The organism is Streptomyces sp. NPDC111516 (assembly GCF_055635345.1).
Genome location: NZ_JBVKBV010000033.1, coordinates 1 through 52527, shown reverse-complemented (window position 1 = coordinate 52527; position 52527 = coordinate 1). Strand labels below are relative to the sequence as shown.

The 52527-nt window shown below is 71.4% G+C and carries 64 protein-coding genes; 45 read left to right on the top strand and 19 right to left on the bottom strand.

Features of this window, described 5'->3' with window-relative positions:
* Positions 1-688 precede the first annotated feature (688 nt).
* The 3 genes from ACZ7L9_RS35060 (at position 689) to ACZ7L9_RS35050 (ending at position 2648) form a co-directional block, all read left to right on the top strand.
* On the top strand, positions 689-1309 hold the full coding sequence (locus ACZ7L9_RS35060) for a hypothetical protein (protein WP_358587592.1): 621 nt from the start codon (positions 689-691) through the stop codon (positions 1307-1309).
* A gap of 55 nt (positions 1310-1364) precedes the next feature.
* Positions 1365-1784 carry a helix-turn-helix domain-containing protein gene (locus ACZ7L9_RS35055; RefSeq protein ID WP_471421577.1) on the top strand — a complete coding sequence of 140 codons (420 nt, stop codon included), beginning with the start codon at positions 1365-1367 and terminating at the stop codon, positions 1782-1784.
* Between the two features lie 720 nt (positions 1785-2504).
* The gene (locus ACZ7L9_RS35050; RefSeq protein ID WP_471421576.1) at positions 2505-2648 is read left to right on the top strand and encodes a hypothetical protein; all 144 of its coding nucleotides are present in this window, start codon (positions 2505-2507) and stop codon (positions 2646-2648) included.
* Between the two features lie 195 nt (positions 2649-2843).
* On the opposite strand, the gene ACZ7L9_RS35045 is transcribed toward ACZ7L9_RS35050, so the two are convergent.
* The 12 genes from ACZ7L9_RS35045 to ACZ7L9_RS34990 all read right to left on the bottom strand — a co-directional run bounded on the left by ACZ7L9_RS35045 (position 2844) and on the right by ACZ7L9_RS34990 (position 15816).
* Positions 2844-3116 (bottom strand): hypothetical protein, encoded by a 273-nt coding sequence (locus tag ACZ7L9_RS35045; RefSeq protein WP_471421575.1) that lies wholly within the window; start codon positions 3114-3116, stop codon positions 2844-2846.
* A complete protein-coding gene (locus ACZ7L9_RS35040; protein ID WP_471421574.1) occupies positions 3116-3349 on the bottom strand; it encodes a hypothetical protein in 234 nt (77 codons plus the stop codon). Before ACZ7L9_RS35040 ends, ACZ7L9_RS35045 begins: the two co-directional genes overlap by 1 nt.
* Positions 3350-3650: 301 nt before the next feature.
* A complete protein-coding gene (locus ACZ7L9_RS35035; protein ID WP_471421573.1) occupies positions 3651-4454 on the bottom strand; it encodes a hypothetical protein in 804 nt (267 codons plus the stop codon).
* A gap of 85 nt (positions 4455-4539) precedes the next feature.
* Positions 4540-5130, bottom strand: coding sequence for a telomere-protecting terminal protein Tpg (tpg, locus tag ACZ7L9_RS35030; protein ID WP_471421572.1), 591 nt, complete (start codon positions 5128-5130; stop codon positions 4540-4542).
* Positions 5131-5239: 109 nt separating this feature from the next.
* A complete protein-coding gene (gene tpg / locus ACZ7L9_RS35025; RefSeq protein ID WP_471421571.1) occupies positions 5240-5797 on the bottom strand; it encodes a telomere-protecting terminal protein Tpg in 558 nt (185 codons plus the stop codon).
* 15 nt (positions 5798-5812) lie between these two features.
* On the bottom strand, positions 5813-8044 hold the full coding sequence (tap, locus tag ACZ7L9_RS35020; RefSeq protein WP_471421570.1) for a telomere-associated protein Tap: 2232 nt from the start codon (positions 8042-8044) through the stop codon (positions 5813-5815).
* Positions 8045-8193: 149 nt separating this feature from the next.
* Entirely contained in the window at positions 8194-8589 is a 396-nt protein-coding gene (locus ACZ7L9_RS35015) for a hypothetical protein (RefSeq protein WP_471421569.1), read from the bottom strand.
* A gap of 55 nt (positions 8590-8644) precedes the next feature.
* Positions 8645-9472: a DciA family protein gene (locus tag ACZ7L9_RS35010; protein WP_471421568.1), complete on the bottom strand. Its 828-nt coding sequence runs from the start codon at positions 9470-9472 to the stop codon at positions 8645-8647.
* A complete protein-coding gene (locus tag ACZ7L9_RS35005) occupies positions 9469-11649 on the bottom strand; it encodes a hypothetical protein (protein ID WP_471421567.1) in 2181 nt (726 codons plus the stop codon). Before ACZ7L9_RS35005 ends, ACZ7L9_RS35010 begins: the two co-directional genes overlap by 4 nt.
* 1237 nt (positions 11650-12886) lie before the next feature.
* Positions 12887-14116 carry an XRE family transcriptional regulator gene (locus ACZ7L9_RS35000; protein WP_471421566.1) on the bottom strand — a complete coding sequence of 410 codons (1230 nt, stop codon included), beginning with the start codon at positions 14114-14116 and terminating at the stop codon, positions 12887-12889.
* 234 nt (positions 14117-14350) lie between these two features.
* A complete protein-coding gene (locus tag ACZ7L9_RS34995) occupies positions 14351-15061 on the bottom strand; it encodes a P-loop nucleotide/nucleoside kinase family protein (protein WP_471421565.1) in 711 nt (236 codons plus the stop codon).
* Positions 15058-15816: a GntR family transcriptional regulator gene (locus tag ACZ7L9_RS34990; protein ID WP_352052251.1), complete on the bottom strand. Its 759-nt coding sequence runs from the start codon at positions 15814-15816 to the stop codon at positions 15058-15060. The genes ACZ7L9_RS34995 and ACZ7L9_RS34990 overlap by 4 nt, the downstream gene beginning before the upstream one ends.
* A gap of 357 nt (positions 15817-16173) precedes the next feature.
* On the opposite strand from ACZ7L9_RS34990, the gene ACZ7L9_RS34985 reads away from it, so the two are divergent.
* The 13 genes from ACZ7L9_RS34985 to ACZ7L9_RS34925 all read left to right on the top strand — a co-directional run bounded on the left by ACZ7L9_RS34985 (position 16174) and on the right by ACZ7L9_RS34925 (position 27622).
* Positions 16174-16782, top strand: a complete 609-nt coding sequence (locus ACZ7L9_RS34985) for a hypothetical protein (RefSeq protein ID WP_471421564.1) — start codon at positions 16174-16176, stop codon at positions 16780-16782.
* Positions 16783-16954: 172 nt separating this feature from the next.
* On the top strand, positions 16955-17119 hold the full coding sequence (locus ACZ7L9_RS34980) for a hypothetical protein (protein ID WP_471421563.1): 165 nt from the start codon (positions 16955-16957) through the stop codon (positions 17117-17119).
* Between the two features lie 268 nt (positions 17120-17387).
* A complete protein-coding gene (locus ACZ7L9_RS34975; protein WP_352052255.1) occupies positions 17388-17684 on the top strand; it encodes a WhiB family transcriptional regulator in 297 nt (98 codons plus the stop codon).
* A gap of 111 nt (positions 17685-17795) precedes the next feature.
* Complete coding sequence (locus ACZ7L9_RS34970) at positions 17796-18152, top strand: hypothetical protein (RefSeq protein ID WP_471421562.1); 357 nt, start codon at positions 17796-17798, stop codon at positions 18150-18152.
* 241 nt (positions 18153-18393) lie between these two features.
* Positions 18394-20124 carry a DUF2637 domain-containing protein gene (locus ACZ7L9_RS34965; RefSeq protein ID WP_471421561.1) on the top strand — a complete coding sequence of 577 codons (1731 nt, stop codon included), beginning with the start codon at positions 18394-18396 and terminating at the stop codon, positions 20122-20124.
* A 137-nt stretch (positions 20125-20261) separates the two neighbouring features.
* Positions 20262-20810 carry a hypothetical protein gene (locus ACZ7L9_RS34960; protein WP_471421560.1) on the top strand — a complete coding sequence of 183 codons (549 nt, stop codon included), beginning with the start codon at positions 20262-20264 and terminating at the stop codon, positions 20808-20810.
* Positions 20807-21010 carry a hypothetical protein gene (locus ACZ7L9_RS34955; protein ID WP_402118445.1) on the top strand — a complete coding sequence of 68 codons (204 nt, stop codon included), beginning with the start codon at positions 20807-20809 and terminating at the stop codon, positions 21008-21010. Before ACZ7L9_RS34960 ends, ACZ7L9_RS34955 begins: the two co-directional genes overlap by 4 nt.
* 123 nt (positions 21011-21133) lie before the next feature.
* The gene (locus ACZ7L9_RS34950) at positions 21134-23734 is read left to right on the top strand and encodes a hypothetical protein (RefSeq protein WP_471421559.1); all 2601 of its coding nucleotides are present in this window, start codon (positions 21134-21136) and stop codon (positions 23732-23734) included.
* A gap of 14 nt (positions 23735-23748) precedes the next feature.
* On the top strand, positions 23749-24201 hold the full coding sequence (locus ACZ7L9_RS34945; protein ID WP_471421558.1) for a conjugal transfer protein TraB: 453 nt from the start codon (positions 23749-23751) through the stop codon (positions 24199-24201).
* A gap of 85 nt (positions 24202-24286) precedes the next feature.
* Entirely contained in the window at positions 24287-26572 is a 2286-nt protein-coding gene (locus ACZ7L9_RS34940) for a helix-turn-helix domain-containing protein (RefSeq protein ID WP_471421557.1), read from the top strand.
* A 39-nt stretch (positions 26573-26611) separates the two neighbouring features.
* Positions 26612-26800 carry a hypothetical protein gene (locus tag ACZ7L9_RS34935; protein WP_362493700.1) on the top strand — a complete coding sequence of 63 codons (189 nt, stop codon included), beginning with the start codon at positions 26612-26614 and terminating at the stop codon, positions 26798-26800.
* A 44-nt stretch (positions 26801-26844) separates the two neighbouring features.
* Entirely contained in the window at positions 26845-27039 is a 195-nt protein-coding gene (locus ACZ7L9_RS34930; protein WP_471421556.1) for a hypothetical protein, read from the top strand.
* Between the two features lie 85 nt (positions 27040-27124).
* The gene (locus ACZ7L9_RS34925) at positions 27125-27622 is read left to right on the top strand and encodes a hypothetical protein (RefSeq protein WP_352052263.1); all 498 of its coding nucleotides are present in this window, start codon (positions 27125-27127) and stop codon (positions 27620-27622) included.
* A 79-nt stretch (positions 27623-27701) separates the two neighbouring features.
* Here ACZ7L9_RS34925 and ACZ7L9_RS34920 read toward each other — a convergent pair whose 3' ends face one another.
* Positions 27702-27920, bottom strand: coding sequence for a hypothetical protein (locus ACZ7L9_RS34920; RefSeq protein WP_352052264.1), 219 nt, complete (start codon positions 27918-27920; stop codon positions 27702-27704).
* Between the two features lie 90 nt (positions 27921-28010).
* Here ACZ7L9_RS34920 and ACZ7L9_RS34915 point away from each other — a divergent pair, with 90 nt between their 5' ends.
* From ACZ7L9_RS34915 to ACZ7L9_RS34820, 20 genes are all read left to right on the top strand, one after another.
* Positions 28011-28793, top strand: a complete 783-nt coding sequence (locus tag ACZ7L9_RS34915; RefSeq protein ID WP_471421555.1) for a hypothetical protein — start codon at positions 28011-28013, stop codon at positions 28791-28793.
* Positions 28794-28912: 119 nt separating this feature from the next.
* The gene (locus ACZ7L9_RS34910) at positions 28913-29128 is read left to right on the top strand and encodes a hypothetical protein (protein WP_471421554.1); all 216 of its coding nucleotides are present in this window, start codon (positions 28913-28915) and stop codon (positions 29126-29128) included.
* Positions 29129-29314: 186 nt separating this feature from the next.
* Complete coding sequence (locus tag ACZ7L9_RS34905; protein WP_471421553.1) at positions 29315-29776, top strand: RRQRL motif-containing zinc-binding protein; 462 nt, start codon at positions 29315-29317, stop codon at positions 29774-29776.
* Between the two features lie 29 nt (positions 29777-29805).
* Positions 29806-30360, top strand: coding sequence for a hypothetical protein (locus ACZ7L9_RS34900; RefSeq protein ID WP_471421552.1), 555 nt, complete (start codon positions 29806-29808; stop codon positions 30358-30360).
* 134 nt (positions 30361-30494) lie between these two features.
* Complete coding sequence (locus ACZ7L9_RS34895; RefSeq protein WP_471421551.1) at positions 30495-31001, top strand: hypothetical protein; 507 nt, start codon at positions 30495-30497, stop codon at positions 30999-31001.
* Positions 30998-31345, top strand: a complete 348-nt coding sequence (locus ACZ7L9_RS34890; RefSeq protein ID WP_471421550.1) for a hypothetical protein — start codon at positions 30998-31000, stop codon at positions 31343-31345. The genes ACZ7L9_RS34895 and ACZ7L9_RS34890 overlap by 4 nt, the downstream gene beginning before the upstream one ends.
* 1 nt (position 31346) lies before the next feature.
* The gene (locus ACZ7L9_RS34885; protein ID WP_471421549.1) at positions 31347-31514 is read left to right on the top strand and encodes a pRL2-8; all 168 of its coding nucleotides are present in this window, start codon (positions 31347-31349) and stop codon (positions 31512-31514) included.
* Positions 31515-31530: 16 nt separating this feature from the next.
* Positions 31531-32490, top strand: coding sequence for an AAA family ATPase (locus ACZ7L9_RS34880; protein WP_471421548.1), 960 nt, complete (start codon positions 31531-31533; stop codon positions 32488-32490).
* A 94-nt stretch (positions 32491-32584) separates the two neighbouring features.
* Positions 32585-32890 carry a hypothetical protein gene (locus tag ACZ7L9_RS34875; RefSeq protein ID WP_471421547.1) on the top strand — a complete coding sequence of 102 codons (306 nt, stop codon included), beginning with the start codon at positions 32585-32587 and terminating at the stop codon, positions 32888-32890.
* A gap of 91 nt (positions 32891-32981) precedes the next feature.
* On the top strand, positions 32982-33659 hold the full coding sequence (locus ACZ7L9_RS34870) for a GGDEF domain-containing protein (protein ID WP_471421546.1): 678 nt from the start codon (positions 32982-32984) through the stop codon (positions 33657-33659).
* Positions 33656-34096, top strand: coding sequence for an ASCH domain-containing protein (locus ACZ7L9_RS34865; protein WP_471421545.1), 441 nt, complete (start codon positions 33656-33658; stop codon positions 34094-34096). The genes ACZ7L9_RS34870 and ACZ7L9_RS34865 overlap by 4 nt, the downstream gene beginning before the upstream one ends.
* The gene (locus tag ACZ7L9_RS34860; protein WP_471421544.1) at positions 34093-34377 is read left to right on the top strand and encodes a hypothetical protein; all 285 of its coding nucleotides are present in this window, start codon (positions 34093-34095) and stop codon (positions 34375-34377) included. Before ACZ7L9_RS34865 ends, ACZ7L9_RS34860 begins: the two co-directional genes overlap by 4 nt.
* A gap of 23 nt (positions 34378-34400) precedes the next feature.
* Entirely contained in the window at positions 34401-34607 is a 207-nt protein-coding gene (locus ACZ7L9_RS34855; protein WP_471421543.1) for a hypothetical protein, read from the top strand.
* Positions 34607-35092, top strand: coding sequence for a hypothetical protein (locus tag ACZ7L9_RS34850; protein WP_471421542.1), 486 nt, complete (start codon positions 34607-34609; stop codon positions 35090-35092). Before ACZ7L9_RS34855 ends, ACZ7L9_RS34850 begins: the two co-directional genes overlap by 1 nt.
* Entirely contained in the window at positions 35092-35268 is a 177-nt protein-coding gene (locus ACZ7L9_RS34845; RefSeq protein WP_471421541.1) for a hypothetical protein, read from the top strand. The genes ACZ7L9_RS34850 and ACZ7L9_RS34845 overlap by 1 nt, the downstream gene beginning before the upstream one ends.
* Positions 35269-35356: 88 nt before the next feature.
* Entirely contained in the window at positions 35357-35872 is a 516-nt protein-coding gene (locus tag ACZ7L9_RS34840) for a hypothetical protein (protein WP_471421540.1), read from the top strand.
* Positions 35869-36555, top strand: coding sequence for a hypothetical protein (locus ACZ7L9_RS34835; RefSeq protein ID WP_471421539.1), 687 nt, complete (start codon positions 35869-35871; stop codon positions 36553-36555). Before ACZ7L9_RS34840 ends, ACZ7L9_RS34835 begins: the two co-directional genes overlap by 4 nt.
* A complete protein-coding gene (locus ACZ7L9_RS34830) occupies positions 36552-37085 on the top strand; it encodes a hypothetical protein (RefSeq protein ID WP_471421538.1) in 534 nt (177 codons plus the stop codon). The genes ACZ7L9_RS34835 and ACZ7L9_RS34830 overlap by 4 nt, the downstream gene beginning before the upstream one ends.
* A 244-nt stretch (positions 37086-37329) precedes the next feature.
* A complete protein-coding gene (locus tag ACZ7L9_RS34825) occupies positions 37330-38262 on the top strand; it encodes a ParA family protein (protein WP_119611676.1) in 933 nt (310 codons plus the stop codon).
* Positions 38262-39197 carry a hypothetical protein gene (locus tag ACZ7L9_RS34820; RefSeq protein WP_471421537.1) on the top strand — a complete coding sequence of 312 codons (936 nt, stop codon included), beginning with the start codon at positions 38262-38264 and terminating at the stop codon, positions 39195-39197. The genes ACZ7L9_RS34825 and ACZ7L9_RS34820 overlap by 1 nt, the downstream gene beginning before the upstream one ends.
* 67 nt (positions 39198-39264) lie before the next feature.
* Here ACZ7L9_RS34820 and ACZ7L9_RS34815 read toward each other — a convergent pair whose 3' ends face one another.
* Both ACZ7L9_RS34815 and ACZ7L9_RS34810 read right to left on the bottom strand, forming a co-directional pair.
* On the bottom strand, positions 39265-39570 hold the full coding sequence (locus tag ACZ7L9_RS34815) for a hypothetical protein (RefSeq protein WP_471421536.1): 306 nt from the start codon (positions 39568-39570) through the stop codon (positions 39265-39267).
* 220 nt (positions 39571-39790) lie between these two features.
* Entirely contained in the window at positions 39791-39988 is a 198-nt protein-coding gene (locus ACZ7L9_RS34810; protein WP_471421535.1) for a hypothetical protein, read from the bottom strand.
* A gap of 219 nt (positions 39989-40207) precedes the next feature.
* Between ACZ7L9_RS34810 and mobF the strand changes: the two genes are divergently transcribed.
* Together mobF and ACZ7L9_RS34800 are read left to right on the top strand one after the other, a co-directional pair.
* Entirely contained in the window at positions 40208-41980 is a 1773-nt protein-coding gene (mobF, locus tag ACZ7L9_RS34805) for a MobF family relaxase (protein WP_471421579.1), read from the top strand.
* Complete coding sequence (locus ACZ7L9_RS34800) at positions 41977-42330, top strand: hypothetical protein (protein WP_471421534.1); 354 nt, start codon at positions 41977-41979, stop codon at positions 42328-42330. Before mobF ends, ACZ7L9_RS34800 begins: the two co-directional genes overlap by 4 nt.
* A gap of 628 nt (positions 42331-42958) precedes the next feature.
* On the opposite strand, the gene ACZ7L9_RS34795 is transcribed toward ACZ7L9_RS34800, so the two are convergent.
* Positions 42959-43405: a hypothetical protein gene (locus ACZ7L9_RS34795; RefSeq protein WP_471421533.1), complete on the bottom strand. Its 447-nt coding sequence runs from the start codon at positions 43403-43405 to the stop codon at positions 42959-42961.
* Between the two features lie 261 nt (positions 43406-43666).
* Between ACZ7L9_RS34795 and ACZ7L9_RS34790 the strand changes: the two genes are divergently transcribed.
* Entirely contained in the window at positions 43667-44137 is a 471-nt protein-coding gene (locus tag ACZ7L9_RS34790; RefSeq protein WP_471421532.1) for a hypothetical protein, read from the top strand.
* 117 nt (positions 44138-44254) lie between these two features.
* Positions 44255-45313, top strand: a complete 1059-nt coding sequence (locus ACZ7L9_RS34785) for a replication-relaxation family protein (protein ID WP_471421531.1) — start codon at positions 44255-44257, stop codon at positions 45311-45313.
* A 56-nt stretch (positions 45314-45369) separates the two neighbouring features.
* Here ACZ7L9_RS34785 and ACZ7L9_RS34780 read toward each other — a convergent pair whose 3' ends face one another.
* Positions 45370-46074, bottom strand: a complete 705-nt coding sequence (locus ACZ7L9_RS34780; RefSeq protein ID WP_471421530.1) for a hypothetical protein — start codon at positions 46072-46074, stop codon at positions 45370-45372.
* 243 nt (positions 46075-46317) lie between these two features.
* On the opposite strand from ACZ7L9_RS34780, the gene ACZ7L9_RS34775 reads away from it, so the two are divergent.
* From ACZ7L9_RS34775 to ACZ7L9_RS34755, 5 genes are all read left to right on the top strand, one after another.
* Positions 46318-46584, top strand: a complete 267-nt coding sequence (locus ACZ7L9_RS34775) for a hypothetical protein (protein ID WP_119611666.1) — start codon at positions 46318-46320, stop codon at positions 46582-46584.
* Complete coding sequence (locus tag ACZ7L9_RS34770) at positions 46553-47086, top strand: DUF6879 family protein (RefSeq protein ID WP_432043470.1); 534 nt, start codon at positions 46553-46555, stop codon at positions 47084-47086. The genes ACZ7L9_RS34775 and ACZ7L9_RS34770 overlap by 32 nt, the downstream gene beginning before the upstream one ends.
* Positions 47087-47102: 16 nt before the next feature.
* On the top strand, positions 47103-47951 hold the full coding sequence (locus tag ACZ7L9_RS34765) for a helix-turn-helix domain-containing protein (protein ID WP_471421529.1): 849 nt from the start codon (positions 47103-47105) through the stop codon (positions 47949-47951).
* A gap of 97 nt (positions 47952-48048) precedes the next feature.
* Positions 48049-48228 (top strand): hypothetical protein, encoded by a 180-nt coding sequence (locus tag ACZ7L9_RS34760; protein WP_471421528.1) that lies wholly within the window; start codon positions 48049-48051, stop codon positions 48226-48228.
* 44 nt (positions 48229-48272) lie between these two features.
* The gene (locus ACZ7L9_RS34755) at positions 48273-48683 is read left to right on the top strand and encodes a DUF6415 family natural product biosynthesis protein (RefSeq protein WP_471421578.1); all 411 of its coding nucleotides are present in this window, start codon (positions 48273-48275) and stop codon (positions 48681-48683) included.
* A 209-nt stretch (positions 48684-48892) separates the two neighbouring features.
* On the opposite strand, the gene ACZ7L9_RS34750 is transcribed toward ACZ7L9_RS34755, so the two are convergent.
* Positions 48893-51754 carry a helicase associated domain-containing protein gene (locus tag ACZ7L9_RS34750; RefSeq protein ID WP_471421527.1) on the bottom strand — a complete coding sequence of 954 codons (2862 nt, stop codon included), beginning with the start codon at positions 51752-51754 and terminating at the stop codon, positions 48893-48895.
* A gap of 36 nt (positions 51755-51790) precedes the next feature.
* Positions 51791-52417, bottom strand: coding sequence for a hypothetical protein (locus ACZ7L9_RS34745; protein WP_471421526.1), 627 nt, complete (start codon positions 52415-52417; stop codon positions 51791-51793).
* Positions 52418-52527: the final 110 nt, after the last annotated feature.

Sequence of the window (52527 nt, the reverse complement as noted above, 5' to 3'; positions counted from 1 at the left end):
TCAACCACCCGGGCGGGGCGCGCTTTCTGATAAGACATCAGCCCCGGAATTCAGTTCCACCACTCACCCGAGGGATAACGAATTGGGAAGCTGCGGACCCAAGCCACCGAACGGTACCTCAGATATCGGAAAGTTCGAATTCCGGCGTGCGGAGGTACCGGAGCCGAACGGCCCCTCGGGCCGGGCGGCGGAACCGCCCACCGGCATCAGCCACGCTTCCATGCTTTTGAGCGTCACGGTCGGCACCACCCGAGACTCAGAGCCGCTGCTGCTGTCCACGACCCGCGCGGGGGCGCGGCGCCGCACGCGAAGCCTGCTCAGCCACAGGGCGCCGGCCCCCTCGATCCGGTGGTTGTCGGCGCCGACACGCCCGTTGCTGCCAGCTGCTTGCCCCGTAGGCGCCAAGGCGTGTCGGCCGGGGATGGCGTGGTGGTTGAGCTCTAGTGACACATAAGAGCGTTCCGCGCCGAAACCGGCTCTGACCTGCGGTGATGCGAAACCGTTTGTTCTAGATTTCCAGAACAAACGCGTCCCGGGTGTTCTGGAAATCCAGAACAAACGCCCCCCGAACCTGACGGGTCATCAGGTAACTGTGAGGCACGGTTTGTTCTGCCCCTCCAGAACAAGCCGGTTTACCTAGTGCTACCGTGCAGGCTGAAACGTTGATCATCTCTGGAGGACTGTGCTGATGGACCAGCTGCCGATCGTCCGCCCCGGCGAGCGCGTTGTTGCGCGGTCGGACGGCAAGGGCGGCTTGATCCTGGGCGTGGAGAAGATCAAGGGCCGCGAGTTCGCCGCGAGCGCGGAGTGCAGCGGGTACGTGCTGGACGCCCGGCTGCTTATGGATGTGCTCGGCAGCCTCAAGATGCCCGGCTCGTGGTTCCAGGTCTGGTGCAAGCTGGTGGCGCTGCAGAACGCCAACCGGGCCGACGACCAGACCCGGGCTGCTGCCCGCGGCTTCGTGAAGACCAACCAGCGCGACCTCCAGGCCCGGTGCAACCTGTCGGCGGCCTCGGTGAACGAGGCGTCGCAGTTCTTCGCGCACATCGGCTGGATGCGGACCGCCAAGCGCGGTGTCCTCCAGCTGAACCCGTGGCTCACGGTGGCCGGCACTTCCGGTGAGCAGGAGAAGTGGCAGGCGCTGTGGAACAGCGCGGAGGGCCCGGCCTGCCTCATCCCGCACGCCGACTACCCCACCGAGTGGCGTCAGGCGCGCGAGGCGGAGAAGAAGGTCGCCGAGTCGGCCCGCCGCAAGGAGAAGGTCGTCACGCTCCGGCAGCGGCGGCCCGTGCGCAAGGCGAGTGCATGACCTCGCGCGGCATATCCTCGTTACACGTCGACCTGATCGGAAGTGGTGAGGCTCCGTGAGCAGCTCTTACGTCCCCAGCCCTCCCACAGAGGCCCCCGTCACGATTCCCCGGGCCGTCCTGCGCCTCCTGGCCCTGGTCGACGTCTCCACCGCCGGCCGCCGCGTCCTGGACGAGCTGCTGTACCTCAGCGACCCGGAGAACGGCACCGCCGCGATCAGCCAGAACGAGATGGCACGCGAGCTGGGCGCCAGCAAGCCGACCGTGAACCGCGGCTTCAAGGAACTCCGCGAGTGCGGACTCGCCTGGAGCCTGGAAGACGGGCTCTACCAGCTCCACCCCCTGCTGACCGGCGGCAAGGTCTCCTCCCCCGTCATGAAGGTCCCGGAGATCAAAGCCGCCGAGCCCGGCCGCTTCACCGAACAGCGACGGGCCAGATTCGCCGCCCAGATGGCCAACCTGGCCGCCACCGGCTGAACCCGTCCCACCGACGACCCCAGGCGCCGCACCAGGAGTGCGGCGCCTTCTTCATGCCCACCGCCGCGCCGGTAGCACTAGCTAAACCGCCTTGTTCTGGAGGAGCAGAACAAACGCGAGCCACCGTGCGGTCCGCGCAGCAGGTGGGCGGTAGCACCAGGTGAACCGGTTTGTTCTGGAGCAGCAGAACAACTACCGACGGCCGGGCCGCACTGCTGCACCTGGTGAGGCCGGCCTTGCTACCCGTGCAGCACCCGTGTGCCGTCTGGGTCGGGCGAGTGCTGCACCGCGAGCCGGGCGGAAGGGGCAGCAACCCGTCTTGCACCCCTGTGCTGCCCTTGCACCCTTCACCACCAGGAGCAGCAGCTCGTGCAGCAGGCGGAAGGGTGCAAGGGCCTGGGTGGTGCCGGAGGTCCACAGCGGGCCCCGCGCCGGGAGGCCGGCGGGGCCGCCCGAGGGGGTCGGGCCGGGCCGTCTGTTGCACCCCAATGTAGGTAAGTAGTTGTAGTACCTACGTGCGGGTTGAACTCTCCCCCCTCTGAGAGCGGAGCTCGCGGCCGGGAGACGAGATCACCGGCGCAGGAGACGAACCGTGGAGACACCCGACGCCGCGAAGCGCTGTACGGCGCTGTGAGGGCCCGAGGGGCTCGTGATCGTCGTCCGGGAGCCCGGAACGGCTCAGAGCGCCGCAGGGGGCCGCACAGCGTCGGGAAGGATCAAGTGCGCCCGAGGGGTGACGGGCGCCGTGGTGAGCTCCGCCCGACCGTGCGAATACTGCGCACCCACCAGAACCGCCAACAGAACATCCGCGTCAGCGAGATCTCGCGCAGCCTCTACCACCGGTACCTCGCCTACGGCGGGTGAGAAGAACGCGCTCGTCATCTGGTCAGTCAGTCCTAGGTATTCCTCTTACGCGAGCGATCCCTCACCAACCGGCGGACCCGATCCCTCACCAAACGACGAAGTCGCCGGTCCGCCGTGGACCGGCCTCACGGTCGGCGCCGGCCTCTTCGACTCCGGCGAGCGGCAGCCGGTCGGCCTGGTCCCGGACGTCGCGGGTCAGACCTCGATGAACGCGACCACGACGACGGTCTTCAACACCGTCACCCAGTACACGAGGCGGACCCGTTCGACGTCGTCGACGTACTGGCGCAACCGCGGGCCGGTGCTGTCGCCGGGGAGCAGTTCGCCGGCGTCGGGGTCGACGGAGATGACGACCAGGGCGCGGTCCAGGGCGTGCAGCTCGGCCTCGCTGGTGATGGCGTCCAGCTGCTTGGCGGCGGAGTCGGAGAACGCGACCCGGGCGCGGCGCGGGCCGTGCGGTGCGGGCATCAGGCGACGGCCGGGCGCTGGGAGGCGAGCCGGGCGAGGTGGGCCTCGCGCAGCTCCTCCCACGGCGTGCAGTCCTCCACCGAGGGCAGCCCGTTGGTGGCGATGTCCTCCAGGACGGCAGCGAGCTGGTCGGCGCTCTCGCGGGTCTGGGCCGCGTACGCACGGAGCCCGTCGGCGGCCGCGGGCTCCAGCTGCTGCCGGGCGTGGTCGGCGGGGGCCGGCTGTTCGCTCATCGAGGGCCTCCAGGGCGCGAACGGGCGTGTGACACCACGATATCGGGCGGGCGCAGGCCCTGGGGACCACTCCGCAGCACCCGGCTGGGATCGGGTCGGCCGCCCGTCCGCGCCCGCCGCTGACCCGCCCCGGGCCGATCCCAGTGGTTACTTTCCGTACCCGCACCGGCAAGGGTGTCACGCTGCTCGGTGGGAGCCCGAAAACGGGGGTCGGCCCCGTGATTTCGGGCCCGGTGAGCAGCGTGACACCCCAGCGTGACAGCTGGACCGAGGGTGCGTGACACCTGAGCGTGACAGCCCGTTAGTCACAGTCGGTGATCGGCGGGTGAGGGTGAGCGCGGGTTAGGAACGCGGCGAGCGCCCCGGCGGCCTCCGGCTCGCTGGTGGCGAGGCGGGCCGTGAACGCCAGCTGGTCGCCGTCGGCGCCGGGGACCAGGCGGGCGAGTTCGGCAAGCAGCGCGGCGTGCGCGAGGACTGGCGGCGTCAGCAGGCCGGTGGCTTCCTCGCGGGCGGCCGGGTCGCGGTAGTGCCCGAGATGCGCGGCCAGGGCGCGCGCGAGCCAGGCGTCGATGTCGGCCTGGACGTAGCCGCCGGCTCGCCGGGTCACTTCGTCGCGTACGGCTTCGTCGCCGGTGCGGGGCTCGGTCTGCTCCAGGGCGTGGAGCTCGCGCAGCGCCTGGAGCTCGTCGGCGCGGGCCGCGATCCGCTGAGCTTCGCGCAGGTCGGCTTCCCGGGCGGCGGCGGCCGCGGCGTCGGCGGCGAGCTCGGCCTGGACGACGTTGTCGGTGTCCGGGTCGTAGACCGTGCCCGGCGCGGCCGCGGCGAGCAGCTGGTCCAGGCGCTCCCACTCCGCGAGCTCCGCCGGGCCGCGTACGTCGTCGGCTAGGTCCTCGTGCCGGGACGCCTGCCGGGCGTCGAAGCGTGCGTCCTCGAGGGCCGCCGCGATGGCGCCGGCGTCCATGCCCTTCGCCCGGCGCCGTACCACGCGGCGGCCGATCCGGGCCGGGTCGACCGGCTCACGGGGCGCGGCGACGCGCGGGGCGGGCGGTCGGCGGGTGCTTTCACCGGGCGGCCAGAACCGGGTCATCTTCGGTCTCGCATTCATCGTGCGGATTCGGTGCGGGCCGCCGCCAGAGCGCTGTACGGCGGCCCGCAGATCTGGTTTATAGCAGGCTTCGAATTCGGCCGGGTCAGAACCGGAAGGAAATCGAGCTGACCGCCGTGAAGTCCGCCCGGAGTCCATCGGCTCGTGTGCCCCATTCCGTGAAATAGGACTCCGTGATGGCCTGGGCGACGATCGGATGCAGATCCTCCTCCGTCGCACCGGCCTCCTGGAGCTCCAGGATCTGCTTCACGTAGGTGGGCGAGATGTCCGTGGTGATCTGGCGCTCGCGGCCGTCGTCCGAACTGCCCGTGCAGGTGAATCCGAAGTAGGCCGTCACCTCCACCATCATCCCCCTGGAGGTGGACGCTGCCGCGCGTGCCTGCGCTCTGACCTGCGGTTGCCACTCGGATTCGGTCTCCTCCACCAGGGCGGCCTGGAGGCGCTTCTGCGGGGTTGTCAGCTTCCCGGCCCGGTAGCGCTCCACGGTCCGGCGCGAGACGCCCAGGCGCTCCGCCAGGGCCTTGGTCGACCCCTTCGCCCGCGTGAGGAGGAATTTCACCTGTGCATTTGCGGATTTCGGGGCGGGCCGGGTGAAGACCTTCCGCTCCGCCCGTGCGAGGGCTTCCAGGACCTTGCCGCGGCGCGGGGCCGGCTGCTGCTGCTCGTGATCGCTCATACCTCCAGGGACCATGATCAGCCTGTGGACAGCGGCCGGGCTGCCGCACCGTACGCGAGCGAGCCCGGACCAACTGGTCCGGGCTCGCGGCCTGTTCGGGGCGCGGCTGCTACAGGTCGAACTCGAGGTGTTCGACATCGGTGAACCGGACTTCGTCCAGGCTTCCGGCGCGGCGGCCGCCGTCCTGGAAGTAGACCTCCTTGAGCGCTTCGGCCGCGATCTCCTGGAGCTGGGTGTCGCTGGCGCCGGCGGCCTGGGCGTCGAAGAGGCGGGCGGCATAGACGGGCGGCAGGGCGACGGTCAGGTGCCGGATGCGGTCCTGGTCGGTGGAGCCAATCGGCGCGGTGTAGCCCATGCGGGCGCGGGCGTCGATGACGATGCCGCCGGTCGTCGCCGCCTTCTCGCGGGCCTTGGCCCGGATCTGCGGCTGCCACCGCTTGGTCACCTCGCGCTCCAGGCGCGCGGCGAGGTCGGCGCGCGGCTTCTTGGCCTTGCCCGCCACGTACCGCTCCACCTGCCGCTGGGACATGCCGAGCAGGTCGGCGACGGCCTTCGTGCCGCCGAGCTGCTTGACCATGTACCGCATCTGCGGGCCCGCGGACTTGGGCGCCGGGCGGGTGAACGCCTTCTGCACCGCCTTGTCCAGGCCGTCCCCGAACATGCTCATCGCCTGCCTACTCCCCTACTCGCCATTGTCGGCGTCGGTGACGGTGCCGTCCTTGATGGACCGGGCCAGGTTGAGCTCCGGGGCGTTGAACTTGTCCCGGACCTCCTCGCCCCACAGGACGGACTGGGTGCCCTCGTGCTTGACCAGGCCCGGGTTGATACCGAGCTTGAAGCCGCCGGGCAGCGGCTTGCCCTCCCGGTAGGGCAGGAAGTCCAGCGGCGAGGGCCCGTTCGCGGCGTAGACGACGCAGTCGGACAGGATCGCGATGGGGTACTGCCCGGTGAACGCCGCGTGCTTGACGATCTTCCGGTGGAGGTTGATCCGGGTGCGGGAGATGACCGCCGCCCGGATGTCCGGGCGCCACGTCGGGCGGGACAGCGCGCGCCACGGCTCGCCCGGCCGCCAGCCCTCACCACGCGGGCGCTCGCGCAGCTTGCCCAGGCCGCCCTTGACCGTCGCCTTGATCGCCGAGACGACGATCGTCAGCTCCGGGTCGCGGTCCTTGTAGCCGTCCATCGCGGCGAGGAAGTCCTCCGGTGACAGGTCGGCGTCGACGCCGAGGTCGGCCATCGTGGCGAGGTAGGCGTCACGCAGCCGCCCGTACCAGCCGTCCAGGTAGCGGCCGTTCTCGTACCGGACCCACGCCTCGGTCGGCGCGACGTCGTAGCCGAGCTCCTGGGCGTAGGCGACGGTGGGCGTTGCGTACCAGGCCGGGCCCGTGGGGCGGTCGCCCTTCGGCGTGAACGGGGAGGGGAGCAGCGAGCCGTCCAGCTCCACCCACTCCTTGCCGACCTTCACCTTCGACAGGTCGACGTGGGACAGGTCGACCAGCCAGGAGCCGGGCAGCTTCGGGTCGAACACCGGGTTCTTGACGTGGGTCGCCTCACCGAGGCCGACGTTCAGTCCGTTCGCGCCGGCGGCGAAGGCCATGTTCACGTCCAGGCCCACCAGGTAGCGCAGGGTGCACTCGGCATCGGTCATCGGCCGCGCCCAGTCGTACGCCTCCTCGAACAGCTTGTCCGCCGGTCCCCGGACGGTGAAGCGCGGCAGGTCCTTGAGCACCGGGTGCCCGTCGGGAACCTCGCACGGCGGCCAGTTCATCGGGTCGATCGGGTGCTTCCCGAGCGAGCCGGGGTTCTTGTCGTCGGCCTGCCGCAGGGCGCCGGTCTCCTCATCGCGTACGGCGTAGGTCGGCGGGTGCAGTGCGGTCATCAGCTCCAGGCCGGTGACGGCGGTGGAGCCGCGCGGCGTCATCACCCGGGACGCGTACACGCCCAGGACGCGGGCGAGCTCCGCCGGCGGCAACTGGGCGGCGTCGCCCCAGAACCGGGAGTCCAGCGCGTTCCACGACGGGATGCACAGCTGCACGCACTGGCGCTCCGACCCCTTGGCGGGGCGGTAGATCCGGGCCCACTGCCCGAAGCCGCGCTTCGTGAGCTTCCAGTCGGCGCGCACGAGCTGCTTGACGACCTTGTGGCCCTCCGGGATCCGCCCGGCGTCCTTCTCCTCCGCCGTGAGCGAGACGGGCAGGCCGTAGCGCTCGCACGCGGCCTCGGTGAGCACGATCAGCGGGTCGGCCGGCCTTCCCGGGCCGGACAGCTTCGGCTGACCGAGCTTCGCCTCGCGCAGCGTCCAGTCGACCAGGGACGGCAGGGACTTGGCGGGCACGTCCAGGACCAGGCCGCCGGTGCAGTACGCCAGGACCTTCCCGTCCTCGACGTCGACGACCGCGAGCGGGCCGTTCTCGAACCGCGGGTCGGTGCCGCCCGCCGGGGTGTTGGCCGGGGCCGCCTTCTTCGCGCTCGGGCGGCGCGACGTCGACGTGCTCCTGGCGGTGGGCGCCGGGCGGGACGCGGCGGTCGGAGCAGCGGCCACGGGGGCCGGGGCGGGGGTCTGGGTGTTCTCGGTTGCAGTCATGACCGCAGCCTCGGACGCCGGGCCTGTGGACAGAGTCGGCGCTTCCGCCGGGGCCGTGGCGCCGGTGAACGTGGCGGGCACCGGGGCCGGGTAGAGCTCCGCGAGCTGCTTGAGCAGTCGTGCGTACGCCTCACGCTCCGGACCGCGCGGCTCGGTGAGCTTCTTCGTCGACTCCCAGGCGGACACCGTGGCCCGGCGCACCCCGAGGGCGCCGGCGACATCCTCCAGGGTCAGGCCGTGGGCGACCCGCAGCCGCTTGCGCTCCTCCGCCGACGGCAGAGCTGAGCGGGACGCGACCAGCGCGTCGACCGCATCGAACATCTCGGACATGGAACACCTCCTGACCCGCACTCTACCCCATGAACCGTAAGATTCGCGTACTTCTACCGTACGAATACCGTACGGCGCGTATTTGAGGGTGGAAACGCGGCGCGGCGCCCCTGCTGAGCAAGGGCGCCGCGGTCAGGTTGGAAGGCTGGTCAGTCCGACTGGAAGAGGTCGTACCGCGCCGACGTGGTCGTCCACCTCCCATTGGGGGCGGGAAGTTTCGTGACAGGCCGGACGTATGAGTCGTAGACGAGGAACGCGATGACCGGGGAGCCAACGCGGCTGTGGGACGACGGTCCCTCCTTGGCCCGTAGCCTCCAGTTCCCGCCCGGCAGTACGCCGCGGACCTGTGGCGTGTTGTATCGCTCCACCCGGAGGAAGCCCGGCCGGTCCTTCGCGACCACGAGACGGCCTTCCGCCTGGTCCAGGATGAGGGCCCTGCCGTCCGCGTCCCAGGACTCGACCAGCACCTCCAGTTCGTCGTCTTCGCCCTCAGCTGCGTCGGCGTCGGTGAAGTAGGCGTAGTAGCAGGCCGGTTGAGTGTCCATTCGACGATGGTGACCCTTGACCAACAGAGCAGGGAGGAGATCCAGTCAATTCCGTTCACGCCGACTCCTGGAGCCGAGCCGGCTGCGGCAGCACGGCCGAGGTCCCGGCCTCCCGCGCCGCGCGCTCCGCTCGTGCCCGGCGCAGAGCCGCGGCGTGCGAGACGTCGGCTTCGCGGCGGCGCTGGGTACGGGCCTGCTCGATCGGGGCCGGCGCATCGTCCGCGACGACGGTCTCGGGGAACGCCCTGCGGGACAGCTCGCGCATCGCCCGGGTCTGTCGCTCCACCGCCTCCGCGATGCCCGGGTCCACCCGGGACGGCACGGCGACCTGCTGGTGCGCGGCGAGCGCGCGGCGGTAGCCCTCGCACGCCGTCTCCCTGGTCTTCGCCTCACCGGCGGGCGCGGCCGGGGCCGACTCTGCCTCAGCGGCGGCCGGAGCGGGCGCGGGTACGGCGCCGGGCGCCAGGACCCGCAGGGCGCGCACGACGGTGCGGCCCGCCGCCTTGTTGGCGGCCGCGATGACCCGGGTCTGCTCCAGGCGCGCCTTCGTCGCCCACGCCGACGACTCCGGGCACACCGTGAGCTGGCCGGAGTCCGCGTCGTACGCCACGGCGGCGACATGCCCGGCGAGGTCGGGGGCGATGGCCGCCCACCGCTCCCGCAACGTCGCGCCGGCGGCCGGGAGCTCCCACGCCCGCTCGGTCACCAGCGCCCCGATCGCCGCGCCCAGACCCATCGGCTCACGCCCGTCGCGCCGCACCGACGTACCGGTCCGCGGCTTCTTCTTCGCCTTCTGGCCTGCGCCGTTCTTCCGGGCCGCCTCCATCGCGGCCCGCAGCGCGACCCGGGCCAGGTCGACCCCGGACACCTCGCCCTCGTTCACGCCTGCCCCCAGGTGGTGTGCCCGAGGACCAGGTGGTGCGTGCCCGAAAGGCGCTGCGCTTCATCGACCAGCCTGTTGCTGAACAGCCTCCTGGCCGACGTCTCGCCGTACTGGTCGATGTGGTCGAACACCACGGTGTGGTCCTTCATCCCGCGCACCCGCCAGTCGCGGACCTGCTCGGGGGTCAGGTCCTCGAGGACGAGCTCCTGCTCCTGGTCGCCGCCGTCGACCAGGTCGGGCGCGGCGAACGGGAGCGGCGCGGGCAGGACGACCGGGGCCACCGGCGCGGCCGGGGCCTCGAAGGCCGGCTGCGCGGCCGCGGCTTCGGCGCGGGCCTTGGCGGCGGCGGCCTGCTGCTCACGGACCTGCGCCCACCGGTGCTCGCGGATCCACGCCTGGGCGGTCACGTCCTGGTGCAGCTGCTGCGCGGTCGCCGTACGGCGCTCGGTCTCGGAGGCGTGCGGCATCGCCGCGTCGACAGCGGCCGCGACCGCACGGCGCTGGTTGCGGCGGTCGACCTGTCGGTCCTCGCAGCGCGGGCAGTCCCGGCCGGAGTCGAGCAGCATGCCCTCATCGCACCGGGGCTCCGCACACAGCCGGATCTGCGGCAGACCCCGGCCGATCAGCCAGCCCACCGGGTCCGCGATCGGACCGCCCAGCCGCATCTGGTTCTCCAGGCGCCGGGCGAGCCTGTCGGCGAGGATCTGCGGTGCATCGGCAGGACCGGCGAACCCGACCACCTGGGCCAGCTCGGTACGGACCTTGGTCTCCATCAGGCGTCGGACGGCTGAACTCTCCAGGCGAGCCCAGACCAGCCGGACCGGGGCCAAAACGGCCCGCAGATCCGGCGACGGCAGAGCCGCCCTCCCCTGCTGCTGCCTGCCCTGACTTGCATCGTCCACGACCCGCACCGGAGCGTCGGCCACCGGCCCGCAGCCGCCCTTGATGCCTTCGACGACCGGGGACTTCTCCTGCTGTTCCCCGCGGAGCGGGCTGCCGTCCTCGCCCGCGCACGCGCGGTCCGGCAGACCGTGGTTCCCACCACGGCCTTCGCCGGAAAAGCCACGAGAGAGCGAGAGAGAACCACCAGGAGTAGCCCCAGAAGCGTGGAGAGCGTGGTGCTGTGCAGTTGCGGCGAGGTCTGCCGATCCAGCCATCTCGCCCTGCCCGGCACCCTCGATCCCAGTAACCACAAGGGTCTCGCCCGTCTCGCCGGGCTCAAGATCTCCGGATGCAGTACCGGCGAGGTCTGAAAACACGGTGTCCGCGACCCGGCGGGCCTCCCGCACGGCCACACCGTGGGCCTTGGCGACCGGCACCAGGCGCACCCGCGACTGCGCGTTCAGGCCCGAGCCCGTCTCCTTGCGCACCACGTCCGCGACGCCGTGCTCCTGGAGGCGCTTGAGGACCTTCGCCCCGGCCGCCGCCGTGCAGCCCAGCAGCCGCGCGACCGTCGCCGCCGGACGCCCACGGTCGGTGTCCACCGACCCGGGGCACAGCTGCAGCCAGCCCGCCGACCCCGTCGTCAGCACCATCAGCAGCAGCCCGAGCCGATCCGTCGCAGCGCCCCGGCCCGTACGCCCGGCGAGCAGCCCGGCCGGGATCGGCGCCTTGTCCTTCGGCTCCCACCCCGGACCGAACAGCACGGTGATCAGGCTCAGCAGCACCGCCAGTTCCGAGCGCGATAGCGCCAAGGCGTGCCGCCGGTCGCCGGCCTGCTGCGCCCGGTACATCGGGATCACCCAGCACTCCAGGCCCGTCGCCCACCCGATGCTGTTGGTCGCGACGTTCGAGCCGAGGAATCCGGCACCGCGCAGCTCGGGCAGCACCGTGTGCGCGACCGTCGACTGGGAGACCCCCAGCCACCGACCGAGCTCCTCCGCCCAGATCGACGTCTCGAAGTCCTTGCGCGCATCCGCCTTCGCGGTCAGCACGACCGACGCCAGCCGCGTGCCGTCCGACGCACCGGCCAGCGCCGGAGACGCCACCAGCGCGCGCACCGCGGCAAGCAGCCGGGCCCGCATCGTCTTGGTCAACTGGAGCGGGTTGCCCAGCTCCAGCCGCGCGACCGGACCGGCCTGCGCCGGGACCGACCGCAGCCGACGGCGCGACGCACGGCCCGCGAACTCCGTACGAGGGCGCGGGAGCACGGCGGCCGGTGCCGCCAGGGCGCTCATCGGTCCACCGTTCCGATGAGAGCGGCGGACACCGCGAGGACCGAGGTCGTCTGTGTCTTCATGGGGATGGTGTACGCGTCAAAGCGGACACCCCCGCTCGGAGCCGCCGGAACTGCTGATTCGTGATCCACCTGCCGACCCTGCACCGGGAGCCCTGTGGACAGAGTCCGGCGAGCCCCGATCACCCTCACCCCTCCCGCAGGGCGGGCAACAATCTTGGAACCTGTCCCGCCACACGGGACGGCCCCCTCGAGGACGTCGCCGACGGAGTTGTGGATGACGTCCCGGACGGAGTGCATCAGCGCGACGGCCGACGCCACCTCCGCGCCTTCCGCGACCAAGCGGCCAGCTGATTCGGGGCCGACGGTGTGACAGTCGCGGGGTGTGATGTACGTCACAATCCCGTCAGAGGGGACACCACAACCTGCGGTAATCACCCCAGAGGGGGTACCGGCCTGGTCGTGGTCGACCTGACAAGACCTGCGGTGCTCATGCACTATGTCGATACCAGCCTTCATATGGATCAACGCGGACGGGCCCCTTGGTCGGGGCTCGACTCGATGGCTCGTGTGGTGGGTGGCAGTACGAAGGCCAGAGGCGGATCTCCTTTCGTCGGTGGACTTGGTGCTGGTGTTCCGAAAGCCCTTGGCCGGGCCTCGGAACGACCGCGAAGCCCCTTGGCCGGGGTCCGCGGGTTGTGCAGTGGCCCTGATGAGGGGCCGGATTGGAAATGAGCGGCTGATGAGCCGCGGCTCAGGATCGGGTGAGACCGGGACCTGAGCGGACCGCTCTGGAGTTCCAGGCGGTAGACGGGCCGCGCGAGGCCGAAGGGGATGGCGAGTCCACCTCTGTTGGCGCGCGCGGCCGATGGCCGGCTAGGTCATCCCAACCCCCAGAATCCGGTGGCTGGCGTCAGCATGCGCGGGCACGGCCCGGATGACGTGATCGCAGAAGATCAACGGCGTAGCGGCGCGTGTAGTTCCGCGCGTGCGGGTAGCCTTCATCCCGCGATCACCTCCATTCCAGGTGCGTCGCCAACGGAGCATTGCCCCGTTCGAGCCACCCCGTAGACCAGGCCCGGTCGCGGGGTGCTCGTCGTTTTGGATCACTGCTGGGCACAGCCTAACTGCACGACCCGACATATTTGCGGGGCGAATTCGTGCAGAGTCCGAGAGGCCCGGAATGCCGCAACCGCGACGCGGTACGTAATCAGAAAGTTGCCCGCCGAACGGGAAGTTCATTGGCCACCCCGCAGTTCGCGAAGGTGGGTGACGAACTCCTGCGCTTCGGAGGCGTGTCCGTAGTGCGTCTGGAGGGCCTGCCCAAGGTCGGCGGCCACCATGGCGAGCGACGGCAGCGACTTCCGCTCCCCGGTCAGGGCCCGCTCCCCGTAGGCGAGCGCGGTGTCCAGGTCCCCCTCGCGCGCGGCGACCACGCCGAGCGTGACCCGGGCCTCCGCAATCCGCATGGGTGACCGCTCGGTCCCGTCGAAATCCGTGCCCGCCCGGATGACTTCGTTGGCCAGCTGCTCCGCGAGGCGGTTCTCGCCGGACTTCCTGAGCGCGTCCATGCGGTAGAAGTCGTATTTCGCGGGGTCGACCACGAAATGATTCTCGATGTTCTCGGGGTACGGCAGAAGTTCGAGGATCTGGCGTCCCTTGTCGAGCGCGACTTCGGTCTGCGACCGGTCGCCCAACCGGGCCCACGCCTTGGCTTTCTGCGCGTACAGCTGCGCGGCGACGCTTTCCGTCGGCGCCACGGCGATGCCGGCCTCCGCGGCCGCGATGACGCCGCGGTAGTCGCCCCGGGTCAACGCGAACCACGCACGCATCTCATGCGCCCACCCCTGCACTCCCAGCTCCCCGGCTTCCTGACCGAGCATCAGCGCGGCCTGCCGGGTCGCCTCCGCATCGCGGGGCCGGCCGGAGTCGTACTCGACGCAACCCACCAGGAGCGACAGCCGCCCGGCGAGCGCGATGATCTCGCGGTGCTGCGCCAGGCTGACCCGCTGGTGCTGGAGGCCCACGACGCGGGCGAGCCACGCCTTACCCTCCAGAAGCAGCTGGTCAGCGGGCATGTATGCGTACTCGCAGCACAGCCGGTCCGCTGTGATCCGCAGGGCATCCAGCGTGGCGACGTCGACGTCGGACGCCCGCAGCCGCGCGATGATGTCCACGGTGTCCATGCCGCTGACCTGCAAGATTTCCGCACGCCCGTCACGACGGGACCGCTCGGGGAAGAAGGCGCCGGTCGTCGTCCCGAAGGTCTGCGCGATGGCCGACCTGTACTTCACCGGCTGGGCGTCGCCGGCCTCCCAGCGCTTCCACTGCCGGAGCAGGTCCTGCTCGCTCACGACCTGGTCCTCGGGGAGCCGGACCATCAGCGCGCGTACCGCGTCGGCCTGCGACCAGTCGCGCGCCGCACGCTCTTCAACCATCCGGCGTGCCCAGTCAGGACGCTCATCCATCGCCGTTCCCCTTCCCCGTACGGTCCGGCGGCGCAGCCTGCGCACCGCCGAAGTGATGCCCGCGGAGCGGAGGCTGGCCCTTCTGCGGCCGAGCATGGCACGGCGCCTTGATCGCGCGGAGGTGACAAGTGGCGGTGACATTCCAGATGTCACCAGCACTCGTCACTAGGCGCAGCGCCTGCCTTTGAGCACCGTCATGTAACGGAAGCGCTCCGTGAGGTGACTGGGAGGTACTCAATGGTGGCCGCCGTCGGGACGAGGCAGAGCACGGTTCACCGCCGCCAACGTGGCGCTCGGGTCTCCGTCGTAGACGATGTGCGGCTCATCCGCGGTGGGCGCCTCGAAGCGGTTCGCATGTCGAAGCAGGTCGTCCTCGCTGAACGAGATGCTGTTCGGGTCGACCAACGACTTCGCGTTGCGCTTTCGGATCCGGTCCCAGCGCACCTCGTGAGGTGCGGGCAGGTAGATCAGCACGGGCTCGCCGCCGGCTTCCATGACGGTCGCCGCCCACAAGGCACGCTCTTCCCGCGTCCAGAATCCGTGGTCGACCACGACCTCGTGTCCGGCCGCCAGGAGCTGCTGTACCTCCAGGCCGATGTCCTTGAGGACGGGCGCCTCCCGGACACGGAACTCCCCGCGGGGAAAGTCGCGACCGTAGTGTCCGTAGCGGCGGAACATCTCCTCATCTGGGCAGAGACGCCGGAAACCGGCCTCCTCCAAGGCGCGGGCGAGGGTCGTTTTGCCAGCACCCTGCAGGCCGGTCATGAGGATTGCGCGGGGCGCAGGCCCCGGCCGGCCGGACAGGGCTGCGGAGATGCGGCTGATCTCGAATCGTCCTTCCAGAGTCAGGGTGTCGGCGCGCTCAGCTCGAAGGAGCTCACCGAGGCGTGCCTCGAGGCAGTTGATGAGGGAGTCGTCCAGAAGGACGGTGTCGTTGGTGTTCACCGCAGCACCTCGGACGTGGTGCGCCGCGTGCGGCCAGGAGCACCCAGATCTACGCCGTACTCGAGGAGTTGGCCGTCGACGTCCAGGAACCTGGCGGTCAGCACCAGGATCGCCGCGACGGTTTCGGCATCCAGCTCCAGGAGCTCCAGGTCCTCCTTCGTGGCGATGCGAGCGGTTTCCTCGTCTATGCGCTGCTCGACCTGCCGACCGGTGGCGTCGGCGATGAGATCCAGCGACAGTCCGCCCTTGAGGCGCTCGCTGCGCGCGAGCTCCGGCAGCACCTGGGCGAACTCCGCCGGGATCCAGGACGTTGAGTGGGAGACGATCCCGTGAGCGTCCCGGTAGACGCGGCTCCGACGAATCACGTCGTCACCAGGGTCGATGCCGAGCACATGCGCGACGTCCTCGGGGGCCGGCACCATGCCAGCGGTGTGGCCGGAGGACTTCTCGCCCACGCCCCACGACGACTTCGTCTTGCTGCTGCGGTCATGACGTTCGGACCCCGAGGCGAGCGACACGGGACGGGCCATGACTTCGGTGCCGACGCCCGGGATGCCGTTGACCAGCTTCTCGTCTCGCAGCAGCTTCATGGCGCGGTCGGCCGTCGCAGTGCTGACGTTCCACTGGTCTGCCAGGGCCCGGATGCTGGGCAGCAGGTGGCCCGGCGCGAGCTCCCCGGAACCAATGAGGTCGCGGTAGTGACCCGCGATGCGCGCGTACGGCGGCCGGTTGTCGGCCCTCGGTTGCCCTGGCATGTCGCCTCCTTCTTTCTCGTCTAGGTGCCTCACTATACCGCTTGACACCTGAGGGTACCTGAGGCAACCTGATGTAGGTAAGACGGTGACCCTCACGGAACACCGAGTAGTCGAACCACCGCAGTAGTCGTCCGCCCCTCGGGGTGGCCGGAGTAGTCCTCCCCAGCTTGCTGGGAATCCGAGGGCGCGAGAGCACCATCGAACTCCTCCGGAGCCTGACGGCCGCGACAACTGCGTGCACGTCGCAGCGCTGTGCGCTGTCTGTCCTACGGGACGCCGGCCTCGTGCCGTGCGGCCTGGAGGGCAGAGAGCACATTCGCGACGCGTTCCCTGCCACTCCGTCCATGAGGAGTCCGGATGTCTACTTCGACCCTTGAGCGCACCGCCCGCACCCGCCGGAGCCGGACCCGCTCCACCACCGTTAGCGCCCGCCCCGCGCTGGCCCTCTCCACCCTCAAGCCTCACCAGTACGACCTGCGCCCCGCCTGCGCCTCGCTGGTCTGCCCCGACTGCGGCACGTGGGTGCCGATCACCGGCCTCGGAAACAAGACGACCAAGGTCGTGCCGCACGACACCGGCCTTGCGAACAAGGACGCCGCCGTCCGATGCCGCCTGGGCAGCAACCGTCTGGTCACGGTCGACGTCACGGTGAAGAAGTGGCAGGAGCGCCTGGAGGACGGTCACGCGGAGACCGGACACCGCCGCAAGACCACCGTGCTGCGCAAGCCGAAGGTCGCCATCGCCCCGGCTGTCAGCCAGATCGCCGCGCAGAAGCAGGCACCGGCGGATGACGAGCACGGTGACGGCCGCCCGATGTGGCTGCTGCGCGAGATGAAGTGGGCGTCGACCGAGTCCGCCGTCCGCGACGCCGACACCCGCCGCGCGCAGCTGCCCGACGGTGACGCGCCGCTCGGTGCGCCGCGGGTGCCGCTCAAGAAGCTGACCCCCGGACGCCGCGCGAGCTGACCCGCTCCGGACGAACGACCAAGGCCCCGGCCACCCCCTCGCAGGGGTGGCCGGGGCCTTGGCTGCTCGTACAAGCAGTCAGCTCCCCAATTGGGGAGTGATCGCGACAGCCCTTGGGATTGCGGCCCGGGAGCTGTCCAGGACCTGACTGGAGGACCTGATGCAGCACAGCATGACACGCACCACGGCGCAGCCGCGGGCCGGAGTCATCGACGACATCGAGCGCGAGGACGACTCCAAGGGCTACGAGCCCGAGGACGCCGCCCGCGTCGACGTCGTCCTGGCGCTCCTGCCCAACCTGACCCCGGTGCAGGCCGGTTGGGAGGTGGCGGCGTGATCACCAGCCTCACCGACGCCGAACGCGAGGCGCTCTCGCAGAAGAACCGGGAGCAGAACCAGCGCTCGGAAGCCAACCGCCGATGACAGGCCAGCCCAACCAGCAGCGCTGACCCCGGCCCTGCCCGTCGTCCCCGTGCCTTCCCGGCCGGGGCCGGCGGAGAGCGCCGGGAGCTCCCCCGCTCCGGCCGTACGGCCGCCGACACAGAACAGCCCCAGGGTGGCCGCCCCGGGGCTATCTCCTGCACTGGACCTTCTGGGAGGCCCTGATGAACCGCTCCATCGTACGCACCCCGTACTACGGCGCCGTCTCCACCGACGCGCCCGCCACGCGGCCCCGCCCGGCCTGTGCCGACGAGGACCCCGAGCTGTTCTTCCCGATCGGCGACACCGGTCCGGCCCTGCTCCAGGTCGAGGAGGCCAAGGCTGTCTGCCGTCGCTGCCCGCTGATGGAGAGCTGCCTCCAGGGCGCCCTGGAGCGGGGCGAGACCGCCGGTGTGTGGGGCGGGCTGTCCGAGCCCGAGCGCCGCCGCATGAAGCGCCGGGCCACCCGCCGCGCTGCCTGATCCGTTCTGACGGTTGCCTGATCCGCTCGCACCGACCGCTGCACCACGGCGGCCGGGACGGGCGGTGACGGGGAGCCGGACAGCCCGGACCGACAGTCGAGGGAGGCCCCCATGGCCACGACGATGACGCTCCAGCCCGGCACGGAAGCCGCCGCCAGGGCCGCCGCGTTCGCGATCTTCGGCAGCGACATCCCGCCGATCGACCCGGAGGACTACAGCGGCAGTTGGCGCACCACCCTCCACGTCATCGCGGAGGAGTGGGTGGGCGAGGGTCGTGTCGAGCGGCACGCCGCCCGCACCGCGACCGCGATCAACGACCTGCTGAACACCGAGAAGCTGTTCGGCGTGGGATCGCCCGAGGCGCTCGCTGGCGGCACCGCGCTCAAGCCGCTGATCGACAAGTGCCGGATCTACGGCATCACCACCGACGACCTCCGGCGCCACGGCGCGCAGCTCCCTACGAGCTGACTTCGCGCCCGCCCGGCGGGAGCCGTTCCCAGTTTCGAGACCGCCCCGCAGCACTTCGCGAGTACGGCCGCCCGCCCCCCGGGCCGCCGGTCCTTTTCGTGCGTGCGGAGCGGGTAGAGCCGGTGTCCGGTTCGCAAGCAACCATCCGCACCAAGAGCCGCTTCGGGAACGCCTCACCGCGTTTCGGGAGCAGCCCCCGCCGTTTCGCGTACGCCCTGAACGACCCCCTCCGGAGGCCCCCATGACCATCACCGACTGGCCGCGTACCGCGGCTGAACCCGACTCCGACTCGGCTTCACCGGCCGCCGTTTCGGGAACGTCCACGCCGGTTTCGCAGACACCCGGCACCGTTTCGGACGCGGCTGAGTTCGTTTCGGAGACGGAAAGCGGAACCGGAACGAAGCACTCCCCGGGCCCACTGACCGGAACCCAGAAGTGGGCGGCCGGTGCGATCGTGGCCGCCGCGCTCGTGCTCGCGGGCATCGGCCTGTACCTGTCCTTCGAGCACGTCGCGGTCTTCGCGTTCGAGCAGCTCCGCTTCGAGTCGCTCGGCAAGGGCCAGCTGTTCGCGGTCGGCGTCGACGTCGGCATCATGGTCATGATCGCCGTCGACCTCCTGATGGCCTGGCTCAAGCGGCCCATCAGCTGGATTCGCTACCCGGTGTGGCTGCTGACCAGCGCGACCGTCGTCCTCAACGCCGCCTCCGGCGCCCCGGAAGGGGCCTGGAAGCTGCTGGACTACGTCGCCGCCGGCGCCCACGGCGTCGTCCCGATCCTCTTCATCACGGTGGTGGAGCTCGGGCGTACCGCGATCGACCGCATCGTCCGGCCCGACCAGGCCGAACGCGACTCGATCCCGTGGCTGCGGTGGGTGCTCGCCCCCGTCGCGACGGCCCGGATCTTCCGCCGGATGCGGCTGTGGGGCGTCACCTCCTACCCGGAGATGATCCGCCGCGACCAAGAGCTCATCGCCTACGAGCAGTGGCTCAAGCGCAAGTACGAGGGCGGCGACATCTCCAAGGCCAGCGAGGATGAGCTGCTGCCGATGAAGATGGCCCCGTACGGCTACACCGTCGCCCAGGCCCTGGCCATGCCCGATGAGCAGGAACAGGCAGCTCAGGAGCGTGAGGAGGAAGCCGAGCGGCGGCGCCTGGACGCGGAGACCCGCAGCGAGGTCGCCAAGTCCAAGGCCGAGTCCGAGCGCCTGCGTGCCAAGGGCGAGGTCGAGACGGTCCGTGCCGAGATCGACGGCCAGACCGGCCAGGCCCGCGCTCACGCTCGTGCCCAGGTCAGCGCCGCAGAGCGGGCCGCTGAGCTGGAGGAGCAGGCCCTCGACAACGCGGTGATCGCCGAAGCCCGCACCCGCGAGGCGGAGGCGGCCCGCAAAGAGGCCCAGGAGCGCGAGGCAGAGGCGGAAGCGGACCTGCGCGCAGCCGAGCTGGAGCGCCAGGCAGCCGAGAAGCGGAAGCTCGCGGCGGAGGCCGACAGGGTCGCCGCGGCTGAGGCCCAGGCGGTCGAGACCCGGACCATCGCCGAAGCCCGCAAGGCCGCTGCCGAAGCCGATCGGGTCGCTGCCGAAACGGAGCGGGCTGCTGCCGAAACGCGGCGCGCCACTGCCGAAGCCAACCGCAAGAAGGCTGAGGAGGACCGCCGCCAGGCGGACGCTCTCGCCGACATCGCGCGCTCCCAGAAGGAGGCCGCCGAAGTCGAGCGGGCTGCTGCCGAAACGCGCCGGGCCGCTGCCGAAATCGAGCGGCGCGCGGTCGAAGCCGAGGACGTCGCGAAGCTCAAGCCGCGCGAGCGGGCGGTCCGCAGGGTCGCCCGGATGATCCTCGCGGTCGGCGGCGACGCCGACCGGCTTCCCCTGGCCGACATCCAGCACGAGCTGGCGGTCACCTCCCCCGGCACCGCCTCCGAGTACCGCCAGGAGGCAGCCGAGCTGCTCGCCGGCGGATACCGCCCGGAGCAGTGACCTGCACGAACCGCAGTTTCGACGGTTCCACCGGCCCCCGAGACGAAGTCAGCGCCTCGGGAGCGCGGTGAAGGCGCCGAAACGCCACCACAAAGCCTCCCAGATCGCCCCCGCCCCGAGAAGGAGATCCCCACCTCATGGATATCAACGCACTGTTCACGGATGAGGGCCTCCGGGCCTTCACCGCCACCGTCCGCGACCAGCACGTTCGCGACGCCCAGCAGTACGGGCAGATCGCCGACATCGTGCGCCGGCGCCTGGAGCAGACGCCCATCGAGGGCGACCGCTGGATGGCCAAGAAGATCCGCGCCTGGAAGGTGTCGCGGCAGCTCAGGGCCATGCAGAAGGCGTCCGGCGAGGCCGCGAGCAAGGCGGAGGCCCTGTACGCGACCTACGTCAACGAGGTCCTGGAGCTCCCGCAGCGCAGGGCGGTCGCGGAGGCCAAGAAGCTGGAGCGCAAGAACGGCCGCCAGGCCGCCGTCGGCGCGGCCGTCGCGAGCTCGCTGAACAAGACGGTGACCGCGCTCAACACCCCCCAGGAGCAGGTCCCGGGCGCGGTCCCGCAGGCGAGGCCGGCGGAGTTCGTGGCCCCGGACAACCCCTGGAACCAGTGGCCGATGGCGGCCGGTGGTGAGCGGCCGACCAGCACGATCAACGACTACTTCCCGAAGGGAGAGCAGGGGTGACGACGCCTCGGCAGACGCAAAACCGCGCGAAGCACTGGAACGCGCGGATCGCGGAGGCGCAGAGCGACCAGGAGCGGGCCGGGGTCTGGTACGACGCGTGCCGGACCCTGGCACGCCAGGCCGAACGCGACGGGAAGCCCAACGTGTGGCCCGCGCTCACCAAGGCGCTGCACGACTTCTACAAGAACAACGGAGGGTGACGAAGTTCTTCTTCATCACCGCCTCTTCCTCGCCGCCCGGAGCACCCCAAGGCGCGCGCGTGGCGTGCGCGCGCGAGGGTGCCCCAGGCGGTGACCGTCTGTCAACTCCGAGAGGGAGACGTCATGGCCGACGACGACGGCCCGAACAACCTGATCCACTTCCCCCGCGTGGGCTACACGGCCTCTGCTGAACCCCCCGCGGAACCCCCTGCTTCGGCCCCGGCCGACGTGCCGTTCGCCGCCCCCGCAGACGCCTCCCCGGCCACGCCCGAAGCGTTTGCACCCGCGACGCGAACCGACCCGATGGGCGTCATCGCGACCCTTCCCGAGCCCGGTCTCGGCACCCCGTTCACCGCTGCCACGGACCCCGCCGCGACCCCCGCGACGGCACCCGCGACGGGGGGCGGGATGGTCCCGGCGACCTTCCGCTCGGAGGGGGCGCAGCCCGCCGCGCCGCGCCTGGGATCGCTGTCCCTGGCCGCGATCCTCGCGGTCTCCCTGGCGGCCATGCGCGGCATCCACCACGCCGTCGCGACGGGCCGGGCCAACCGGGAGCAGCGCGAAGCGGTCGCGAAGACCGCAAGCACCGCCAAGGACGGCTCCTCCGGGGGCAGTTCGAAGAAGCAGGTGCAGCCCAGCCACGAGTACGGCCGCAAGACCCTCCAGCGCGGTCCTGGCGGCCCGGGAGGCCGCTCCGGCGGCTCCGGTCCGGGCAGGTCCGGACGTGGCGGCAGCGGCTCGTACAGCGGCTCGGGAGGCCGGGGGCGCGGCGGGTCGACGACCCGCTCGCCCAGCGGTTCCGGCGGCGGCTCCCGGGGCGGGCGCGGCGGCGGTGGCTCCGGTCCCGGCCGCTCCAACTCCGGCTCCGGCGGCGGCAAGGGCGGCTCCGGAGTCACCCCGCTGCGCCGCACCTCGCAGGGCGGCGGCGTGAACCTCAAGAAGAACCGCGGCCCCGGCTCCTCCGGGTCCGGCGGCTCCGGGGGTTCGGGCGGCGGCAAGGGACCGGGCAGCGGCGGCGGTGGTGGTGGCGGGCGCAAGCGCTCCCCCAACGGCGGCGGCGGGTCCGGCTCCGGTGGCGGCTCCACCACGAACCGCAAGCGCGGTCCCGGCAGCGGGACCGGGGCCGGCGGTTCGTCCGGCGGTCCGGGCAAGAAGCGCGGACCGGGCTCCGGGACGGGCACCGGCAAGACGACCGGCCCCACCACCAAGGGCACGGGGACGGGCAGGAAGACGACGCCCGGAACCACCAGCTCGAAGGGCACAGGCAAGGGCACGGGCACCGGCCCCAAGAGCGGCACGAAGAAGTCGCCGCGCGGTACGACCGGCCCGTCCGGGATCCTGCGCAAGAAGCCCGGCACCACCACCTCTGGCACCGGCCCCAAGACGAAGCCGAAGGGGAAGGGCAGCAGCGGCGCGGGCACCACGGCGCCCGGCAGCAAGCGCGGCGGCGGGAAGAAGGGCAAGACCCGCACCGGCAAGGGCGGGACCGGCCCGGCCTCGGTGCCCAAGACGCCGGGCGGGAAGTCCCGCAAGGGCAAGAAGATCACGCTCACGCCCGGCATCGCGCACGGCACGTTCGCGGCGACCGACAAGTACGGCTGCCGCTGCCGCAAGTGCCGGCGCTTCCAGAAGGAGTACAGCCGCAAGGTCCTGGGGGCGATGAAGTCCGCAGCGCGGGGCCGGACCACCTTCGGCGAGGCGGTGAACGAGACGCTTGAGAAGCGGCTCAAGCGCCGCCGCAAGAAGATGGGCCCGCCCATCGTCACGAAGGTCAAGGTCAGGAAGCCGAAGAAGAAGACCGGCCTGAAGACCAAGACCCCCAAGCCCGGCAGCACCACACCCGCCGGGCCCGCCACGAAGGCACCGGCCGGCCCGGCCGCGGCCGCGCCGACCCGCCGCACGCCCTGGTCCACGGCCAAGGCGCGGGCCCGCAAGCGCGCCCGGATGCGCACCACCACGGTCCCCGGGCCTCGCCCGGCGCCGACGACCGGCCCGACCACGCCGCCCCCGACACCGGGCCCGGCTGGCCCTCCGGCAGCTGCACCGGCACCTGCCGCTGCGGTCGCCGGAGTCACCGCCGCCCCGGCCCCGCCGGGCGGCGGCACGGTGCCGGGCACCGGCGCGCCGCGCCTGTCGCCGTTCGAGGCGATGGGCATGGCGACGGCGGTGTCCGCTCCGGCTGATCCGATCACGGTTGAGCGGGCCGACTCCTTGGGGTCCGGCCCGTCGACGTCCGGCGCGAGCACTCCCGCCGCCGGAACCCCGAGCACGAAGGAGAACAGCGTGAGTGACGCCTGGCTGACGAAGTGGGGCAGCGGCAGCGTCGCGGACATGGACGCGCAGCACGAGACCGAGGTCACCCTCGACGACACGCTCGACGTCCTCGAGGAGCTCACCGCGCAGAGCTTCACGGCGCACGAGACCTGCAACAAGCTCTCCACCAAGGCGCGGGAGATCCGGTACGAGCTGGACGAACTCGCCGCCGACCTGCGCTCCACGCACAACGTCATCGGCCGCCTGACCGGCGCTGCGATGGCGAAGCTCGCGGAGTCCATGGAGCTCCTGGCCCGCAAGGCCGACGAGATGGCCACCAAGTCCCTGACGGCGGCGGAACTCTCCGAGAGCGCGGAGAACGCCATGTTCGACGCCTACCGGCCCCTCGTGCAGGCCACCGAAGACGCCGGCCTGCTCGTACCCGCCGCCCGCGTCCACAACGAGAACTGAGAGGAGATCAGCACGTGAGCGACAACCTCCCCGCCATCCCGGGCATGAACAACGGCGTCGCCAGCAGCACCGGCGGCGGCGCCAGCAACGGCAATGGCTTCCTCGCCCTCGCGGGCCGGACCGCCAAGCTCGCCGCCTCCGCCCTCTTCCTCAAGGAGGGCATGCACCTGCTCCGCTCCCACATGCAGGCCAACGCGAATGCGGCCATGCGCCTGTCGGAGATGTGCGGCCAGGCCGAAGTCGAGCCCCGCTTCACCTCGATGATCGAGGACACCTCCACCGCCCTCACCGGCGTCGCGGAGGCGTCCGGCGAGATGGTCAACGCCGCCGACGCCGTCGACACCGACGCCCGCGGCTTCAACGGCGCGCACGAGCGGGAGTACCGCCCCGGCTACGAAGCTTCCAACGGCTCCGGAGTCCGCCAGGCCAAGCCCGGGTTCTACCGGCGCTCCGGCCGCCGCCGCTGACCCACCCCACCCCCGCAGCAGCAGGGGCCGCACCCGACAGCCGGGCGCGGCCCCGGCTGCGCCCTGCCCCGATACGGAGGCTGTGTTGAGCACCATCGACCAGGCGGCCCCGGCCGTCGACACCACCAAGAGCGTCCCGGGCCACGTCATCTACCGACGCGTCCTGGCCGAACGCACCTCCTACGCCCTCGCGGCGGCCGGGATGGCCGTCGGACCGCAGCTGGACGACAGCGCCTGGTCCTACCTCGCCTCCGGCGGGATCGGACTGGGCACCCTGGCCTGGCTGTACGCGAAGACGAAGGACCCCGACCAGGGCCTGGGCATGCTGACCCGGGCGCAGCGGGCGATTCCGTTCCTGACGGCCGCCGGCACCTACGTGGCGAACCTGATCACCCCCGGCTTCAACTGGTGGGAGGTCGTCGCCCCGGCCGCGTGGGCGGGCCTGATGGGCTGGATGGCGCCGCTCACCCGCAGCGCCGGCCTGGTCCTGGAGCTCAGCGAGCAGCAGGCGCAGGCCGACCCCACCCGGGAGCTGACGTACACCGAGTTCCTCGCCGCGAAGTGGCAGCAGGCCACGGGCGAGGGCACCCGCCTGGTGTCCATCACCCCGTACCGCGCCGACCGGCCCGACTTCGAGGCCGTCGTCGTCGCCCAGGCCGGGAAGGCGGTGCCCACTTTCACCGAGGTGCAGCTGGCCGCCGCGTTCGACTTCCCGGTCGGCACCGTGAAGATGCGCCCGGTGCAGGGCTCCGGGCCCGGCCGGATGCGGCTGGTCGCCCGCCCCACCTCCGAGGACGTCGAAGCCGTCGCCGAAGGCATCCGGGGACTGTGGGAGACCGCGGTCTGCGCCCCGGGCAAGGCTGCCCCCGGTGTCGAGCTGCTCGACTACCGGGCGGAGCCGCACCGCATCGTGCTGCTGGTCGCCTCGCCTCCGGGCAAGGAGATCCACCTTCCGCACACGGCGATCTGCTCCGCCTTCGGCATCGACGACCCCTCACGGCTGGTTATCGAGACCGACGGCATCCGCCAGGGCGTCGTCTCCATCTACAAGACGAACCCGCTGATGAAGGTCCGCAAGGCCACCGTCGAAGACCTGACGATGGACTCCAAGGGCCGCGTCACCATCGGCGTCTGCCACGACGGCAAGCCCGCCCGCATGCGGCTGTGGGACCCGAGCCAGGGCGCACTGCGCGGCATCACCGCCGGCGTCACCGGCGCGGGCAAATCCGTACTGCAGAACCTGATCCTCGCCGCGGAGAAGCGCTCCGGCGTCGTCTCCTGGGTCGGCGACGTCCAGGGCGGCATGTCGCTGCCCGAGGCGGAGGGCAGGGTCGACTGGTTCGCCAAGGGCCCGGTGGAGACGCTCCTGATGCTCACGGCCGCGCACGCGGTCATGAAGTACCGCGAGCGGATCTCCAACGAGATGGGCCGCGGCGACTTCGCCCTCGGGCGGCCGTGGCCGCTCATCAACATCACGCTGGACGAGATCAACCGGCTGCTGTCCCACCCGGACGAGGCAATGCGGAAGGCCACCGCCTACCTCATCGCCGACATCCAGAAGACCGGCCGCAAGGTCGGCATCGGCATCCGGCTCGCCGTGCAGTCCCTGCACCTCAAGGACCTCGGTGACGACGACGCGATCCGCCAGCAGGGCAAGGTCGGCGCCCTGTTCCTCATGCGCACCGCCTCCTCCTCCACCAAGGAGATGGGCCTGGACGGCATCGCCCCGGCCGGTTTCCAGATGGAGAACATCCCCGCCCGGATCTACGAGAACGGGCAGATCGAGGCGCTGTTCTCCGGCGCGGACGACGAGGACGGCGAGTCGACGGCGGGCATGGCGTACATGTTCCTCGACGGCCGGGCGAAGTTCATGAGGACGTTCTTCGCGGAGAAGGTCGACGGCGTCTACCCCGACCTGATCGCCCTGTACGGCGACGAACCCGCCAACGGGCTCACCGAGGGCGAAGCCAAGGCCGCGCAGGCCGGGGCCGCGATCTACGGCGTGCGGTACACCAACCCGTACGCCGACTGCGACACCCTCGCCCAGGCGTTCGCCGGCACCGACGACAGCACCCCGGCGGCCGGCACCCCGGCCCCGGACGGCGACAGCGACGGCGAGGAAACCGCGGCGCCGTTCTCTGGCCCGTTCGGCGACATCCCGTTCGGCCTCGCCAACGACCCCGGCGAGGAGCCCGGCCTCCAGGACCAGATCCTCGACCTGCTCGCCGACGGACCCATGAGTCTCAAGGACCTGCGCGAGGCGCTGCCCAGCTTCCAGCCCTCCAGCGTCAGCAACGCCTGCTCCCAGCTCAAGGCGAAGGGCCTGGCCAAGACCGTCAAGCGCGGCGTCTGGCAGCGCGCCGACAGCTGACCCGTCCCCACCACCACTCACCGAAGGAAACCGATACCCGTGGCCCTGTCGATCTCCCTGGTCGTCCTGCTCGGCATCATCGTCTTCGTCCTCGTGCGCACCGGCTACCAGCGGATCATGCCGGGCATCGCGGTCTGCCTGTTCGGCTTCTTCCTCGCCAGCACCGGCATCGCCCCCACGATCAACAGCGCCGTCTCCTCCCTCACCGGATGGATCAGCAGCTTCTGACCAGCCCCGCCCGACCCCGCTGAAACGAGAAGGAGAACACGACGATGAACCGCCCCCTGGTGCTCCTGGTCGACGACGCCGCCGACGTCCTGGCGGCCAGCCCCGAAGCCCGCGCGCTCGTCACCGAGCTGCTGCGCACCGGCCGCCGCAACGGCCTGGTGGTCCGCTCCGAGGACCGCCGGCCGCTGACGCAGTACCCGACGGCCGCCGCGCTCAAGGACGCCGCCAACCAGCAGTAGCCCCGCCCGCTCCCCCACCCCCTGCGCCCTCCCCGCCGATCCGGCGGGGAGGGCGCCCCGCGTCTGCCCCGAAACGGAGATCACCGTGGACTTCGACCACATCACCCGCCCGCTCACCGACGCCGAAGCCAAGGCCGAAGCCGAGCGGATCATCACGCGGTCCTTCCAGACCGAGACGACCCCCGTGCGGCAGTTCCCGACGTCGTTCCGCGACCACTCCGAGGTCCCGGCGTACGGCGACACCCCGCCCGTCCATCAGGACGACAAGCGGATCGTGCCCGCGTGGGCGGCCGGGATCGCGGTGGCCTCCATCGGCGTCGGCGCAGGGATCACCGGCATCGGCTGCGGGGCCTGGCTCGTACTCCAGGGCCTGGCCTCCGTCACGCTCTACGGCGTCCTCATGGTCACCCTGCCGTTCGCGGGCGTCGCCATGGTCGCCACCGCGATCGGCGGCGCGATCAACAAGGCCCGCAGTGCCGTCACGAACAACGTGTACGAGGCGCCCGTCGTGCAGAACACGCAGATCAACAACACCAGCAATCAGCGCGGGATGTTCTCCCGCACCCGCAACGACGTCCGCTGACCCGGGCGCCCTGCCTCGTATCCGACGCGCGCCCGCAGGCCGGGCTTCGGGTGCGGGACAGGCCGTCCGGCCTCGCGGGTCAGTCGTAGTCGATCCAGATCCGGCCGTCGCCGTCGACCTCGGCACCCCGGATCTGTCCATCGACGATCGCCCCGTTGATCGTCACCTCGACGTCGTAGTCCACGTCGATCCACAGCACGCCGTCGTCGTCGGTGTACGCGGGCCAGATCGTCCCGTCCGTGTCTACGACCTCTTCGAAGACGACTTCCTCCGGCTCATCGCGGGTGAACCACCCCATCGCAGCCGCCTCCCCTCTCCGGTCCTGTCGCACACAGCTTGTCCCACTCGCACGCTCCGTGAACACCTCATCGACACCTTGGAGTTGACCGTGCAGTCCAACGACAACAACCCCGGCCAGAACCGCCAGGAGCTCACCTACCTCCCCGTGCCGTTCCCGAAAGCGCCGCCGAAGCCCCCGCGGTTCGCCGCGCTGCGCGAGCAGCTGCGCGAGGGGTGGAACCGGGCCTGGGACGTCGACGGCGTCCTCTACGAGATGTGGCAGGACATCCTCAGCGCCCCCGAGAACGGGCCGCGGCACATGGCTCCCTGGATCCGGGCCGTGCTGATGGTCGCCGGGGTGTCCTTCGTCGTGCTGATGGCCAAGGCCGCCGGCGAAGTCGTCCTCCAGGCCCTGCACCAGCTGCTCACGGCCGTGCCCAAGGTGCAGGTCGGCGTCGACACCTCCAGCGGGGTCGCCGCCGTCGTCGACCAGCCGGTGCGCACGTACATTGCGCAGCACTCCGCCGGCCTCGCCGTCGAAGGCTCCACCGTCTACACGCTGTGGCTGCTCACCGGCATCACCGGCCTGGTCCTCGGCTACCTCTCCCGGAACAACGGCGTGCGCGCGATGTGGACGGCGTGGGGCGCGGCCACCGTGTTCATGGTCTGGACGACCACTCCGGAAGCCGGACGCACCGTCGCGGCCGGGCTCGCCGTCCTCGCCTGGACGTTCCTGTCCGCGTTCGCCATGCGCGGCCTGACCCTGCGCCGCCGCGTCGTCGCCGGGCGCCCCGCGAAGGTCACGGTCAAGCCCGAGATCCACGTCCCCGTCCAGCCCCCGGCCCCCGCCGCCGAACAGCACCCGCACACCGGCTGCCCCTTCCGGGACTGACCCCGGTCGCTCCGCCTGGTCCTCGCCCCTCCCCCGCAGCCGCGGGCCGGGGCGAGGGCCGGACAGGCCGACCGGCCTCACGCACCACCACCCCCTGTCCCCGAACGAATGGAGAGCATGTGGCCGTCATAGGCGTGCTGACGGAGCCGACCCCGCCCACCTGGTGGCGGGCGAACCGGCACAAGGTCTACGGCGTGCTCGGGCTGCTGATCGGCTACCTGATCGGCACCCACCTGCACGGTGGCCCCGACCCGCAGCCCCAGCACCCGCGCCCGAGCCACACCACGCCGGCCCCGACGACGCCCGGCGCGCACCGCACGCACACGCCCGCCTGATCCGTCACCCGCCGCGCCCCCGCCGACACCGCTGTCGGCGGGGGCGCGGCGCTGTGCACCGACCCTGGAGGAACCGAACGTGCTCATCCCCCGCCCGCGCCGCCGAATCGGACGGCCCCGCCCGCAGCGCCCCGGCCCCCGCTACCCGCACCGCCCCCACCAGCTCCCCGGCGCCTGGAGCCGGTGATGCCCCGCCCCCGGAAGAAGCGCCGCCGCGAGATCAAGCGCGTGCCGCGCAGCACCGCGACGCTGGAGGAGTTCGACCGGCGCGCTTGTCCTGAGGGCCTGGTCACCCGGCGGCAGTTACGCGAACTCGGACTGAGCCCCGGCGGACACGGACCGGTCGCGGTGCTGCGCTGCAAGGGCTGCTCGTACCGGCCCGACCAGGCGTGCATCCATCCCACCAGGGCCTGGCTCTACAGCGTGGCGCTCGCCCGCCCGAAGCGCACGTCGACGCTGGCGCAGGAAGAGGCGCTGGACCGGGCAATGGCCGCGAGGTCCACGTGCCCGGAGTGCGGGCGCCGGTACTACTTCTGCCTCCCGCTGCGCACCCAGGGCTGCTGCGACCCCTGCGCCCGCGGCTACGAGCCCAGCCCCGACACCTACCTCGCCTCCACGGCCCCGGTGACCCACCGGCTGGCCGCCTGATCAACGACCCTCCCGAAGGAGAAGTCACGATGCTCAGCAGCCTCTTCACCCGCCGCTCCGACGTGCAGGACCCGGCCCTGTGGACGCCGCCGGGAACCACCGTCGTCCAGCGCTACCGCAACACCCTCGGACCGCTGGAGGGCGCGATCGTCCTCGTCTACACCTCCGCCAGCGATCGCAGCTCCTCCTACGCCGCCGCGTGCCTCGGCTGCACCTACCGCGCGGCCCGCAACGACCGCCGCGTCCGGCTGACGGAGTCGGAGGCCGCAGACCTCGCCAACGCGCACGCCGCCCACTGCCGCGCCATCAACCGAGGCGTCCCGGCGATCCCCGACGACAAGGACGCCGCGCAGATCGTGCGCAGCCGCCTGCAGAGCAAGCGCCCGCACGGCACCACCTCACCGCACCCCGTGCACCTGACCGACTTCCTCGAGGACCGCGTCGACCTCCAGCGCGACGACGACTTCATCAAGCAGGCGATGTTCGAGCTCGTACGGACCGAGGGCCACTTCCTCCAGGCCGCGCCCGCATACAGCGGCACCGGCACCCGGTTCCTGGTGCAGCCGCACCCGCCCCGGAAGTGACCGCCACCCGCACAGACCACCGCCCCGGCCGAATCGGCCGGGGCGACAGCGCATCCACGGGGCGACCGCAGCATCGGCAAGAGGCCGGCCGCCCCGTTCCCCTTCACCCATGTCGAGATCAGGAGAACTCCAGCATGCATCGTCCCGCCGCCTTCGCCGCCCTGCTCGGACTGACCCGCGCCGCCAGCGCGATCGGTGACTTCTGGGTCCAGAACGATTTCTGCGCCCGCGTGAAGGGCGCCTCCGACGACGCCCCGGTCACCTACGAGGACCCGGCCACCAAGGAGAAGACCACCCACGGCAGCGCCGACGGCCGCAAGGCGTGCCTGCACCACTGCCTCACCTACACGGCCACGCAGGCGATCATCACCGGACTCGGGGCCCGCGCGCTGGGCATCCGGGTCCACCCCGGAGCCGCCGCGGCCGCGCTCGCCCTGTCGTTCGGCACGCACTACATCGCGGACCGCCGGGTGCCCGGCCACGGGCTCCTGGAGAAGCTCGCCGACAAGACCGGCAAGACCAACTTCTACAAGCTGGCCGACTTCGGCATGAACGGCGCCTTCCACCTCGACAACTCCTGGCACCACGGCTGGGAGACCGTCGCCGCGCTCATCGCCACGACCAAGGCCACCACCCGGTGACCGCCCGGACCCGTACGCGGCTGGAACGCGTCCGCGCCTCGGTCGGCATCGCCTCGCTGGCGCTCCAGCAGATCGAGGACGACCTGAGCGCCGACGACGTCGACCAGGAGGAGCTCGCCGCGATCCTGCGCGAGCTCATCGAGGACACCGACCCGCCCGGCGGCTTCATCGCGGCCCTGGCGCAGCTGCTCACCGTCGCCGCGCGCCGTGCCGAGCAGATCGAGCCGGACCGCGACGGCGACGCCTCCTGCCCGCTACACGAGGCCGCCGCCCTCCTCACCGACAACGCCGGGCAGCGCCTCATCTGGGCCGCCCGCGCCCTCCACCCGCAGGGAGACCGCTGAGATGGCGAGCGCGAAGGCGACGAACCCGCCCAAGGGGCAGTGCACGCAGTGCTGGTTCCACGCGTACGCCAGCCGCGAGGCCCACGCCGGGCTCGGTCCGCGCGAGGACTGCCCGCAGTGCGTGGACCACATGAAGAACGGCCACCCCGACCACATGATCGTCCGCTGACACAAGGAGAATCCGCATGTCCGAGCTGTGCTGCTGGCAGATGCCCGAGAACGGGCTGGTCGTCCTCATCGGCCCCTCCGGAGCCGGGAAGACCACCATCGCGAACACCTGGCCCGCATCCCAGGTCCTGTCCCTGGACGCGCTGCGCGAGGTCGTCAGCGACGACGCGGGCGACCAGGACGCAACCGGCGACGCGGTTGCTGCCCTGCACCTGCTCCTGGAGGCGAGGATGCGCCGTCGGCTCTTCACGGTCATCGACGCCACCAACGTCACCCGCGCTTCCAGGGAGCCGCTGATCGCCGCCGCCAAGCGGCACGGCATGCTCCCCATCGCGCTCATGGTCGCCACGCCCGGCACGGTGTGCGTGGACCGGCAGAGCGCGCGGCCGGCCAACCGCCGCGTGCCGGAAGAGGTCGTCATCCGGCAGCGCCAGGACATGGTCGACTCGCAGCGCCGGGGCCTCAAGTCGGAAGGCTTCATCGAGGTCGCCTACTCCGAGTCCCTCTACCAGCTGCTGCCTTTCCTGGAGCGGCTCAGCGAGAGGCGGCAGGCCGACCTCGGGCTGGACGACGGCGACGGCCTCGGTGGTCTGCTGCTCCCCCGCCGGGTGTTCGGCCCGGAGATCCTGCCGCTGTGGCGGTGGAAGGACGGCTCGAACATCGCCGACGGCGACCGCGTCGCGGAGATCCGCCTCGGGCAGATGTACCTGACCCTCGCCCTGCGCACCGACGTGGACGGTGAGGGCGACATCGGGTTCGACGTCGCCGTGCCCTGCCCGCACGACGACGAATGCACCGGCCGCGCCTGGGTGCCCGCCTACAGCGTCACCTGCCTGTTCCGCGCCCTGAACGGCGACCTGGACGACGACGAGGACATCGTCTGCACCGTCCACGGCCCGAACGACGGCGACGACCAGGACGACGACGTCGACGGCGCTGACTTCGAAGAGCAGGACCTCGAAGCGATCCGCAGCTGACGGACCTCCGTGCTGCCCCGACCCGGGCCCACCGCCGGGGCCGGGGCGGTCGCGGTGGTCCCTCACACCGCGATCACGAGAGGAGATGGACGTCATGACCCAGCCCCCGTACTTCGAGGTCGACGTCCCTATACGGAGCACCGAGACGCCCGGCCTGAAAGGCGTGCACGTCTTCACTGGCTGGGCGGACAGCCGCAGCGCCGCCGTGAAGGCCGCGCACGAGGTCTACGACGCGGCGCGCGCCGCTGCGGAGGCCGGACACGAGATTCCCCACGGAGGTTCGGGCGGCTGGTCGGCCTGCGGATACCGGCCCGGCTGGGAGCTCGACTGGCCCGCCGCGACGGCCGGCCCCTGGAACGACCCCTACAGCTGGCTCAACTCCAGCCCCTTCGAGATGTAGCTCTGCCCCGGGACAGCCGCTCTGCTTGACCGGCTTCGACGGCTGCCCCGGGCCCACCCAACCCGTACGAGACGAGAGGGAGATCCTCAGTATGGACTCCGTCCTGCACACGACGGGCCGGTTCGGCCCGCGCACCCTCCTGATCACCGCCGCCGCCGTGCCGCTGACCGGCTGGGCCGTCCACGCGACCGTTCTGATCAAGCAGAGTGCCCGCAAGGACAAGGACCCCCTGACGGGTCTGCTGCGCCGCGACACCTACACCGCCCGCGCCCGCCGGATCCTCGCCCGCCACGGCGACGACACGGTGCTGGTCATGGTCGACGCCGACCACTTCAAGCAGATCAACGACACGATGGGCCACCCGGCCGGGGACGCCGTCCTCGCGGCGTTCGGTGCCCGGCTCACCGCGTGGGCGGGCCCGCGCGCGTCCGTCGGCCGCCTCGGTGGTGATGAGTTCGCCGTGGTCCTGGCGCTCCCCGCCGGCCGCCGTACGCAGCGTCTGGAGCAGCTGGTCCGGATGCTGCACACGCCGGTCACCCTGGACGACGGCCGCACCGTCGACGTCGCCGCCTCGGTCGGCGCCGCGGCCCCGGCCTCGGTCGGCTCGCGCGACCTGACCGTTCTGCAGAGGGCCGCCGACGCCGCTCTCTACGACGGCAAGCACTCCGGCCGCGCGGTCCTCGCGACGGCGCAGCACCGCACGGTGCCGTCCATCAACGGCCGCCGGGCCGGACGGCCGGGTACGGCTGTGTGGGGGCGGGCCGCATGAGCACCGTGCCCCTGCCCGAGGGCGACTGGATCCGCGGCATCAGCATCCGGCAGCCGTACGCGGCCTGCATCCTCGCCGGGGACAAGACGGTGGAGAACCGCCCCGTCCGGTGGCGGACCGGCTGGGTGCTGCTGCACACGAGCCAGACCATCGACCGGCCCGCCCTGCGCGTCCCGCTGATCGGCCGCACGATCCGCGACCGCCAGCTGGTCACCGGCGCGGTCGTCGGCGTCGCCCGGGTCACCGACTGCCACCAGGACCTCGAGGGAGCGCCGCTCTGCTCGGAGTGGGCGCACCCGGGCGCCTGGCACCTCGTGCTCGCCGACGTCCAGGAGCTCCCCCTGCCCGTCCCCGCGCGCGGACAGGTCGTGCCGTGGAAGCCGACGCCGGACCTGCTGGAGCGCGTCTTCCAGCAGCTGCCCGGCTTCCGGCCGTGACCAGCGCCCGAGCCAAGAAGAAGCCGCCGTTCGAGCCGGGCCTGGTCCCGGCTCCCGGCGCGCTCCTCGAATGGCGCGACAGCCAGCACTACGACCGCTGGCAGGACCGCCCCTGCGTGCTGTGCGAGAAGCCCACGCCGATGCGCTCCCACTCCGGGGAGCCCGTCCACAAAGCGTGCGCTGAGGACTGGATCGCCGCGAACCCCGTTGAAGCCCGACGCGAGGGCCGGTTCGCCTCCGACACCCAGCCCAAGAGCACCAAGCGCGCCACCCACGCCTGAACCCCTCCCCCTCGGAGGCCCCCATGAGCAGCACCGACCGCGACGTCGACCACGCGCTCGCCTACCCCGAACCGCCGGCCTCTCCGCTGTGGCACCGCCACGGCGCCGCGAAGGCCCGGCCCCTCACCCCCGCGCAGCAGAAGCGCAACTGCGAGCTCCTGGTGCTCGCGCAGCGCACCCCCCGACCCCGCTCCCCTCGCCCCACCGAGACCCTGGCGGAGGCCAGCTGATGGACACCAAGCACTGCGCCCTCGACGGATGGATCGACGCGATCCCCGTCCCCGGCCGCCGCTCGGACACGGCCACCTTCGACCTGATCGTCCGGCCCGCCGACATCGACACCCTCGCCGACGACGCGCCCGACACGATCGTCTCCTGCACCAGCGGCGACCCCCGGATCACCCACGCCCTGCTCACCGGCGTACAGCCCGGCGACCTGCTGCGCGTCACCGGCACTCTGGTCCCGCCGCGGACGCCCGGCGAGGACGCCCACCTCACCGTCGACGCCCTAGAGGTCCTGGACACCGCGCTCATCCCGGTCCTGAGCGACATGGCCCTCGATCGGTACGCCAACTACGTCGTCGTCTTCGACGGAGAGCGCGACCAGGTCCCCGTCTTCACCACGAGCGGCCGGTGGGTCGGCCTGGCCGACAACCCCGACGCCATCGCCACCCTCATTGACACCGACCAGCGCGTGAACGGCGGTGACGCCTGATGGCCACCGCCGCGCCCGCCCGCACCGTTCTGGAGCGCTTCCCCGCCGGAGGCCCCCGCGGCTCCTGGCCGGCCGAAGAGTTCGCCGCCGCCCAACGCGCCCAGGGCACCGAGGCCCACGTCGTGATGGACCTCGGCAGCGACCAGTTCCTCGTGGTCACCCCCATCCCCCAGTAGCCCCACCCCCGAGCGCCGCGCCCGCCTTTCCCGGCCGGGCGCGGCGCTCCCCGTTCTCGCACTCCGTCAGCCCACCGAGAGGACCCGCGTGTTACCCACCCTCATCACCGCAGCGCTCGCCATCGTCGCCACCTTGCTGGGCGCCATCGTGAGCGGCCGTTTCCAGGAGCGTGCCGCCGAACGGCAGATGCGCGCCGCCCACGGCGAGGCGATCCGCCGCGACCGCTTGGAGGCCGTCACCGCACTCGCCTGCGCCGCCTCCGACCACCGCACCGCGATGTGGAGGCGCGGCGACGCCGTCCTCAAGCAGGCCGGCCCCGACCGGATCGAGGCCCTGCGCGGCGAGAGCCACATGACCCGCAGCGCGGTCACCCGCCCGCTGGTCGCGCTGCGCATCCTCATCGAGGACCAGGCGGTGCGCGCCGCCGCCGACCGCATGATCACGCTCACCTACGCGATCCGGGACGCGTACGCCACCACCGAGGACCTGATCGCTGCCCGCGAGGCCGCGAAGGTCGCCCACGACGACTTCGTCAACGCCGCCGCCCACTACCTGCGCCCGGCGAGCACCCACCCCTCCTTCGAGCAGGAGCCCACCCGATGATCCGTCGCTTCCGCCGCTGCGGGACCGCCCCCGGCGCCCTCTCCCCCGAGGACCAGGCCGTCGTCGACCAGTTCCGCGCGATGCTCGCCGCCGTACGCAACCCGCAGACCTGGACGCCCGGTGGCTCCCAGGACATCGCCGTACGGGTCGGCCCCTTCGTGGAACGCGCGCACACCCGGCCCGGCGACGACCACGGCCCCGAGATGATCGCCGTGGCCCTGGTCCACCCCGACACCCCGCACGCCGCGGCCTACCTCCACGGCCGCCAGCTCGGCTACACCGAACGCGGCTGGCTCCGCTGCGAGACCAGCGCGATCCTCGGTATCTGGCAGCCCGGCTACGCGATGCTCACCCACGCCGCCGCGAACCTCCCCCTGCCCGACGACGTCGGCATGGAGCTCGCGCACTACGCCCTCTACATCGAGGCCCGCCGACGCGACGACAGCCTCGACGGCTACACCCTGCTGCGCCTCGGGCCGTACACACAGACCCGGCACGCCCAGCAGGACTACGGCCGGCTCACCGCCGCTCTGGAGGGCAGGGAGACCACTGCGGTGCCCGGCTTCCGCGTCTCCGCGCGGTACGCGCCGTTCGACGTCAGCGACCACCAGCTGTTCGTCGACCCGTACGAGGCCGACGCCGTCGCGCTCCTGGACGCCGCCGTCGCGGGGGTGAGCGCATGACCGCCCCGGCCTTGTACGAGATCGAGACCAGCGAGGGTGACGACGGCACCGTGCACCCCGCCGAACAGCTCTGGACGCCCTGTGTCGACGGCGCGGCCGACCACGGGTTCATCGCCCACCAGGGCCTGTTCGTCGCCGGGATCGAGGGCGAGGCCGACGATGCCCTTTACCCGGTCGGCTTCCTGGTCCTTGGGCATCAGCGGTGGGCCGACGTCATCGAGGCCGCCGCCGCGTACATGGCCCGGACCCACGGCTGGCGGAACCTGCACCTCTACCCCGGCGACGACCCGGCGGTCCTCATCCCTCGCATCCCGCGCGCCGTCCACACCCACGGCGCCTTCTTACGGCACCCGCACCCCGAACACGGCTGCGGATGCGAGTGGGACGACACCTGGCGCATGGTCTGGGCACCCAGCACTGAGCCCGGCGCCATCCCGATCACCGCCCTGCGACACCCCGCCGCCCCGGCGACCGCCGCCGGCCTCCCCAACCCCGACGAAGACGGTGCGCCCGCGACCTGGGCGACCTGACCGACTGCTCCACCCGAAGCCCTGCCTCTGGCCCCGTGCCGGAGGCAGGGCTTTTTTCGTTTCTGGAGTCAGAGCCGTCAACTCCGCGCCGTCCGGCACTCGATGGATCATGAGCCCGGAAATGGACTCCCCAAATGGGGAGCGATGCTCGCAAGCCAGTCCTGGCAAGGGTTCTGGGTGTGCCAAGATGCCCCTGCCGCGCACGGTGCGGCCCACGCATGAGTAACAAGGAAGGGCACCCCCCGTGCTGAACCCAAGCGCAGCGCAGCCGATCGAACCTCCCGAGGGAAGTACCGTCGTCGGCACAGGGAAGGGCGGCGTCGGCAAGAGCACGGTGGCCGCGCACCTCGCCGGCGAATCCGCGGCTGCCGGGGAGCGGACCCTCCTCATCTGCGTGACCGGGCAGGATGACGACGACCTCGGCATCAAGCGGTTCAACCGCGGAATCCACCCGGAGGGCCCGTCCGTCATAGACGGTGAGGGTCTCTACAGCGCCATACACGATCGCACCCCGCTCCGGCCGATCCGGGAAGTACGCCCGAACCTGGACGTGATGCCTGGCGGGCCCAAGGTCGGCGAGATCGACGGGCTCCTGATGCTGCGCACGCTCCAGGAAGGCGCAGGCGTCGTCATGTCGCTCGCGCAGGCCCTGGCCCCGATCGCGGCTCTCTACGACCGCATCATCTTCGACAGCGCCCCGGAGAAGGACTCCCTGGAGCAGTTGGTGCTCGCCGCCGCGAAGTACCTCATCGTGCCCACCCGCTCCGACGATTCCTCGGTCCGCGGCATGGAGCGCATCAGCAAGAACTTCAAGCTGGTGAAGACCCAGGTGAACCCTCACCTCCAGATGGCCGGGGCTTTCCTCTACGGCTCGAACCGTGCGGCGACGCTGATGCACGCGGCCGTCTACGAAGACATCCGCACGGCTCTGGGCGAGGGCACGCCGATCCTGGAGACGATCGTGGGCTACCGAGAGGTGCCCGCACGCAACGCCCGCAAGAAGGGGCTGCTGTTCGGTGAGTACGCCGACCTGCTCCCGACCTCCGCGACGCCGTACGACGTGAAGGCCGGCCGCGCCACATCGGCCGACGTCGTCCCGGACACGATCGTTCCGCTGGCCAAGGAGATGCGGGAGCTGAACCAGGAAATCTTTGACCACACCAGGAGGAGGGCCTGATGGGCCTGTTCGACGTCGACGAAGAAGCCCAGCAAGGCCAGGGCGCAGGCGGCCTCTTCGGCGGAGGTCTGGCGGCAGCGGCCGGTGCGGCGAGCGTGGTGGTCAAGCCACTGCCCGGCACCTCCCTCGCCTTGATCCCCGCGCCCTACCAGCCTCACAGCGAAGACGAGCTGTCCGACCAGGAGCGCGCGGACCTCGAAGCCTGCAAGGCCGGGGTCGACAACCTTCGCAACGCCTTCTGGATCGCAGGCAAGTCGTTCGAGACCATGAGCGTGGCCAAGCTCCACCGCGAGGAGAACCCCAACTACGCGGCATGGGTCTGGGACACCTGGGAGGTCTCCGAATCTCAGCTCTACCGGCTCATCGACGAATGGCGCGTCGGTGAAGCGCTCGCCAACCTCGGGCACAAGCCGCCGGAGTCCCACGTCCGCGCGATGACCGAGCTACGCCGCCAGACGAACGACAAGGTCGCGATCACGGTCTACGACACCATCGCCCGATGCAGCCCCCGCGTCACGGGGGAGCTCGTAGAGAAGGTGGTGGGCGACCTCGGCTTCCTCCCGAAGGACGCCAAGCCCGCCGACGTCGGCCGTCGCGTCCGCGAGCTCCTGGAGGCGCCGGAGAAGAAGTCCGACGCCGACGAGAAGAACGACGGTGTCCCGGACATCAGCTCGCTCGGCAGCGACTCCCCAAATGGGGAGTCGAGCCAGAAGCCCAGTAATAGCAAGGCGGACCCCCTTGCGACGAAGGACATCGAGCGACTGCAGAACACCCTCGCCTCCCTCCAGGAGGCAGCGAAGAGAGTGAACAAGTCGGCAGCACGCCGGGCCGTCGAAGCACAGCCCGACGTCGCCGTCCCGCTCATCCAGGAGATCGGTTCGCTGCTCCAGCAGATCGACAGGGCCGTGGCGATCAGGCTCCCGAAGGCGGAGTGACCTCCGAGGCCGATGACGAAGGCCGGCCCCAGACCACGGGGGCCGGCCTTCCGCGTTCCCGAAGCCGTCAGGGCCCGGTGAGGATGTCGTGAGTGCCGATGCGACGCCAGATCACGTGCGGGGTGTCAGGGTGACGTGCTGGTCCGTATTGCCACGTGGCGCGTCCTGGGGGGCCGGTGCCCATGGACCAGGTGAGTTCGTAGATCCCGGTCGCCCGTTGAACGCGCTTGACGCGAAGGCCGGCCCGGAAGCGTCCTCCAGCGCGCAGATCCTCGACGAAGGCCGCCACGGTCTGGCGGAACTTGCGGCGCTGTTCCGGGGTGAGGCGGTCCAGGTCGGCAGCGAAGCGCGGCAGGGTCTCGTACGTGGGCACGGCGAACTCCTCCGGGAAGCACGAAGCCCCCGGCCGGTGGCCGGGGGCAGTGGTGGCTGTTCGTGTTGAAGGGCGTCGGTGACGTGGCGAGGTCAGTGGTGGTGGGTTGTCGGGGGTGCGGTGCAGTGGTGCGTGCTCGATGACGATGGAGTCGGTTGCCGTGCGTTTTCGTGGCGGGTGATGCTGATGTGGTCGGCGCGCAGCATTCGCACGGTCCGGGTCAGAGGCCGTAGTGGTCGTTCATGAGGTCGTTCCACATCTGCGCGTTGGGCAGGTCGTTGGCGCAGGCGTTGCAGTGGGGCAAGTAGTCGGTCCTGGGGGAGTACGGCACGTTCGAGCGGACGACGACGGACGGGCGCAGCGTGAGGGGCCGGCCGCACAGGGGGCAGAGGTCTCCGTGGAGCAGTTCTCGATTCATGCGGCGGACTCTGCACACGTCGGCGGCTTACCGTCGCGGGCTGCCGGGACGGCCCGCCTGGCGGGCGCCACGGTAAAGACTTGGTGATGGCCTCCCGCCCGGCGGGAAGGACCCTGGATCGCGCTTTTGCGCAGGTCATGACCGGTGTTCCATGGCCCGGTGATCAGCAAATCGGAGCTCCGTCCGGGTGACGGAGTGCGCTACCTCTTCCGCGGCGTGATGGTCGGTGACGGCCACCGCCCCGCGGGCACGACGCTGCGCGACGCCCAGGACGAGGCCGGCGTCCCGCCCGGGATCTGGCGGGGCCGTGGTCTGGAGGCGGTCGGCCTCACGGCCGGGGACGTGGTGAGCGAGCGGCAGGCCGAACTGCTCCTGGGAGAAGGCCGGCACCCGGACGCCGACCGGATCGAGCGCGAGCGCCTGGAGGCGGGCGACCATCCGGCGAAGGCCCGGCGGGCGAGCGTGCTGGGCAGGCCCATCGAGCACAACCGGTCGCCGAAGACGGAGAAGGCCAAGGAGCGCGTTCCCTGGCTGGGCATGGACCTGGTGTTCCGGCCGCCGCCGACGGTGCACATCGCGTGGGCGCTGATGGGTGACGAGCATCGGCGAGTGCTGGAGCTGTGCCAGGACATCGCCGTGGACAAGACGCTGAAGTGGCTGGGGGAGTCGGTCGCGCAGACCCGGTCGGGGAGCGGCGGCAAGCACCGCACACCGGTCCGCGACGGGCTGATCGTCGCGGTGTTCCGGCATTACGAGTCCAGAGCTGAGGAGTCGAAGCCGCTGCTCCACGATCATGCGGTGGTGTCGATCCGCGCCCGCCGGTCGGACGCCAAAGGAACGTGGGGCAACCTGTCGGCGGACACGCTGCTGTCGCACATCGTCGCCGCCGACACCCTGTACCTCCTGTTCTTCATGGAAGAGGTGTCCGCCCGGCTCGGGTGGGCCTGGGAGCCGCGCGAGGTGACACCCGGCCGCCGTCCCGTTATGGAGATCGCGGGCATAGATCAGCGGCTCATCGGCTGGCAGTCCACGCGCCGTCAGCAGATCGAGGAAGCGCTGTTCGTCCTCACAGCCGAGTACGTGGAAGAGCACGGGCACGAGCCGGGCGAGAAGGCCGCCTACGGGCTGGCCTGCCGGGCCGCCGACCGGACGCGCCCACCCAAGCGCAAGGACATGCGGCCGCTGTCCGAGCTGCGCGAGCGGTGGCGGGAGTCGGCCATCGCCGCGTTCGGCGCCGACGTCATCGACCGGCTGGCGCAGCGGGCGCGAGCGGCGGCCGCGGCGGTGTGGGCGCGGGTGCGGCCAGTCGTCGACGTCGCCCTGGCGGCCGTCGACGTCGTCGCCGTGGTGTACGTGATGCGCGGGGCGTTCAAACGCCACCACCTGCTCGCCGAAGCGCGCCGCTACCTCTCCTACGTCCTGCGCGGCCGACCCCACCAGCCCGGCCTGGACGAACGAATCGTGCAGACCGTCGTCGACGACTACACCCGCCCCGTCGGCCGGGGCCTGATGATGACCGCCGACCTGCACGCCCTGTACCCGCGCGACACGGCGGACCAGGCCGTGCTGCGCCCGCTGACCCGCAACCGGACGCTCCCTCTCTACGCACGGGCACGCCTCGCCGCCGACGCGTTGAAGACCCGGATACACGCGGCGCGCCGTGCGGAGCGCCTAGGCTCCCGAGCTCGCCCGCACACCGTCGCCGTGCCCGGCACCTCGAGGACTGGCCTGCGTCCGTCGCGCCCGGACCGGGAGGCCGACCGCGCCCAGGAGCAGCAGCAGGGGACCGAGGCTGCCGCGCTGGAGCAGACCCGCGCCACGATCGAGGCCGTCGCCCAGATGGCCGCCAGGCTCCAGGACACAGTCCGGGAGCGCGCCGCCGCCCGCGCCGCCCGGCAGCAGCCCGCCCCGCCGGCGCCCGCACCGTCACACACCCCGCCGCCCGGCGTGCAGCCGACACCTGGCCGGACACCCACAGGAGGACTCACATGACCACACCGGAGACCCCCGAGATCCCGGAGGTGAAGGACGTCCTCGCCCGAGCCCGCGCAGCCAGTGGGGAGATGGCCGCCGCGCTCGGTGAGGACCAGGAGCCCGAGCCCGAGGTGCCCGTGGGCTGGCAGCCGATCTGGAAGCGGCCCCGGACACCGAAGTCGAAGGCGGCCAAGAAGAAGCAGCTGGAGGATCAGCGGGAGCGGCTCCAGGACGCCGCCAAGCGCCGCCTCGCTGCGGGGGAGTCGCGCCGGCCCCGCTCCCGGCAGAGCCGGATCGGCAACGCGGCTGCCCGCCGTGATGCCCGCGCCCTGTCCCGGGTGCGGCGCTCCAACGCCTGGCTGCGGTGACGATGCCGGACATCGTCCACCGAGTGGAGCCCGCGATGTTCTGCATCCTGTGGCGATGTACGGCATCGGGTGGAGTCCACTCCGGGCTCCACCCGATGGCTTCCACTCAGTGGCGTCCACTCGATGGGCTCCACCCGGTGGGCCGCACTGAGTGGACGCCACCGTGGTGCGCACCGGATGACGATGGACGCCACTCTGATGCGCACCACGATGTCCGCCACCGCACCCGGTGCGCACCATCCGACGATGTCCGGCAGGCACGTGCGCACCCGGTGCGCCGCACCCGATGTCCCGCACTGCACCGGTGCGCGCACCGCCGGCCTACCCCTGTTTCAGGTTCCGGCGGGCGCGCATCGCTTCTGGACCAGGTGCGCAACCCAGCACGTTTCCCCACGTCAGACCCGGTGCGGTCTTCCAGTCAGGTCGCGGTCAAGGGGGTGTGTGATATAGGAGTCCGCCGCCGCGCGCGGCGCGTGCCCGGTGCGGTGCGGTGAGGCCGGTGGTGCGCACCCGATGCGCGGTGCGGTGGGGTGGTGCGCGCACCGGGTGCGCACCACCCGACGATGGTGCGCACCCGGTGCGCGCGGTGCGGTGCGAGGTGCGCACCACCGGCATCGGGTGGTGCGCGCTACACGGCGGTGAGGCGCACCGGGTGCGCTTCCGTCGCCTGCTTCATCCCGGCGGCCTCCAGCTGGCGCAGGACGCCGGCGACGTCGCCGTGGTCCTCGGTGAGGATGTTCTCGGTGAAGCGGGTGATGGTGTCGGCGATGCCCCGCGAGTTGGCCAGGCACACGCCGTGGCAGGCGAGCTCCAGCAGCAGCCGCCCGAGCGCGGCGGCGAGGAAGGAGTGCGCGCACGGCTCCCCGTCGTGGTCGTCCTCGGCGGTGATCGGGATGAAGACGCGCGCGGCGACGTCCACGAGCAGCTGGTGAAGCTTCTCCGGGCCGATGTCGTCGGCGACCGTGTCAGCGGTGTCGATGTCCCTGGCGTGCCACGCCTGGATGTAGGCGAAGGCGTCGACGACGTCGGCCGGCTGCATCGGGGCGAGCGGGACGGTGACGGTGTTCTCGGGCATGGGTGGCTCCCTGTCTTCGGGCCGCCCCGCTGATCGCGGCGGCCTCGAAGACACCTTCGAGCCGCAGCCCTGTGGACAGAGTCCGCGCACTGACGGTGAGCGGCCACGGCCCGGCCCCTCATCACGTTTCCCCTTGACACGGTCCGCTACCTGCGACATACCGCCCATTTCAACGGGGGAGAAATCTCCGTCCCGGCACGCTGCGCGACGACCGGGGAAAAGCCGCTGCCGCCCGGGACGTGCCGCTGGGAGACTTCGGGGATGACCACGCAGCGGCTGCCGTTCCCGGTCCCCGACGACCGGGCCCACTACTTCGTCACCTCCTACGCCGACATGCACGACCTCGTGGAGGACCTGGTCGTGCCCGACGGCGTGCCCGATGCCGCGGCGACGGTCCTGCGTACGGCGCGCGAGCTGCTGCGCCAGTCGTACTACTGCTACGAGTTCTCCACCGTGGCGGTCATGCACGCCCTGATCGCGGTGGAGATCGTGCTCCGCGACCGGATCCCGGACGCGGGCAAGAAGCCGCTGCACGGCCTCATCAAGCAGGGCGCGGCCGACGGCATCCTGACGGATCGGCAGGCGGAGTACCTCGACTATGGTCGGCAGATCCGCAACGGGATGGCGCACGGCCAGACCACGCACACGGTGATGCCGCCGGCCATGGCGGTGCCGATGGTGACGACGTCGTTCGCGATCGTCTCCGAGCTCTGCGCGGCGCCCGCCGGGTGATCACGGCTCGGTAACGGTGAAAGGCGGATCGTCACACCGTCGACTTTCGCGACACCTCTAGCAAGTGAAGGGGGATTCCATCCGGACCCCCGCGCCACCTGCGTGAGGACCTTCACCATGACGTACACCAGCAGCGCCCGGCAGCCCGACCCGGAGCCGCGCCCGACCTGGACAAGGGGTGCTGAGCGCCTTCCGGGCGGCCCGGAATCCAGTGCCGTGAACGGTGCCGTGAACGATTCCAACGTCGCGCCGATCACCGCAGCTCACACTGCCCGTCAGGGTGCCTCCCGGCACGCTGACACCTCTCTCCCTTCCCCTGAGACGTCGGCGAAGGGGAAGAGGTCCACTCCCACGGCCGGGAAGGTGCGGGCCGATGCGCTGCGGATGCTGGGGTGTGTGCGGATAGCGACGGTTCGGCAGATGGCTTCGGTGATCACGGCGGAGGAGTCGGACGGCCGGTCGTACGTGCGCAGGGCGATGGTGGAACTGGCGGAGCTCGGGCTGGCGGAGACGAACGGGAAGCACGGCAAGGACAAGATCTGGAACCTGACGGTGGCGGGACAGAAGGCTCTGGCTGACGGCAACGAGCTGCCACCACGTCCGAAGGCCGGCACCGGAGCGAAGGCGGTGAAGGCCGGGTTCGGTCCGCACGGACTCGCGGTGACCGACACGATCCTGGCCTACGGCGGTCGGCGCTCGCTGACCGACTGGCAGGTGGAGGTGAACCACGCCATCAAGGAGACCGGCCTGAGCTTCAACACCGACGCCGTCCTAGCGTGGCCGACCAAGACCAGCGAGGTCCGCCTCTTCGAGCTCGACAACGGCACCATGTCCCAGGCCCGCCTCGCGAAGGAGGTCTGGGACTACGAGCGCTACGCCGGGCACCGCGTCTGGGAAGGCGCCCGCGGCACGATCGGCGGGACGTACCCGTTCTGGCAGCGCCACCGCTACACCCGCTCGAAGACCTTCCCGCGGCTGCATGTCGTCCTGGTAGGGAAGGCGGAGCACCTGCTCGACAACCGCCTCCAGGCGCTCACCGCCGACGTGAAGGGCATCGCCATCGCGGTGTGGGCGAACACCCTGCCCCGGCTCCAGCAGGGCGAGCCCTGGTACGAGATCGGCGTCGACGACCCGTCCCGGCGCCGCGAGCGCTACCCCGAGCCCGCCGGCCGCTGACGTCCGAGCCGGGCAGGCCCTTCGGCGCGAGGGGCCTGCCCGGGGCGGCGAACCGCCTACGCCATGGCGGCGGCCACGGTCTCCAGGACGGCGCGCTGCTGCGGGTCGACCGGGACGTCGATCCCCCGCAGCGAGCGGAGGGTGGTGCCTTCGGCGCACAGCCTGCACAGCCCCATCACCAGCATCGGACCGGCGCCGATCAGGGTGTGCGAGGAAGAGCTCTCGTAGACGGGTCGGTAGCAGCCGGGGCACAGGCGGCAGTCCTCGAGGTCGTCCGCCGGCGGCGCGTCCGGACCGAGCACCGGCACGATCCGCAGGAGGTTCTCCCCGGCTTCCGCCCACAGCCCCATCGGCCGCTCCGCGCTCCGCTCGAAGACGACGTCGCCGTCCGGGCCGTCGGAGGTGCGCACCCGGGCCAGCGTGCCGACACCTTCCTCCGGGTGGTCGGGCATGAACGCCAGGACGGTCCTGTAGCCGGGGCCCTCGGTCACGCCGAAGACATGGCCGCGCCCGGCCGCGAGGGCCGTGCCCACCTCGTTCAGCCCGCCGTCGACGTCGTTGCGTAGACGCAGCGGCCAAGAGGCCGGAAGACCGTCGATCTCGGCAGGGGAGGACGTGATCAGGATGCCGTTGCCGGACCGGCGAACGTCCAGGTGCTGCATTCCCTCGGTGGAATGGAACGCGGTGCCGAACCACTCCGTGGTCGGCTGGCCGCTCTCGCTCCGGGGGCGGCGCGGCTTGTGCTGCTTGTGACGTCCCATGCTGTGCCTCGCAGACGTGGCCCCGTGCGCGGGCCGATCGGTCCGCTGAACCCACCAACCGGCAGCACGCCGACCGGGCTACGCCAGGGGCTCGGCGTTCACTCACCCGGCCCACCCGGCTGTCGGATTGAGCACGCTGTTGACCGAACAGGGGACCGAGCGGCCCCCGGTCTTGACCGAGAGTGCCGGTGCGCGAGACGGTCGGCGCAACTAAGCGCAACCGACTCGACACGGGAGAGCGCCATGACGTTACGGTTCGTCGGGATCGACCCGAACACGGGAGGCGGTGGGTCGCCGACGGTGTGGGTGGAGGAAGAGAGCGCCGACCTGGTCCTCCAGGGTCCGGAGGCCGAAGCGTTGTTGAAGGCGATGATCGGCGGGACCGAGTGGGTACCTGGCCACGCGGTGGGCGTCCCGCCGCACGAGACGGTGATCCGTATCCCGGTGCGGATGGCGTCGATTCTGAGGGAGGCGTGTGATGTCGCAGAGCAGCGTGCCGGACTTCGCTGAACTGCTGAGGGGCGCTCAGCACAGCGCGGTGCATCTGGAGATGCGCGACAGCTACGGCGTCGGCGACGAGGCCGAAGAGATCGCGCTGTTCGCCCGGACCGGCCAGATCGACCTGGACCCCACGGCCCGATGGTGGCCCGAGTGGCTCGGCCTGGTGAAGGAGACCCTGGCCCGGGGCGTGGTGATGCGCCGCGCGCGGATCGTCTCCGAGCCGGTGACCGACTACATCCGGTGGGAGCACGCGGCCACCGTGCTGAACGTGGGCGCCGGCGAACAGGTCCGCTGGCTGCCCCGCCGCAACGCCTCCGACATCGCCCTGCCCGGCAACGACTTCTGGCTGATCGACGGCCGCCTGGTGATGTTCCACTTCTTCAGCGGCGACGGCGACTGGGTCGACCCGGGCTGCGAACTCACCGAGGACCCGGCCGCGGTGAGCCTGTGCGCATCGGCGTTCGAGACGGTCTGGGAGCGCGGCATCCCGCACGAGAAGTACGCCGTCTAGGCCCCTGAGCAGCCCCATGAGCACTTCCCCATCGTCCAGCGCCCAGGCGGCCCGCGAGGCGCTCGCCGTGCGCTTACAGCACCTGCGCAAGGACGCCGGCCTCACCGGGAAGGACATCTCCGCCCGGTGCGGCTGGCATCCGGCCAAGACGACCCGCCTGCAGAAGGGTGCCGCTCCGCCCTCGGACGCCGACATCCGCGCCTGGTGCGCGGCGTGCGGCGCGGACGACCAGGCCGACGACCTCATCGCCACCGCCCGCGCGGTCGACTCGATGTACCTGGAGTGGCGCCGCCTGCACCGCAACGGGATGCGCTCGGTCCAGGAGGACTGGTACGCCCTGCACGAGCAGACCCGCGTCTGCCGCGTGTACGTCTCTAACGTCCCGCCCGGCTTCTTCCAGACCACCGGCTTCGCCACCGCCCTCATGGGCCAGATCACCGCCTTCCAGGGCACGCCGAACGACGTCTCCGAAGCGGTCGCCGCCCGCGTGGCGCGCTCCCGGTTCCTCTACGAGGGCGGGCACCGCTACGTCGTCCTCATGGAGGAGTCGGTCCTGCGCTTCCGCACCGCCGACCCCGAGGCGATGCGCGGGCAGCTGCGCCACCTCCTGGCGGTGATGCCGCTCGCCTCGGTCTCGCTCGGGATCATCCCGTTCACCGCGCAGCGCACCGTGTGGCCGTTGGAGGCGTTCTACCTCCACGACGACGACGTGGCCGTGGTGGAGACGCTGACGGCGGAGATCAAGGTGACGCAGCCGCGCGAGCTCGCCGACTATGCGAAGGCGTTCGCCGGCCTTGCGTCGATGGCCGTGTACGGCGACGCGGCCCGCGACCTGATCCGGGCCGCGATCGACGCCCTGGAGTGAAGCCGCCGCAATTTCTCGCAATCTCGTTGAGGTCCGTCGCCAACGCTGCGTAGCGTCGAAGTCACCGACGGACCACCAGCCGGAGAGGCGGGGTCGCATGCGCGCAACCGACAGCACCGCCCCGGCCCCGGAGGGCCGCGGCCTCCAGCTGCCCGCCTACGGCGTGCCCTCCCCGGCCCTGCTGGCCCGCGCGGACCGCGGCTTCGCCCGGTTCCTCGCCCAGCAGAGCGAGGACCAGGACGACGGGGACGGCGGCGGCGAGGACACCCAGCGGTGACCGCCGGCCACCCGCACGAGACGCTCCCGGCAGCGAGGCCCGCCATGCACACCAGCAGCCACACGGTCCTGTACGACCCCGACGGCCTGATCGAGGCGGAGCTCCCGTTGGACCGGGAGCCGTACGAGTGCCTCGTGAAGGCCGTCCTCGCGTGGACCGGCGAAGACACGCTCGCGGAACGCGACTACGAGCAGATCGGCCTCCAGCTGACCGGCCACGCCCGCGCCGTCGCCTCCGACGTCCGGCGCCGCGCGGACCAGCTGCCCGAGAGCAGCGGGCGCCGGGCGCTCGCCGACGTCGTCCTGCGCGAGGCGGAAGGCCGGCTGTCCGCGCCGCTGGAGGGCACCGTGCGCTGCGTCCAGAACCGCGCCCGCCTCGTGCGCGCCCTCTACGAACGGCTGGACCGGCTGGAGGCCGCGCCCGCCCCGGAGAGCGTTACACCGAGCAGGGGCTGAGGTCTTCGCCCGCTCTGGCTGCAACACCCGGTGCAACGCCCCGCGTTTCACATCTGACCTGCGGGAACACCCGAAATGAGCCAGGACGACCCGCGTGTTGCACCCGGCGTTGCAGGCCCTCACGGATCCGGCGCCGAACAGCTGGCCCACCGACAGCACGAGACCCCGGGCCTTGGCGGGCCCGGGGTCCGGTCGGAGCGGGGGAGCGGTCAGTAGTCGTCGCGCTCGGAGGGCGGCCCGTACTGCTCGATGAGGTCGCAGGTACATCTACCGCTCGCGTAGAGCGTCTTGTCGCACTCATCGTGGTGACTGCGCTGCGGGGCGCCCCGTGCGGCGTCAGGCTGCGCCGGAGCGTCCTGCACGACCCGGACCGCGCCCGCCCAGTCGACGCCCAGCGCGGCCAGGGCGGCGAGCTGGTCGGCGCTCAGCTTGTCCCGCCTCGACTTGACGTTCGAATTCCACACACCCAGCTTCACGGTCACCGGCTCCGCCTCACCGTCGACCGTGATCGTCTCGCTGTGCCCCCTCGGCACTGCCCGCTGCCCTTCCCGCTCCACCCACTGCGCCAGGGCCGCCAGGCCCCGCTGGAACGCCGCCTCCGCCTTGCTCCCGGCCTTCCTCGGGCCCTTGGCCGCGTCGGCCGGCGCCGCGGGGAGCTCCGCCGGGGCGGCGGCGGTCAGGGGCAGGGTGGCGCCGTGGATGCCCAGGGCGGTCAGCCGCTCGCGCTGCTCGGGAAGGAGCTGCGCCCAGGTGCCCGGCTCTTGCTGACGCCACCTCCAGGTGCCGATGTCATCGCCGTCGTAGACGACGCCGCCCGCGATGTAGGGCAGCACGCCGTCGGCGTCGACCAGGTCGGCGAGCACCCGGTAGTGCCGCTGCCAGTTCAGCGGCCACGGGCAGTCCCAGTCCGGGTCGATCTCCGTCAGCTGCGCCGCGCGCACGGCGGCCCGCTGCGGGTCCTTGCCCAGGCCGCCCTTCCGGCGCAGGTTCGCCATGTGCTGCCCGATGGGCACCATCGCCTCGCCCTCGCCCCACACCGCGTCCTGACGCGGTGCGAGGTGTCCGGTGGCCCGGCGGTAGGACCGCAGGGCGGCGAGCTTGCTCTCCCACGCCTCCTCGCCCGGCTCCCAGACCATCCCGGCCTCCGGCGCGTCCAGCAGCGTCTTGCGCCGCTCCTCCAGCTCACCCGCCCGCAGGGCCTTCCGCTGTTGGTGGACCCAGCGGCCAAGCGGAAAGGACTTCGTGACGCCGACTTCGACCTCGACGTCGTAGGGAACGGCGTGGACGCCGTTGATCTCGTTCTCCTTCCGCCAGCGGATGAGGGCTTGGTAGCCCTCCAGCCACACCAGGGACTCCGGCCGGTAGACCCGCGTACGGAGGAACGCCGCGATCGTCGCCGCGTCGCGGGGGGTGGAGAAGTGGAGCAGGGCGGCTTCCGCGGCGGCCTGGGTGTCGTCGTCCTCCTGGTCCTCGCCGTCGCCCGCGCCGCCGGCCCCGACGATCTGCCCGTCCTCGTCACGCTTGACGTGCACCTTGCGCTTGCCGCTCGTGAGCGCCCGGGAAGCGAGCTGCTCAACGAGTCGGTCATCATGCGAGCGGAGCCCCTGGAGGACAGCAACAAGGGGGCGGAACGAGGCGCTGGCGACCATGTCGGTCGGGTCCTCGTTCGGCTCCAGGAACACCGGCACGATGATCCGCGCGACCTTGGTGGAGCCGTCCTTGTTGAGCCTCAGCGCCCGGCCGATGTTCTGCACGATCTCCACCTGGGAGCCGCGGGTGTCCGCGAAGCAGATCGAGTCGACTCCCCGCTCGCCGGTGATGTCGACGCCCTCACCGAGAACGCGAACGCTGGCGAGGAAGGCGCGGTGGACCCGGCGCCCGGCCGCGTCGATGCCGTTGGCGAACTGGCGTAGCGCCTCCCGCCGCTCGGCTACGAGGTGGTCGCCGCACAGCCACGCCGACCAGACGCGGTCCGGGGGTACGTGGCGGCCGGCCTCCAGCTCGTAGAACTCCGCGTCGATCGACGACTTCGGCAGCTTGTCGGCGGCGGCCAGATCGGCGTCGGAGGCGTCGTTCAGGTACAGCGCGGCAGCGGTCTCGGGCAGCTTGTCCGCGAACGCGCGGGCCTCTTCGACCTTCTGGTGGAAGGTCATGACCGTACGCAGGTTGTACGCGGCGGCGTGCTCCAGGAGCGCGGTCTGCAACAGGGCGAGGCGCCGGCCCCGCTGCGCCTCCTCCGACTCCCCGAGGACCGGCGAGGGATCGCGGATCTCCAGGACGTCGATCTCGAATCCGGCAAGGATTTCGCGCTCGATGGCCTCGCTCAGACCGAGCTCTGCGAGCCAGGCGCCGTAGGTGCCGTCCGGGTCGTCCGACATCGTCGCGAGCTCCACCTCCTGGCCGTCCGCGCCCTTCTGCGGGCGGGCCGCGGCGAGGATGCGAGGGGTCGCGGTCAGGTACAGCCGGAAGTCCGCCGGGATCCGCTGGTTGTCGTGGATCGCCGCCCACGGCCGACCAAGATCACCGGCGGTTCCGTGCGCCTCATCCACGATCGCGAGCGAAAAGCCGTCCATGCGCTGCCCGTAGAGCCGCTCTCCGCCCGCCAGAGCGGCCTCCAGCGGCCCGCGAACCTTCCGCTGGCCCTCGGGTGCGTCGATGTCCTCGCGGTCCACGAGAGAGGCGTACGTGGCGAACACGACCACGGGCCCGTGCCCGGCCCACAGGGCGAGCTGGATCGGGTTGGTGGTGGTGCGCACCCCGAGCTCGTTCAGGACCGCATCGTTCTCCAGCGAGCACACCGCGACCATCGGGGCCCGGTGGCCCACCAGGCGCCACGCCTGGGCGGTCTGGGCGAGCAGGTCCAGGGTCGGCACGGTCACGAGGATCCGGCCGTCCGCGAAGCTCTCCAGCGCGCACGCGGCGGCCGTGATCGTCTTGCCCGAGCCGGTCGCTGACACGATCGTTCCCCGGGCACCCTGCGGGGGCACGGATGACCTTGCAGGGAATCCCACCCACTTCCTAAACGCGGACCGCTGGTCTACCTGGTGTTCCTTGAGCCGAATCGCTGACATTCCGTTCCTCCCCTGGAGTTGAATTCCTGCGGTCTTTCAGAGGGCCGCGTGCGGAATGCAGGCCGCGCCCATGTCGTTCCAGATCGACGCATCCGCCTTGTGCCAGCCGCCCGGCTTTCCGTCCTTGAAGGGCGGCTTGTCGTCCGGGTCGTAGTGACCGGCATCGAGTGTGCAGACGACGTAGTCCCCATCGCTGGTGACCGTCCGGGCCGTGCACAGACCGCCAGCCTCGCCCAGCGCCTCCAGGACCTGGCGGCGCCTGGTGGTGTGCGGGTACGTGGCCGGCAGTACGGCTTCCCGGACGTACCGCTCCAGCCGCACCAGGTCTACGCGCTCACGCTGCCTCACGTCCGCGATGTGTACGGCCAGTTCAGCGGCCCCAGCCGACCGGCCGCCGCGCCGGGACCACTCCCGGTCCGCGATGCCCACCAGGGCCTCGCTCACGGCCGCCACGCCCTTGTCCCAGCCGTCCTCGAACTCAGCGCCACGAGGGCGCGGCGCCATGCCGTCCAGCTCCACCACCTGGCACTGCGCCCCTGCGACCGCCCCGGCCTCCAGCGCGGCCACCAGGTCGTCCGCCTCGCTCGCGGGCACTCCCTGCGCCTCCAGGAGTGCGAACAACCTCAACCGGGCGTTCACGCCTGCCGTCTGATACTGGCTCACCCGGCGCACAGAATCGCTGCTCAGCGCGGGATCGGGTCCGGTAGATTCGTGGTGACCGGTCATCTGCGGTCGTTCCTCTCGGAATTCCGGGGAGGTTCCCGGGTGGTTGG

Excerpts from the sequence above, each read along its gene's own strand:
- ACZ7L9_RS34980 (WP_471421563.1), top strand. The coding sequence starts at position 16,955 with ATGACACGCACCACGGCGCAGCCGCGGGCCGGAGTCATCGACGACATC.
- ACZ7L9_RS34875 (WP_471421547.1), top strand. The coding sequence starts at position 32,585 with ATGACCCAGCCCCCGTACTTCGAGGTCGACGTCCCTATACGGAGCACC.
- ACZ7L9_RS34795 (WP_471421533.1), bottom strand. The coding sequence starts at position 43,405 with ATGCCCGAGAACACCGTCACCGTCCCGCTCGCCCCGATGCAGCCGGCC.
- ACZ7L9_RS34765 (WP_471421529.1), top strand. The coding sequence starts at position 47,103 with ATGAGCACTTCCCCATCGTCCAGCGCCCAGGCGGCCCGCGAGGCGCTC.
- ACZ7L9_RS34895 (WP_471421551.1), top strand. The coding sequence starts at position 30,495 with ATGCATCGTCCCGCCGCCTTCGCCGCCCTGCTCGGACTGACCCGCGCC.
- ACZ7L9_RS35000 (WP_471421566.1), bottom strand. The coding sequence starts at position 14,116 with ATGGATGAGCGTCCTGACTGGGCACGCCGGATGGTTGAAGAGCGTGCG.
- ACZ7L9_RS34950 (WP_471421559.1), top strand. The coding sequence starts at position 21,134 with ATGGCCGACGACGACGGCCCGAACAACCTGATCCACTTCCCCCGCGTG.
- ACZ7L9_RS35035 (WP_471421573.1), bottom strand. The coding sequence starts at position 4,454 with ATGAATGCGAGACCGAAGATGACCCGGTTCTGGCCGCCCGGTGAAAGC.
- ACZ7L9_RS34975 (WP_352052255.1), top strand. The coding sequence starts at position 17,388 with ATGAACCGCTCCATCGTACGCACCCCGTACTACGGCGCCGTCTCCACC.
- ACZ7L9_RS35005 (WP_471421567.1), bottom strand. The coding sequence starts at position 11,649 with ATGAGCGCCCTGGCGGCACCGGCCGCCGTGCTCCCGCGCCCTCGTACG.
- ACZ7L9_RS35040 (WP_471421574.1), bottom strand. The coding sequence starts at position 3,349 with ATGAGCGAACAGCCGGCCCCCGCCGACCACGCCCGGCAGCAGCTGGAG.
- ACZ7L9_RS34905 (WP_471421553.1), top strand. The coding sequence starts at position 29,315 with ATGCCCCGCCCCCGGAAGAAGCGCCGCCGCGAGATCAAGCGCGTGCCG.
- ACZ7L9_RS34900 (WP_471421552.1), top strand. The coding sequence starts at position 29,806 with ATGCTCAGCAGCCTCTTCACCCGCCGCTCCGACGTGCAGGACCCGGCC.
- ACZ7L9_RS34985 (WP_471421564.1), top strand. The coding sequence starts at position 16,174 with ATGTCTACTTCGACCCTTGAGCGCACCGCCCGCACCCGCCGGAGCCGG.
- ACZ7L9_RS34820 (WP_471421537.1), top strand. The coding sequence starts at position 38,262 with ATGGGCCTGTTCGACGTCGACGAAGAAGCCCAGCAAGGCCAGGGCGCA.
- ACZ7L9_RS34920 (WP_352052264.1), bottom strand. The coding sequence starts at position 27,920 with ATGGGGTGGTTCACCCGCGATGAGCCGGAGGAAGTCGTCTTCGAAGAG.
- ACZ7L9_RS35060 (WP_358587592.1), top strand. The coding sequence starts at position 689 with ATGGACCAGCTGCCGATCGTCCGCCCCGGCGAGCGCGTTGTTGCGCGG.
- tpg (WP_471421571.1), bottom strand. The coding sequence starts at position 5,797 with ATGAGCATGTTCGGGGACGGCCTGGACAAGGCGGTGCAGAAGGCGTTC.
- ACZ7L9_RS34930 (WP_471421556.1), top strand. The coding sequence starts at position 26,845 with ATGAACCGCCCCCTGGTGCTCCTGGTCGACGACGCCGCCGACGTCCTG.
- tpg (WP_471421572.1), bottom strand. The coding sequence starts at position 5,130 with ATGAGCGATCACGAGCAGCAGCAGCCGGCCCCGCGCCGCGGCAAGGTC.
- ACZ7L9_RS34750 (WP_471421527.1), bottom strand. The coding sequence starts at position 51,754 with ATGTCAGCGATTCGGCTCAAGGAACACCAGGTAGACCAGCGGTCCGCG.
- ACZ7L9_RS34880 (WP_471421548.1), top strand. The coding sequence starts at position 31,531 with ATGTCCGAGCTGTGCTGCTGGCAGATGCCCGAGAACGGGCTGGTCGTC.
- ACZ7L9_RS34770 (WP_432043470.1), top strand. The coding sequence starts at position 46,553 with ATGTCGCAGAGCAGCGTGCCGGACTTCGCTGAACTGCTGAGGGGCGCT.
- ACZ7L9_RS35015 (WP_471421569.1), bottom strand. The coding sequence starts at position 8,589 with ATGGACACTCAACCGGCCTGCTACTACGCCTACTTCACCGACGCCGAC.
- ACZ7L9_RS34990 (WP_352052251.1), bottom strand. The coding sequence starts at position 15,816 with ATGCCAGGGCAACCGAGGGCCGACAACCGGCCGCCGTACGCGCGCATC.
- ACZ7L9_RS35045 (WP_471421575.1), bottom strand. The coding sequence starts at position 3,116 with ATGCCCGCACCGCACGGCCCGCGCCGCGCCCGGGTCGCGTTCTCCGAC.
- ACZ7L9_RS34790 (WP_471421532.1), top strand. The coding sequence starts at position 43,667 with ATGACCACGCAGCGGCTGCCGTTCCCGGTCCCCGACGACCGGGCCCAC.
- ACZ7L9_RS34855 (WP_471421543.1), top strand. The coding sequence starts at position 34,401 with ATGAGCAGCACCGACCGCGACGTCGACCACGCGCTCGCCTACCCCGAA.
- ACZ7L9_RS34755 (WP_471421578.1), top strand. The coding sequence starts at position 48,273 with ATGCACACCAGCAGCCACACGGTCCTGTACGACCCCGACGGCCTGATC.
- ACZ7L9_RS34970 (WP_471421562.1), top strand. The coding sequence starts at position 17,796 with ATGGCCACGACGATGACGCTCCAGCCCGGCACGGAAGCCGCCGCCAGG.
- ACZ7L9_RS34885 (WP_471421549.1), top strand. The coding sequence starts at position 31,347 with ATGGCGAGCGCGAAGGCGACGAACCCGCCCAAGGGGCAGTGCACGCAG.
- ACZ7L9_RS34760 (WP_471421528.1), top strand. The coding sequence starts at position 48,049 with ATGCGCGCAACCGACAGCACCGCCCCGGCCCCGGAGGGCCGCGGCCTC.
- ACZ7L9_RS34850 (WP_471421542.1), top strand. The coding sequence starts at position 34,607 with ATGGACACCAAGCACTGCGCCCTCGACGGATGGATCGACGCGATCCCC.
- ACZ7L9_RS34775 (WP_119611666.1), top strand. The coding sequence starts at position 46,318 with ATGACGTTACGGTTCGTCGGGATCGACCCGAACACGGGAGGCGGTGGG.
- ACZ7L9_RS34960 (WP_471421560.1), top strand. The coding sequence starts at position 20,262 with ATGGATATCAACGCACTGTTCACGGATGAGGGCCTCCGGGCCTTCACC.
- ACZ7L9_RS34780 (WP_471421530.1), bottom strand. The coding sequence starts at position 46,074 with ATGGGACGTCACAAGCAGCACAAGCCGCGCCGCCCCCGGAGCGAGAGC.
- ACZ7L9_RS34835 (WP_471421539.1), top strand. The coding sequence starts at position 35,869 with ATGATCCGTCGCTTCCGCCGCTGCGGGACCGCCCCCGGCGCCCTCTCC.
- ACZ7L9_RS34865 (WP_471421545.1), top strand. The coding sequence starts at position 33,656 with ATGAGCACCGTGCCCCTGCCCGAGGGCGACTGGATCCGCGGCATCAGC.
- ACZ7L9_RS34830 (WP_471421538.1), top strand. The coding sequence starts at position 36,552 with ATGACCGCCCCGGCCTTGTACGAGATCGAGACCAGCGAGGGTGACGAC.
- ACZ7L9_RS34810 (WP_471421535.1), bottom strand. The coding sequence starts at position 39,988 with ATGAATCGAGAACTGCTCCACGGAGACCTCTGCCCCCTGTGCGGCCGG.
- mobF (WP_471421579.1), top strand. The coding sequence starts at position 40,208 with ATGGTCGGTGACGGCCACCGCCCCGCGGGCACGACGCTGCGCGACGCC.
- ACZ7L9_RS34785 (WP_471421531.1), top strand. The coding sequence starts at position 44,255 with ATGACGTACACCAGCAGCGCCCGGCAGCCCGACCCGGAGCCGCGCCCG.
- ACZ7L9_RS34800 (WP_471421534.1), top strand. The coding sequence starts at position 41,977 with ATGACCACACCGGAGACCCCCGAGATCCCGGAGGTGAAGGACGTCCTC.
- tap (WP_471421570.1), bottom strand. The coding sequence starts at position 8,044 with ATGTCCGAGATGTTCGATGCGGTCGACGCGCTGGTCGCGTCCCGCTCA.
- ACZ7L9_RS34965 (WP_471421561.1), top strand. The coding sequence starts at position 18,394 with ATGACCATCACCGACTGGCCGCGTACCGCGGCTGAACCCGACTCCGAC.
- ACZ7L9_RS34870 (WP_471421546.1), top strand. The coding sequence starts at position 32,982 with ATGGACTCCGTCCTGCACACGACGGGCCGGTTCGGCCCGCGCACCCTC.
- ACZ7L9_RS34845 (WP_471421541.1), top strand. The coding sequence starts at position 35,092 with ATGGCCACCGCCGCGCCCGCCCGCACCGTTCTGGAGCGCTTCCCCGCC.